The organism is Kitasatospora sp. NPDC053308, from assembly GCF_055585785.1.
In genome coordinates this window covers 140,996-197,903 of record NZ_JBVJJY010000011.1, presented here as the reverse complement: position 1 = coordinate 197,903, position 56,908 = coordinate 140,996, and the positions used below count along the sequence as shown (strand labels likewise).

The 56,908-nt window shown below is 74.5% G+C and carries 45 protein-coding genes (2 of these 45 cut by a window edge); 26 read left to right on the top strand and 19 right to left on the bottom strand.

Going from position 1 to position 56,908, the window contains the following annotated elements; all coding sequences use genetic code 11:
• Positions 1-512, top strand: the 3' portion of a protein-coding gene (locus ACZ6Y7_RS24400) for a hypothetical protein (RefSeq protein WP_465760055.1). The gene continues 445 nt to the left of window position 1, outside the view; 512 of the gene's 957 nt are visible here — the last part of the coding sequence; its start codon lies off the left edge, out of view; the stop codon is at positions 510-512.
• 201 nt (positions 513-713) lie between these two features.
• On the opposite strand, the gene ACZ6Y7_RS24395 is transcribed toward ACZ6Y7_RS24400, so the two are convergent.
• Positions 714-3,206: a DEAD/DEAH box helicase gene (locus tag ACZ6Y7_RS24395; protein WP_465760113.1), complete on the bottom strand. Its 2,493-nt coding sequence runs from the start codon at positions 3,204-3,206 to the stop codon at positions 714-716.
• A 171-nt stretch (positions 3,207-3,377) separates the two neighbouring features.
• On the opposite strand from ACZ6Y7_RS24395, the gene ACZ6Y7_RS24390 reads away from it, so the two are divergent.
• Positions 3,378-4,616, top strand: a complete 1,239-nt coding sequence (locus ACZ6Y7_RS24390) for an 8-amino-7-oxononanoate synthase (RefSeq protein WP_465760054.1) — start codon at positions 3,378-3,380, stop codon at positions 4,614-4,616.
• Positions 4,617-4,735: 119 nt separating this feature from the next.
• The gene (locus ACZ6Y7_RS24385; RefSeq protein WP_465760053.1) at positions 4,736-5,269 is read left to right on the top strand and encodes an RICIN domain-containing protein; all 534 of its coding nucleotides are present in this window, start codon (positions 4,736-4,738) and stop codon (positions 5,267-5,269) included.
• Between the two features lie 31 nt (positions 5,270-5,300).
• On the opposite strand, the gene ACZ6Y7_RS24380 is transcribed toward ACZ6Y7_RS24385, so the two are convergent.
• A complete protein-coding gene (locus ACZ6Y7_RS24380; protein WP_465760052.1) occupies positions 5,301-5,951 on the bottom strand; it encodes a GNAT family N-acetyltransferase in 651 nt (216 codons plus the stop codon).
• 32 nt (positions 5,952-5,983) lie between these two features.
• Positions 5,984-7,003: a non-homologous end-joining DNA ligase gene (ligD, locus tag ACZ6Y7_RS24375; protein ID WP_465760051.1), complete on the bottom strand. Its 1,020-nt coding sequence runs from the start codon at positions 7,001-7,003 to the stop codon at positions 5,984-5,986.
• Positions 7,004-7,094: 91 nt separating this feature from the next.
• Here ligD and ACZ6Y7_RS24370 point away from each other — a divergent pair, with 91 nt between their 5' ends.
• A complete protein-coding gene (locus ACZ6Y7_RS24370; protein WP_465760050.1) occupies positions 7,095-8,156 on the top strand; it encodes an ATP-dependent DNA ligase in 1,062 nt (353 codons plus the stop codon).
• 61 nt (positions 8,157-8,217) lie between these two features.
• Here the strand turns inward: ACZ6Y7_RS24370 and ACZ6Y7_RS24365 are convergent, their stop codons facing one another.
• Positions 8,218-9,636 carry a serine hydrolase domain-containing protein gene (locus ACZ6Y7_RS24365; RefSeq protein WP_465760049.1) on the bottom strand — a complete coding sequence of 473 codons (1,419 nt, stop codon included), beginning with the start codon at positions 9,634-9,636 and terminating at the stop codon, positions 8,218-8,220.
• Positions 9,637-10,135: 499 nt separating this feature from the next.
• On the opposite strand from ACZ6Y7_RS24365, the gene tdh reads away from it, so the two are divergent.
• On the top strand, positions 10,136-11,164 hold the full coding sequence (tdh, locus tag ACZ6Y7_RS24360) for an L-threonine 3-dehydrogenase (RefSeq protein WP_465760048.1): 1,029 nt from the start codon (positions 10,136-10,138) through the stop codon (positions 11,162-11,164).
• Between the two features lie 30 nt (positions 11,165-11,194).
• Positions 11,195-12,388, top strand: coding sequence for a glycine C-acetyltransferase (locus ACZ6Y7_RS24355; protein ID WP_465760047.1), 1,194 nt, complete (start codon positions 11,195-11,197; stop codon positions 12,386-12,388).
• A 464-nt stretch (positions 12,389-12,852) separates the two neighbouring features.
• Here ACZ6Y7_RS24355 and ACZ6Y7_RS24350 read toward each other — a convergent pair whose 3' ends face one another.
• Together ACZ6Y7_RS24350 and ACZ6Y7_RS24345 are read right to left on the bottom strand one after the other, a co-directional pair.
• Positions 12,853-14,412 (bottom strand): TolB family protein, encoded by a 1,560-nt coding sequence (locus tag ACZ6Y7_RS24350; RefSeq protein ID WP_465760046.1) that lies wholly within the window; start codon positions 14,410-14,412, stop codon positions 12,853-12,855.
• A gap of 270 nt (positions 14,413-14,682) precedes the next feature.
• Positions 14,683-16,116: a hypothetical protein gene (locus tag ACZ6Y7_RS24345; RefSeq protein ID WP_465760045.1), complete on the bottom strand. Its 1,434-nt coding sequence runs from the start codon at positions 16,114-16,116 to the stop codon at positions 14,683-14,685.
• Positions 16,117-16,327: 211 nt separating this feature from the next.
• Here ACZ6Y7_RS24345 and ACZ6Y7_RS24340 point away from each other — a divergent pair, with 211 nt between their 5' ends.
• Positions 16,328-17,239, top strand: a complete 912-nt coding sequence (locus ACZ6Y7_RS24340) for a LysR family transcriptional regulator (protein ID WP_465760044.1) — start codon at positions 16,328-16,330, stop codon at positions 17,237-17,239.
• Between the two features lie 577 nt (positions 17,240-17,816).
• Here the strand turns inward: ACZ6Y7_RS24340 and ACZ6Y7_RS24335 are convergent.
• On the bottom strand, positions 17,817-18,650 hold the full coding sequence (locus ACZ6Y7_RS24335) for an RICIN domain-containing protein (protein WP_465760043.1): 834 nt from the start codon (positions 18,648-18,650) through the stop codon (positions 17,817-17,819).
• A 443-nt stretch (positions 18,651-19,093) separates the two neighbouring features.
• Here ACZ6Y7_RS24335 and ACZ6Y7_RS24330 point away from each other — a divergent pair, with 443 nt between their 5' ends.
• Positions 19,094-19,669, top strand: a complete 576-nt coding sequence (locus ACZ6Y7_RS24330) for a TetR/AcrR family transcriptional regulator (protein ID WP_465760042.1) — start codon at positions 19,094-19,096, stop codon at positions 19,667-19,669.
• 331 nt (positions 19,670-20,000) lie between these two features.
• Positions 20,001-20,882 (top strand): SDR family NAD(P)-dependent oxidoreductase, encoded by an 882-nt coding sequence (locus ACZ6Y7_RS24325; protein ID WP_465760041.1) that lies wholly within the window; start codon positions 20,001-20,003, stop codon positions 20,880-20,882.
• On the opposite strand, the gene ACZ6Y7_RS24320 is transcribed toward ACZ6Y7_RS24325, so the two are convergent.
• Positions 20,845-21,450, bottom strand: coding sequence for a hypothetical protein (locus tag ACZ6Y7_RS24320; RefSeq protein WP_465760040.1), 606 nt, complete (start codon positions 21,448-21,450; stop codon positions 20,845-20,847). The genes ACZ6Y7_RS24325 and ACZ6Y7_RS24320 overlap by 38 nt on opposite strands.
• Before the next feature lie 1,808 nt (positions 21,451-23,258).
• Here ACZ6Y7_RS24320 and ACZ6Y7_RS24315 point away from each other — a divergent pair.
• From ACZ6Y7_RS24315 to ACZ6Y7_RS24305, 3 genes are all read left to right on the top strand, one after another.
• A complete protein-coding gene (locus ACZ6Y7_RS24315) occupies positions 23,259-24,212 on the top strand; it encodes a Gfo/Idh/MocA family protein (protein ID WP_465760039.1) in 954 nt (317 codons plus the stop codon).
• A 225-nt stretch (positions 24,213-24,437) separates the two neighbouring features.
• A complete protein-coding gene (locus ACZ6Y7_RS24310) occupies positions 24,438-26,306 on the top strand; it encodes an endonuclease/exonuclease/phosphatase family protein (RefSeq protein WP_465760038.1) in 1,869 nt (622 codons plus the stop codon).
• A 135-nt stretch (positions 26,307-26,441) separates the two neighbouring features.
• A complete protein-coding gene (locus tag ACZ6Y7_RS24305; RefSeq protein WP_465760037.1) occupies positions 26,442-26,975 on the top strand; it encodes a GNAT family N-acetyltransferase in 534 nt (177 codons plus the stop codon).
• Positions 26,976-26,996: 21 nt separating this feature from the next.
• Here the strand turns inward: ACZ6Y7_RS24305 and ACZ6Y7_RS24300 are convergent, their stop codons facing one another.
• Positions 26,997-29,393 (bottom strand): ATP-binding cassette domain-containing protein, encoded by a 2,397-nt coding sequence (locus ACZ6Y7_RS24300; protein WP_465760036.1) that lies wholly within the window; start codon positions 29,391-29,393, stop codon positions 26,997-26,999.
• Between the two features lie 201 nt (positions 29,394-29,594).
• Positions 29,595-30,008, bottom strand: coding sequence for a VOC family protein (locus tag ACZ6Y7_RS24295; RefSeq protein WP_465760035.1), 414 nt, complete (start codon positions 30,006-30,008; stop codon positions 29,595-29,597).
• A gap of 307 nt (positions 30,009-30,315) precedes the next feature.
• Here ACZ6Y7_RS24295 and ACZ6Y7_RS24290 point away from each other — a divergent pair, with 307 nt between their 5' ends.
• The 4 genes from ACZ6Y7_RS24290 to ACZ6Y7_RS24275 are packed head-to-tail and all read left to right on the top strand — an operon-like array spanning position 30,316 to position 36,944.
• The gene (locus tag ACZ6Y7_RS24290; RefSeq protein ID WP_465760034.1) at positions 30,316-32,175 is read left to right on the top strand and encodes an acyclic terpene utilization AtuA family protein; all 1,860 of its coding nucleotides are present in this window, start codon (positions 30,316-30,318) and stop codon (positions 32,173-32,175) included.
• Positions 32,172-33,770 carry an acyl-CoA carboxylase subunit beta gene (locus ACZ6Y7_RS24285; protein ID WP_465760033.1) on the top strand — a complete coding sequence of 533 codons (1,599 nt, stop codon included), beginning with the start codon at positions 32,172-32,174 and terminating at the stop codon, positions 33,768-33,770. Before ACZ6Y7_RS24290 ends, ACZ6Y7_RS24285 begins: the two co-directional genes overlap by 4 nt.
• A gap of 15 nt (positions 33,771-33,785) precedes the next feature.
• Positions 33,786-35,720 (top strand): acetyl/propionyl/methylcrotonyl-CoA carboxylase subunit alpha, encoded by a 1,935-nt coding sequence (locus ACZ6Y7_RS24280; RefSeq protein WP_465760032.1) that lies wholly within the window; start codon positions 33,786-33,788, stop codon positions 35,718-35,720.
• 51 nt (positions 35,721-35,771) lie between these two features.
• Positions 35,772-36,944, top strand: a complete 1,173-nt coding sequence (locus tag ACZ6Y7_RS24275) for an acyl-CoA dehydrogenase family protein (protein ID WP_465760031.1) — start codon at positions 35,772-35,774, stop codon at positions 36,942-36,944.
• A gap of 123 nt (positions 36,945-37,067) precedes the next feature.
• On the opposite strand, the gene ACZ6Y7_RS24270 is transcribed toward ACZ6Y7_RS24275, so the two are convergent.
• Together ACZ6Y7_RS24270 and ACZ6Y7_RS24265 are read right to left on the bottom strand one after the other, a co-directional pair.
• Entirely contained in the window at positions 37,068-37,769 is a 702-nt protein-coding gene (locus ACZ6Y7_RS24270) for a class F sortase (RefSeq protein ID WP_465760030.1), read from the bottom strand.
• Entirely contained in the window at positions 37,756-38,460 is a 705-nt protein-coding gene (locus ACZ6Y7_RS24265) for a hypothetical protein (protein WP_465760029.1), read from the bottom strand. The genes ACZ6Y7_RS24270 and ACZ6Y7_RS24265 overlap by 14 nt, the downstream gene beginning before the upstream one ends.
• Before the next feature lie 197 nt (positions 38,461-38,657).
• Here ACZ6Y7_RS24265 and ACZ6Y7_RS24260 point away from each other — a divergent pair, with 197 nt between their 5' ends.
• The 3 genes from ACZ6Y7_RS24260 to ACZ6Y7_RS24250 all read left to right on the top strand — a co-directional run bounded on the left by ACZ6Y7_RS24260 (position 38,658) and on the right by ACZ6Y7_RS24250 (position 43,675).
• Positions 38,658-40,256: a 4-coumarate--CoA ligase family protein gene (locus tag ACZ6Y7_RS24260; protein ID WP_465760028.1), complete on the top strand. Its 1,599-nt coding sequence runs from the start codon at positions 38,658-38,660 to the stop codon at positions 40,254-40,256.
• 127 nt (positions 40,257-40,383) lie between these two features.
• The gene (locus tag ACZ6Y7_RS24255) at positions 40,384-41,004 is read left to right on the top strand and encodes a TetR/AcrR family transcriptional regulator (RefSeq protein WP_465760027.1); all 621 of its coding nucleotides are present in this window, start codon (positions 40,384-40,386) and stop codon (positions 41,002-41,004) included.
• 148 nt (positions 41,005-41,152) lie between these two features.
• Positions 41,153-43,675, top strand: a complete 2,523-nt coding sequence (locus ACZ6Y7_RS24250) for a SpoIIE family protein phosphatase (RefSeq protein ID WP_465760026.1) — start codon at positions 41,153-41,155, stop codon at positions 43,673-43,675.
• Positions 43,676-43,759: 84 nt separating this feature from the next.
• On the opposite strand, the gene ACZ6Y7_RS24245 is transcribed toward ACZ6Y7_RS24250, so the two are convergent.
• The 7 genes from ACZ6Y7_RS24245 to ACZ6Y7_RS24215 all read right to left on the bottom strand — a co-directional run bounded on the left by ACZ6Y7_RS24245 (position 43,760) and on the right by ACZ6Y7_RS24215 (position 50,351).
• Positions 43,760-45,352 (bottom strand): MFS transporter, encoded by a 1,593-nt coding sequence (locus ACZ6Y7_RS24245; RefSeq protein ID WP_465760025.1) that lies wholly within the window; start codon positions 45,350-45,352, stop codon positions 43,760-43,762.
• Entirely contained in the window at positions 45,349-45,960 is a 612-nt protein-coding gene (locus tag ACZ6Y7_RS24240) for a TetR/AcrR family transcriptional regulator (protein ID WP_465760024.1), read from the bottom strand. The genes ACZ6Y7_RS24245 and ACZ6Y7_RS24240 overlap by 4 nt, the downstream gene beginning before the upstream one ends.
• Before the next feature lie 155 nt (positions 45,961-46,115).
• On the bottom strand, positions 46,116-46,508 hold the full coding sequence (locus ACZ6Y7_RS24235; RefSeq protein ID WP_402213680.1) for a cell division protein SepF: 393 nt from the start codon (positions 46,506-46,508) through the stop codon (positions 46,116-46,118).
• A 283-nt stretch (positions 46,509-46,791) separates the two neighbouring features.
• A complete protein-coding gene (locus ACZ6Y7_RS24230; protein WP_465760023.1) occupies positions 46,792-47,304 on the bottom strand; it encodes a DinB family protein in 513 nt (170 codons plus the stop codon).
• 123 nt (positions 47,305-47,427) lie between these two features.
• Positions 47,428-48,123, bottom strand: a complete 696-nt coding sequence (locus ACZ6Y7_RS24225) for a TVP38/TMEM64 family protein (protein ID WP_465760022.1) — start codon at positions 48,121-48,123, stop codon at positions 47,428-47,430.
• A 74-nt stretch (positions 48,124-48,197) separates the two neighbouring features.
• Entirely contained in the window at positions 48,198-48,740 is a 543-nt protein-coding gene (locus tag ACZ6Y7_RS24220) for an RICIN domain-containing protein (RefSeq protein ID WP_465760021.1), read from the bottom strand.
• Between the two features lie 369 nt (positions 48,741-49,109).
• Entirely contained in the window at positions 49,110-50,351 is a 1,242-nt protein-coding gene (locus ACZ6Y7_RS24215) for an MFS transporter (RefSeq protein ID WP_465760020.1), read from the bottom strand.
• 108 nt (positions 50,352-50,459) lie between these two features.
• Here ACZ6Y7_RS24215 and ACZ6Y7_RS24210 point away from each other — a divergent pair, with 108 nt between their 5' ends.
• The 7 genes from ACZ6Y7_RS24210 to ACZ6Y7_RS24180 all read left to right on the top strand — a co-directional run.
• Positions 50,460-51,665 (top strand): ROK family transcriptional regulator, encoded by a 1,206-nt coding sequence (locus tag ACZ6Y7_RS24210; RefSeq protein ID WP_465760019.1) that lies wholly within the window; start codon positions 50,460-50,462, stop codon positions 51,663-51,665.
• Between the two features lie 329 nt (positions 51,666-51,994).
• Complete coding sequence (locus tag ACZ6Y7_RS24205) at positions 51,995-52,411, top strand: TOBE domain-containing protein (RefSeq protein ID WP_465760018.1); 417 nt, start codon at positions 51,995-51,997, stop codon at positions 52,409-52,411.
• Positions 52,412-52,499: 88 nt separating this feature from the next.
• Positions 52,500-52,946, top strand: coding sequence for a hypothetical protein (locus ACZ6Y7_RS24200; RefSeq protein ID WP_465760017.1), 447 nt, complete (start codon positions 52,500-52,502; stop codon positions 52,944-52,946).
• Positions 52,943-53,665: a glycerophosphodiester phosphodiesterase gene (locus ACZ6Y7_RS24195; RefSeq protein WP_465760016.1), complete on the top strand. Its 723-nt coding sequence runs from the start codon at positions 52,943-52,945 to the stop codon at positions 53,663-53,665. The genes ACZ6Y7_RS24200 and ACZ6Y7_RS24195 overlap by 4 nt, the downstream gene beginning before the upstream one ends.
• Positions 53,662-54,771, top strand: a complete 1,110-nt coding sequence (locus tag ACZ6Y7_RS24190; RefSeq protein WP_465760015.1) for a winged helix DNA-binding domain-containing protein — start codon at positions 53,662-53,664, stop codon at positions 54,769-54,771. Before ACZ6Y7_RS24195 ends, ACZ6Y7_RS24190 begins: the two co-directional genes overlap by 4 nt.
• 154 nt (positions 54,772-54,925) lie before the next feature.
• Positions 54,926-56,002, top strand: a complete 1,077-nt coding sequence (locus ACZ6Y7_RS24185; protein WP_465760014.1) for an AI-2E family transporter — start codon at positions 54,926-54,928, stop codon at positions 56,000-56,002.
• Positions 56,003-56,517: 515 nt separating this feature from the next.
• Positions 56,518-56,908, top strand: the 5' end (the start) of a protein-coding gene (locus ACZ6Y7_RS24180) for a virginiamycin B lyase family protein (protein WP_465760013.1). The gene runs 497 nt beyond the window's last position; 391 of the gene's 888 nt are visible here — the first part of the coding sequence; the start codon lies at positions 56,518-56,520; its stop codon lies off the right edge, out of view.

The following is a 56,908-nucleotide window of genomic DNA, read 5'->3' as shown; positions in this document are numbered from 1 at the left end:
TCGGCACCTTCAAGGCGCGGCGCAACAGCGTCCGGCAGGGCGAGAACTGCGCCGAGGTGCTCCAGGACCGCGCCCAGGACCCGCTGAAGGACAGCGGCTGCCAGGCCTACCTGACCGTCAGCTTCAGCGGCCAGGACCGCCCCGTGCTGAGCAGTGTCACCCTGCTGCGCTTCGCCGACCAGACCGCCGCCGCCAAGGCCGCCGACGCCCTGCGGGCCAAGCCCGGCTCGGTCGCCTTCATCCTCGCCGACGCCTCCACCGCCCCCGCCCAGCCCGCCGGCGCCAAACCCGGCGGCGACCCCCGGGTCGAGACGGTCGGGCACTACGTCACCGTCACCAGCTCGCGCCCCGGCGACGGCCGTCCGGCGGGCACCACCACCCCGAGCGCCACCGGTGCGCCCACCGCGCCGACCCCCGCTCCCAGCGGGACGGCGCCCAGCACCGAGCAGACCCTGGACGAGGCCACCCGCGCGATCTCGTACGCGGTCGGGTCGCCGTTCGTCTGGATGTGACCCCGGTCGGTCCTCGGCCCGGGCCGAGGACCGACCGCCGCCCGCCGCCTGCCGCCCGGTGACCGCCGCCCGCCGCCTGCCGCCCGGTGACCGCCGCCCGCCGCCTGCCGCCCGGTGACCGCCGCCCACCGCCTCGCCCGGAACGGCCCGAGGGGGCCCGGCAACGCCGGGCCCCCTCCGCATCCTTGACGCCCCGTCAGGTCAGCCGCCGAGCCGGTCCACCGCCGTCACCCGCAGCACCGCCCGGCCCTCCTCGTCCGAGCCGTACAGGTCCACCTCGGCGCTGATGCCCCAGTCGTGGTCGCCCTCCGGGTCGTCGAAGATCTGCCGGACCTTCCAGGCGGAGTCCTCCTCCTCGATGATCAGCATCTTCGGGCCGCGGGCGTCCGGGCCGGTGCCGAGGTCGTCGTACTCGTCCCAGTACCCGTCCATCGCGTCCGCCCAGCGGTCCGCGTCCCAGCCGTACTCGCCGTCCAGCTCCGCGAGTTCGTCGTAGTGCTCCAGCGCGCACAGCTCGACCCGGCGGAACATCTCGTTGCGGACCAGCACCCGGAAGGCCCGCGCGTTGGCCGTGACCGGCGCCGGCTTGTCGTCCAGCCGCACCTCCTCGGCCTGCGGCTCGGTCGGGTTGGCCAGCTGCTCCCACTCGTCCAGCAGGCTGGAGTCGACCTGGCGGACCAGCTCGCCGAGCCAGGCGATGACGTCCTTGAGGTCGTCGGTCTTCACGTCCTCGGGGACGGTCTGCTCCAGCGCCTTGAACGCGCCGGCCAGGTAGCGCAGCACGATGCCCTCGGTGCGGGCCAGCTCGTAGAAGCCGACGTAGTCGGAGAAGGTCATCGCCCGCTCGTACAGGTCGCGGACCACCGACTTCGGCTGCAGCTGGTGGTCGCCGATCCACGGGTGCGCCCGGCGGTACACGTCGTAGGCGTGGCTGAGCAGCTCCTCCAGCGGCTTCGGGTAGGTGATCTCCTGGAGCCGCTCCATCCGCTCCTCGTACTCGACGCCGTCCCGCTTCATCTCGCCGACGGCCTCGCCGCGCGCCTTGTTCTGCTGCGCGGCGAGGATCTGGCGCGGGTCGTCGAGGGTCGCCTCGACCACGGAGACCACGTCCATCGCGTACGAGGGCGAGGTCGGGTCGAGCAGCTCGAAGGAGGCCAGCGCGAAGGTGGACAGCGGCTGGTTGAGCGCGAAGTTCTCCTGCAGGTCCAGGGTGAGCCGCACGATCCGGCCCTCGGCGTCCGGCTCCGGCAGCCGCTCCACCACGCCGCCCTCCAGCAGCGAGCGGTAGATGGCGATGGCGGTGCGGATGTGCCGGCGCTGCGCGGCCTTGTCCTCGTGGTTGTCGGTGAGCAGCTTGCGCATCGCCTCGAAGGCGTTGCCCGGCCGGCCGATCACCGACAGCAGCATCGCGTGGCTCACCTTGAACCGGGAGACCAGCGGCTCCGGATCGGCGGCGATCAGCTTCTCGAAGGTCTCCTCGGTCCAGCCGACGAAGCCCTCGGGCGCCTTCTTGCGCACCACCTTGCGCTTCTTCTTCGGGTCGTCCCCGGCCTTGGCGATCGCCTTGTCGTTCTCGATCACGTGCTCCGGCGCCTGCGCCACCACCTGGCCGACGGTGTCGAAGCCGGCCCGGCCGGCCCGGCCCGCGATCTGGTGGAACTCGCGGGCGCGCAGGATCCGTACGCGCTGCCCGTCGTACTTGGACAGGGCGGTGAACAGCACCGTGCGGATCGGCACGTTGACGCCGACACCGAGCGTGTCCGTCCCGCAGATCACCTTCAACAGGCCCGCCTGGGCGAGGCGTTCGACCAGCCGGCGGTACTTCGGCAGCATGCCCGCGTGGTGCACGCCGATGCCGTGGCGGACGTAACGGGACAGGTTGCGGCCGAACTTGGTGGTGAAGCGGAAGTTGCCGATCAGGTCGGCGATGGCCTCCTTCTCCGCCTTCGAGCACATGTTGATGCTCATCAGCGACTGGGCCCGCTCCACCGCCTCCTTCTGCGTGAAGTGCACGACGTAGACCGGCGCCTGGCCGGTCTGCAGCAGCTCCTCCAGGGTGTCGTGCAGTGTGGTGCGGCGGTACTCGTAGAACAGCGGCACCGGGCGGGTCGCGTTGCGCACCACCGTGGTCGGACGGCCCGTGCGGCGGGTCAGGTCCTCCTCGAAGCGCCGGACGTCGCCCAGCGTCGCCGACATCAGCAGGAACTGCGCCTGCGGCAGCTCCAGCAGCGGGATCTGCCAGGCCCAGCCGCGGTCCGGCTCGGCGTAGAAGTGGAACTCGTCCATGACCACCTGGCCGATGTCCGCCCGCGCGCCGTCCCGCAGCGCGATCTGGGCGAGCACCTCGGCGGTGCAGCAGATGATCGGCGCCGTCGGGTTCACGCTCGCGTCGCCGGTCATCATGCCGACCTGCTCGGTGCCGAACATCTTCACCAGGTCGAAGAACTTCTCCGACACCAGCGCCTTGATCGGCGCGGTGTAGAAGGTCCGCTGCCCCTCCGCCAGCGCCGCGAAGTGCGCCCCGGCCGCCACCAGGCTCTTGCCCGAGCCCGTCGGCGTCGCCAGGATCACGTTGTTCCCCGAGACCAGCTCGATCAGCGCCTCCTCCTGCGCCGGGTACAGCGTGATCCCACGCTCCTCCGCCCAGGCTGCGAACGTCTCGTACAGCGCGTCGGGCGTGGCGGGCTTCGGCATCAGATCAAGGAGGGTCACCCGGCTATCTTGCCTGCTCGCCGCCACCCCGGGCAAAGCCCGCCGCCGGGCCCCGGAGGGCGCCGCGCTGCGGTGACCGGCCGACGAGGCGTGCCGATCATGTGCCGAGCGGCACGTTGCCCGGCCTGCGCGGGCCGTGCCAGAGTGCCGGGCATGAGCCAGCCCCTCGCGTACGGACCGCGTCCCTCCGTCCTCGCCCCCGAGAGCGTCCTCGCCCCCGAGACCGTCTTCGACTGGCTCGACGAGGCCGCCGCGCTGCGGGCCGACGCCGGGCTGACCCGGACGCTGCGCAGCCGGCCCGCCGAGGACGCGGTGCTGGACCTCGCCGGGAACGACTACCTGGGGCTGACCAGGCACCCGGCGGTGACGCGGGCGGCGGCGGAGGCCGCGCTGCGCTGGGGCGGCGGGTCGACGGGATCGCGGCTGGTCACCGGGACGACGGCGCTGCACACCGAACTGGAGGAGGAGCTGGCCGAGTTCTGCGGTGTCGAGGCCGCGCTGGTGTTCTCCTCCGGGTACACCGCCAACCTGGCCGCGCTCACCGCGCTCACCGACCCGGACACCCTGATCGTCTCCGACGCCTACAACCACGCCTCGCTGATCGACGGCTGCCGGCTCTCGCGCGCCGACGTCCACCGTGCCCCGCACAGCGCCCCGGCGGCCGTCGCCGAGGTGCTCGGCGCGCGCACCCAGCGGCGGGCGCTGGTCGTCACCGACTCGGTGTTCTCGGTGGACGGCGACGCCGCCCCGCTCGCCGGACTCTCCGCCGCCGCCCGCGCGAACGGCGCCGCCCTGCTGGTGGACGACGCGCACGGGCTGGGTGTGCTCGGCCCCGGCGGCACCGGCGCCCTCGCCGCCGCCGGGCTCGCCGGACAGCCCGACACCGTGGCCACCGTGACGCTCTCCAAGTCGCTCGGCTCCCAGGGCGGCGCCGTCCTCGGCCCCCGCCGGGTGATCCGCCACCTCACCGAGACCGCCCGCACCTTCATCTTCGACACCGGCCTCGCCCCCGCCGCCGCCGGCGCCGCCCTCGCCGCCCTGCGGCTGCTGCGCGCCGAACCCGCCCGCGCCGAGCGCGCCCGCGAGGTCGCCCGCACCCTCGCCGCCCGGCTCACCGCCGCCGGCCTGCACGCCTGCGAGCCGGACGCCGCCGTGGTCTCCGTCCGCGCCCCGGGGCCCGAGGCCGCCGTCGCCTGGGCCGCCGACTGCCGCCGCGCGGGCCTCGCCGTCGGCTGCTTCCGCCCCCCGTCCGTCCCCGACGGCATCTCCCGCCTGCGCCTCACCGCCCGCGGCGACCTGACCGACGGCCAGATCGCGGAGGCGGTGCGGATCATCGCGGAGTGCGCCCCGGCGGGCGCGAATCCGGTGGATCGCACGGGCGCCCGGAGGTAGGGTGCGGTCTCGTTCGGGGGGAGACCGGAGGTCGTCGGTACGCGGATGACGCGCCGCGGACTCGGCCGCGTCCTGACTCGGACCGAGGCATCCGCACCCGCCGATGGGAGACAGCTCCGATGAACCCCGTGCGCCGCACGCTCGTCCCGGCACTCGGTGCCGCGCTACTGGTGGCGGCCGCCGCCCCGGCCGCAAGCGCCGACACCTTCCCGCCCGGCTTCCCCAACGGCATTCCGCCGCAGGTGGCGATGTTGCGGAACGCGCACAGCGGCAAGTGCCTGGAGGTAGCGGACTGGAGCACCGAGAACGGCGCTCCGGTGCGGCAGTGGGACTGCCACGGCGGGGCGAACCAGGTGTGGAACTTCGTCTCCGGCCTCCCGGGCACGTTCGTGAACGTGCACAGCGGTAAGTGCCTGGAGGTGGCGGACTGGCGCACGGACAACGGCGCTCCGGTGCGGCAGTGGGACTGCCACGGCGGGGCGAACCAGCGCTGGCAGTGGGAGCGCAAGAGCCCGACCGAGGGGTGGAAGGTCACCACCACCTATCCCAAGGCACTGGAGATCGGCGGCTGGAGCACCGAGAACGGCGCCGCCGCCGAACTGTGGGACTTCCACGGCGGGGACAACCAGCGGTGGCAGACCATCGAGCGCTGAGCGGCGGCCCGCTGCGCCACCGTGCCCTACCCTACGGCCGCCCCGGCACCAGGAGGGCCTCGGCGCCGACCGGGCGGTAGCCGGCGGCTTGGAAGGCGCGGACGCTGGGGGCGTTGCCGGGGGCCTGCTGGGCCCAGAGGGTGGCGCCCTCGGGGAGCAGGTGGCGGGCGGCGGTTGCGAGGGCGCGGCCGAGGCCGCGGCCCCGGGCGTGCGGGTCGACCTCGACGGCGCACTCCCAGCGGCCGGCCACGCCGCGGCCGAGGACGAGCACCCCGCCGTCGGCGGTGAACACCCGGACGTCCTCGCGGTAGCGCAGGGCCCGCACCACCCGGGGGTGGTCGCGGTCCCGGACCTCGGTGAGCGGCAGCGGCGGCTCGCCCGGGAGGCGGTCGGCGACGGTCAGCAGGTCGACGTTGTTGACGATCCGCCCGGTGCGTTCGGCGAGGGCGGTGAGGAAGGGCGGGCAGAGCGGGGCGGACAGCCGGTCGCCCGGAGCGGCCGCGAGCGTGGCGCGCACCCAGGCCGGGTCCTGGTCGGTGAAGACGACGGCGTGCGCGGCGAAGGCCACCACCCCCGCCTCGCGTGGCGAGGGCTGCGCCACCACCGTGACCGAGCCGTCCGGCGGCGGGAAGACCCCGCCCGCCGCGTCCGCCAGGATCTCCGCCAGTCCCCGCACGCCCATCCACGCCCCCCACCGCCGTCGGAGGCGCCAGCCTACGCCGGGTCCGCCTTCCTGCGGGCCCTGCTCGGCTGGACGCGGGTGGGTTCGCCCGCGGCCTTGGGGTGATCGGGCGGGTAGGGGAGTTCGCCGAGGCCCTCGTCGTGCAGCTGCTTCTCGTACAGCTCCAGCACGCTCTCCAGGCGGAACGCCTGGCCGTCCATCTCGGCGTTGAGGTCGCCGAGTTCGGCGAAGCGGGCCGGCACGGTGCGCAGGTCGAAGTCCTCGGGGGAGGCGTCGTCGAGTTCCTCCCAGCGCAGCGGGGTGGAGGCGGTGGCGCGGGGGCGGGCGCGCAGCGAGTAGGCGGAGGCGATGGTGCGGTCGCGGGCCATCTGGTTGTAGTCGACGAAGATCCGCTCGCCGCGCTCCTCCTTCCACCAGGCGGTGGTGACCTTGCCCGCCATCCGCTGCTCCAGGACCCGGCCGAGGGCGATCACCGCGTGCCGCCCGTCGGTGAAGGTCCACTCGGGCGCCAGCGGCACGTAGACGTGCAGGCCGCGCCCGCCGGAGGACTTGGGCCAGCCGCGCAGCCCGTACTCCTCCAGCACGGCGCGCAGTTCGTGGGCGGCGCGGACGGCGTCGCGGAAGTCGGTGCCGGGCTGCGGGTCGAGGTCGATGCGCAGTTCGTCGACGTGGTCGGTGTCGGGGCGCCGCACCGGCCAGGGGTGGAAGGTGAGGCAGCCCAGGTTGGCGGCCCACAGGACGGCGGCGGGCTCGGTGGGGCAGATCTCGTCGGCGGAGCGGCCGCTGGGGAAGTTGATCCGGGCGGTGGGCAGCCAGTCCGGCAGGCCCTTGGGGGCGCGCTTCTGGTAGAAGAACTCGCCCTCCACGCCGTCCGGGAAGCGCTGCAGGGTGGTCGGGCGGTCGCGCAGACCGCGCAGCACCCCGTCGGCGACGGCCAGGTAGTACTGCGCGACGTCCAGCTTGGTGAAGCCGCGCTCGGGGTAGTACACCTTGTCCGGGTTCGACAGCCGGACGGTGCGCCCGGCGACTTCCAGTTCCACGGCGGAGCCCATGGCTCTCACGCTAAGCGCCGTACGCCCGGCGCGCGCCCCGAGCCGTACGCCCGGCGCGCGCCCCGGGCCCACCGGGGCGAGGATCGGACGCATGGACCTGCCTGTGATGCCGCCGGTGGCGCCGATGCTCGCCAGGTCGGTGGCCGAGATCCCGCCCGGGATGCAGTACGAGGCCAAGTGGGACGGCTTCCGCACCATCGTGTTCCGCGACGGCGACGAGGTCGAGCTCGGCAGCCGTACCGGAAAACCGCTGACCAGGTACTTCCCCGAGCTGGTCGAGGCGCTGCGGCGCGAGCTGCCGCCGCGCTGCGTACTGGACGGCGAGGTGGTGATCGCCCGCGACGGGCGGCTGCGCTTCGAGGAGCTGCTGGAGCGCATCCACCCGGCCGCCAGCCGGGTGAAGCTGCTCGCCGAGCGGACCCCGGCCTCCTTCGTCGCCTTCGACCTGCTCGCCCTCGGTGGCGACTCCCTGTTGGACGAGCCGCTGTCGGTGCGCCGCCCCGCCCTGGAGGCGGCGCTCGCCGGCGCCGCCGACCCGGTGTTCACCGCGCCCGCCTCCACCGACCGGGACCTCGCCCAGAGCTGGTTCGCCGAGTACGAGGGCGCCGGGCTGGACGGCGTGGTCGCCAAGCCGCTGGACCAGCCGTACCGACCGGGGGAGCGGACCATGTACAAGATCAAGCACGAGCGCACCGCCGACTGCGTGGTGGCGGGATACCGCGAGCACAAGAGCGGCCCGGTCGTCGGCTCGCTGCTGCTCGGCATCTTCGACCCCGCCGGGAAGCTGCAGCACGTCGGTGTCTGCGCCGCCTTCTCGATGGCCCGGCGCCGCGAACTCGCCGAGGAGCTGGCCCCGTTGCGGATGGCGGACCTCTCCCGGCACCCCTGGGGCGACTGGGCGGACGAGGCCGCGCACGCCGAGGGCCGGCTGCCCGGCGCGGTCAGCCGCTGGACCGGCGGCAAGGACCTCTCCTGGATCGCGCTGCGCCCCGAGCGGGTGGTCGAGGTCGCCTACGACCACATGGAGGGCACCCGCTTCCGGCACACCGCGCAGTTCCGCCGCTGGCGGCCGGACCGCACCCCGGAGAGCTGCACGTACGAGCAGTTGGAGGAGCCGGTCTCGTACGACCTCGGCGCGGTGCTGGGGATCTGACGGGAAGCGCGAGGCCCGACCCGGTGCGACCGGGTCGGGCCTGGCTGCGGCGGCCGCGCGATCACGTCCGCACGGTGCTGGGGTTGCTGCTCGCCGGCAGCGAGGGCGAGCCGCTGGAGGAGGCGCCGGACGACGGGGAGCCGGTCGAGGAGGCGCCGGCCGAGGGGGAACCGGTCGAGGGGGAGCCGGACGCCGAGGGCGAGGCGGTGCTGCTCTCCCCCGGGAGGGCGTAGACGTTCTTCGGCGAGATGATCTTGGTGATCTCGTTGGCGAACAGCGTGGACGGCTCCTGACCCTGGGAGATCACGTCGGTGTTGAGCAGCATCACCAGGGTGGCCTGGGCGTCCGGCATGTACACCGCCACGCTCTCGTAGCCCGGCATCGAGCCGTTGTGGCCGATCCAGCCGTTGTTGTCGAACACCCCGAAGCCGTAGGTGACGCCCGGGTCGGGGGTCGGCAGGAGCTTCATCCGCTGGGTCTGGGTGGCCGGGCTGAGGATGGCGCCGGTCGCCACGGTCTTCGCCCAGCTCTCCAGGTCGGCGAGGGTGGTGATGACGGCTCCGGCGGTCCACGCCCAGGACGGGTTCCAGCTGGTGGCGTCCTCGACCGCCCCGGTGGGCGTCTGGTTGGTGTAGCCGTGGGGGTGCGGGTCGGGGAGGGCCGCGTCGGTGGGGAAGCTGGTCTTGGCCAGGGAGGCGGGTGTGAACACCTGGTCCTTCAGGAAGTCGCCGGCCGGCTGCCCCCCGACGTTCTCGATCACCTTGCCCAGCAGGATGTAGTTGCTGTTGCTGTACTGGTACTTGGTGCCGGGCGGGAACACGGCGGGGTGCTTGTAGCCGTACGCGAGCAGCTGGTCCGGGGTGAACACGTGGTTCGGGTCGTTGATCAGCGTGTTCACGAAGTCCGGGTCGGAGCTGTACGGGAAGAGGCCGCTGCGCATCTCGCCGAGCTGGCGGACGGTGATCCCGTCGCCGCCCGGGACGCCGTCCACGTACTTGGAGATCGGGTCGTCCAGCCCCACCTTGCCCTGGTCCACCAGGCGGAGAACGGCGGTCGCGGTGAAGGTCTTGCTCTCGCTGCCGATGCGGGAGTACATCCCCGGGTCCATCGGCGCCTGGGTGGTCTTGTCGGCGACGCCGAAGGACTTCTGGTAGGTGCCGCTCGGGGTGATGATCCCGACCGAGATGCCGGGGACGCCGTTCTGGCTCAGCACCCGCTGGATCGTGGAGTCCAACTGGGCGGTGACGGCGGGGGTCAGCGGCACCACCGCGTTCGAGGAGGCGCTCCCCGAGCCGCCGGTGCTCGCGGACGGGCTGAGCGCGGCCGGTTCGGCGGTGACCGCCGGGTCGGCGGCCTGCCGGGTGGTCGAATCGCCGGAGCAGGCGGTGGTGGCCAGCAGGCCGGCCAGCGCGAGGGCGGCGGCTGCGGCCGGCCGGGCGGAGCGGGGGGCGGCCGGGCGGGGCCGTCGGATGTCGGTCATGGAGGTGGGACGCCTCTCTGCGGCGAAGCGGCGAAGGGCCCCGGAGCGCCTGCTCCATGGGGCCGCGGGGGGAGCGTCGTCACCGTAAGCACCCGCGTCCGGCACCCGCCCGTCGGCCGCAGCCGTGCTGGCCCGAACGGGAGGCGGCCCCACCCGAGTGGCCGCTCCCGGCCGGCGGTGCCCGTGGCGGGGCCCGCGAGGGCTGCCAAGTGCCGCCGCCCGGGGGCCGGTTGGTGTGAGGGTCGGCTCCGCGCGCTCCGCCGAACGAGTGGGCCCCGGCACGCCGCACCCGCCGTCGGGTGCGGCTCGGGCACGGCTCGGGCACGATCGTTCAGCCCAGCTGTGGCCGCCCTTAAGAATTCCTCGATGGACCGCACCCCCTCTCACCAGGCAGATTGCTGCCTGCCCGGAGCGCGCCCGTCAGGAGCGGCCGAACCGGGCCGCCGCGGCCTGCCCGACCCCCGAAGGCCGTCCCCCCGCACGTCAGGAGCCGTCGCCCGTGAAGGCACTCGTCAAGCAGAAGGCCGAGCCCGGCCTCTGGATGATCGACGTCCCGAAGCCCGAGATCGGCCCGGGCGAGGTGCTGATCAAGGTGCTGCGGACCGGCATCTGCGGCACCGACCTGCACATCCGGACGTGGGACAACTGGGCGCAGCAGACCATCAGGACCCCGATGACGATCGGCCACGAGTTCGTCGGCGAGGTCGCCGAACTCGGTGCCGGCGTCACCGACATCGCGGTCGGCGACCTGGTCAGCGGCGAGGGCCACCTGGTCTGCGGCAAGTGCCGCAACTGCCTGGCCGGCCGCCGCCACCTGTGCCGCAACACCGTCGGCCTGGGCGTCAACCGCGACGGCGCCTTCGCCGAGTACGTGGCGCTGCCCGCCTCCAACGTCTGGGTGCACCGGGTGCCGGTCGACCTGGACGTGGCCGCGATCTTCGACCCCTTCGGCAACGCCGTGCACACCGCGCTGTCCTTCCCGCTGGTCGGCGAGGACGTGCTGGTCACCGGCGCCGGCCCGATCGGCATCATGGCCGCCGCCGTCGCCAAGCACGCCGGCGCCCGGAACGTCATGATCACCGACGTCTCCCCGTACCGGCTGGACCTGGCCCGCGAGGTCGGCGTGACGCTGGCGCTGAACGTCGCCGAGCACACCATCGAGGAGGGCCAGCAGAAGCTGGGCCTGCGCGAGGGCTTCGACGTCGGCCTGGAGATGTCCGGCCGCCCCGAGGCGATGCAGTCGATGATCGCCAACATGACGCACGGCGGGAAGATCGCCATGCTCGGCCTGCCGGCCGACGACTTCGCCGTCGACTGGGCGCGGATCGTCACCTCGATGATCACCATCAAGGGCATCTACGGCCGCGAGATGTTCGAGACCTGGTACGCGATGTCCGTGCTGCTGGAGGGCGGCCTGGACCTCAGCCCGGTGATCACCGGCCGCTACGCCGCCGATGACTTCGGGGCCGCCTTCGACGACGCCGCGAGCGGCAACTGCGGCAAGATCATCCTCGACTGGACCGCCTGAGCCACCCCGCCGACGCCAAAGGAGCCTGTTGTGTTCGACAACGTGCGCGCCGACATCGCCACCACCCTCGACGAGATCCGCGAGGCCGGCCTGTTCAAGCCCGAGCGGGTCATCGGCACCCCGCAGAGCGCCGCCGTCACCGTCACCGGCGGTGGCAAGCCCGGCGAGGTGCTGAACTTCTGCGCCAACAACTACCTCGGCCTGGCCGACCACCCCGAGGTGCTCGCCGCCGCCAAGGACGCCCTGGACCGCTGGGGCTACGGAATGGCCTCGGTCCGCTTCATCTGCGGCACCCAGGACGTCCACAAGGAGCTGGAGGACCGCCTCTCGGCGTTCCTCGGCCAGGAGGACACGATCCTCTACTCCTCCTGCTTCGACGCCAACGGCGGCGTCTTCGAGACCCTGCTCGACGCCAACGACGCCGTCATCTCCGACGCGCTCAACCACGCGAGCATCATCGACGGCATCCGGCTCAGCAAGGCCCGCCGCCACCGCTACGCCAACCGCGACATGGCCGACCTGGAGAAGCAGCTCCAGGACACCCAGGACGCCCGCCGCCGCCTGATCGTCACCGACGGCGTCTTCTCGATGGACGGCTACGTCGCCCCGCTGCGGGAGATCTGCGACCTGGCCGACCGCTACGACGCCATGGTCATGGTGGACGACTCGCACGCCGTCGGCTTCGTCGGCGCGGGCGGCCGCGGCACCCCGGAGCTGCACGGCGTGATGGACCGCGTGGACATCATCACCGGCACCCTCGGCAAGGCCCTCGGCGGCGCCTCCGGCGGCTACGTCGCCGCCCGCCGGGAGATCGTCGCCCTGCTGCGCCAGCGCTCCCGCCCGTACCTGTTCTCCAACTCGCTGGCCCCGGTGATCGCGGCCGCCTCGCTGAAGGTGCTCGACCTGGTCGAGAACTCCAACGAGCTGCGCGAGCGGCTGGCCGCCAACACCGCGCTGTTCCGCTCGAAGATGACGGAGGCCGGGTTCGAGATCCTGCCCGGCGACCACCCGATCGCCCCGGTGATGATCGGCGACGCGGCCGAGGCCGGCCGGCTCGCCGAACTGCTGCTGGAGCGCGGGGTGTACGTGATCGGGTTCTCCTATCCGGTCGTCCCGCACGGCCAGGCCCGGATCCGGGTGCAGCTGTCCGCGGCGCACTCCACCGAGGACGTCGAGCGCGCCGTCGCGGCCTTCGTGGACGCGCGCGCCGCGCTGGGGAAGTAGCCCCGGCGCCCGTCCTGGGGCAGGAGCCCGGCCGGGCCCGGCAGGGGCCCGCACCGACTGCCCGCGGGCCGGACCGCTCGGAACCGGTCCGGCCCGCGGGCGAACGACCGCCGTGGGGGGGGGGGGGAAAGACGCGCCCCCACCCCCCAGGCCCCCCCCCCCCCCCCCCCCCCCCCACGGCCCCCAACCACCTGCCCCACCCTCCCGTTGCGGGGGCGGGACGCCGGCCCGGCCGACGTCCCGCCCCCGTCGCGGTTCCCGGGGCGTTCGCGGTCGCCGTCGTCCCGGTCGGTCGTCGGGCCGATCAGCCGTCGTCCCGGTCGGTCGTCGTCCCGATCGGTCGTCGCGCCGATCAGCCGTCGTCCCGGTCGGTCGTCGGGCCGATCAGCCGTCGTCCCGGTCGGTCGTCGCGCCGATCAGCCGTCGTCCCGATCGGTCGTCGCGCCGATCAGCCGTCGTCCCGTTCAGTCGTCGTCCTGGCCCTGGTCGTCGTCGTCACCGTGGTGCCCGCCGGTGCGGGCGAAGACCTGGTAGTCGCCCGCGGGGCCGGTGCCGGCGCCGACCAGGTTGCCGCTGGTCGAGCCGAAGACCACGGTGTCGCCGTCGGCGTCCACGAAGGGGTCGACCGAGGAGCCGTTGCCGAGCGAGCCGTCCGGGGCGGTGGAGACCCGCTCGGTGCGGCCGGTGCGCAGGTCCTGGCGGTAGACGTCCCAGCCCGGGTGCTGCGGGCCGGCCACCAGGTTGTCGGCGGCGGAGGAGAAGTAGATCCAGCGGTTGTCGGCCGTGATGCGGCCGTGGTCGGAGCCGCCCACCGAGGTGGTGCCGGGCAGACCGCCGCTGACCTTCGTCACGCTGCCGGTCCGGAGGTCCCGGACGTACAGCACCAGGTGGTAGCGGTGGCCGTTGGTCGACCCGCCGGGCTCGGGCAGGGCGTAGACCGCGCGCCGCCCGTCCGGGCTGATCGTCGCGGCGAAGCCTGCCGCGCCGGGCTTGCCGTCGGGGCCGATGCTCGCGGCGGAGATCCGGCCGGTCCGGAGGTCGGCCGTGTAGTAGGTGCCGGTGGTCGGCAGGGCCAGGTTCGACGTCGCCAGGCCCTCCCGGGCGCTGCGCGGCAGGGCCGGGGCGGTGCCCGGGGCCGGCTCGACGTCAGAGGCGGGAGCGGGGGTCCCCGGGGCGGACCCCGGTGCGGCGGTGAGGGCGGGGGTCTGCGCGGCCGGCAGCAGGTTGGAGGCGAAGGAGGTGAAGCCGACGGTGTGGCCGTCCGCGCTGATCGTCGGGTTGAGGGACATGCTGTCGCCCGGCTTGCCGTCCGCGCCGAGGGAGACCAGACGGGTCTTCCCGGTCCAGCGGTCGGTGACGTAGATGTTGTAGTCCCAGGTGTACGGGCGGGCGAGGGACGGGGTACCGGCGCCGCCCGGCATGCCGGGGACGAGGTCGGTGCGGGCGGACACGAAGGCCACGTAACGGCCGTTCGCGCTGATCGAGGGCGCGTAGGAGGCGTGGAACTTGTCGGTGTCGGCGACGGACAGGCCGCCGCTGATCAGCTCGGTGCGGCCGGTCGCGCGGTCGCGCAGGTACACCTCGGTGCGGCCCTGGACCTGCATGCCGGGCACCACGTTCTCGGCGTCGCTGTCGAAGACGACGTAGCGGCCGTCCGCGTTGATCCCGACGTCGTCGGTGAAGCCGCTCAGCGCCGAGCCGTCGGCGGCCAGGTCGACCCGCTCGGTGCGGCCGGTGCGCAGGTCGCGGACGTAGGCGTCGCGCGCGGTCTTCGCGGGCTGGGACACCAGGTTGGTGGCCCAGGAGGTGAACAGGGCGTAGTGGCCGTCCGCGCTGACCCCGCGGCTCCACGACTGGTTGTCGGGCACCGCGCCGTTCAGCCCGACGCTGACCTGGACGGTCGCGGGCGGCACCGGCGCGGCCTGGGCCGGGGCGGCGACCGCCGCCAGCACGGCGGCGGCCGCCAGCACGCTTCCGGCGCCGAGCAGCCACCGGTTGCGGGTGGTGCGGGTGCTGCGGGTCATGGGCGTTGTCCTCCCCTGTGATCGCCGCGGCGCCGGGCTCCCTCCCGGCGACGGGCTCCAGGAGAGCCAATCGCCGGGAGGCACGACGGGTCAACGGCCCCGGGTGATCTCGGCGGAAAATACGTCGACAAACGTATGCCGCACGGGAGTCAGGCCAGGGGAGGCGCCGGATCCGGCCATCGGATCGGGCCCGTGGTGGAGGCCTCCGGATCGGGCCCGTGGTGAAGGCCGCCGGATCGGGCCCGTGGTGGAGGCCTCCGGATCAGGCCGTCAGAGGCGACGCCGGAAGACGTCCGTGACGTTGTTGGTGTCGCCCGGGACGAGGTCGCCGTCCGTGGCGTTGAAGACCACGGTGTCCCCGAAGGCGTCCACGGACGGCGTGAACGACGAGGCGGTGCTCTGGGCGCCGTCCCGGGTGAGGCTCACCCGCTCGGTGCGGCCGGTCCACAGGTCGCGGCGGAAGACGTCCGATTGCTGGTTGGTGTCGTCCGGCACCAGGGTCTCGACGTCGGAGGTGAAGTACACCCACCGGCCGTCGTCGGTCATGACGGGCTCGTAGGAGGAGAGGTTCGTGGTGGTGCCGGGGAGCGGGGTGCTCACCTGCGTCACGGTGCCGGTGGCCAACTCGCGGGCGTAGACGACCAGGTGGACGCCGTGCGAGCCGGGTCGACCGCCGGGCTGGGGGACGCTGTAGACGGCGTAGCGGCCGTCCGGGCTGATCCGTCCGTCCTGGCCGGTGGGCCGGAAGGCCCCGGTCTCGTCGTAGCTGGCGGCGCTGATCCGGCCGGTGCGGGCGTCCCAGACGTAGAAGGGGAAGAACCTGGGCACTGCCAGCTGCGGCCGGGCGCCGGTAGTGGGCGCGGGCGCGGTGGCGTCGTCGTCGGCCGGGGCGTCGTCGGCCGGGGCACCGGCGCCGGCCGCGGTCGGCTCCTCCGTGGACGGGACGAGGTTGCTCGCCCGCGAGGTGAAGCCGACGGTCCGGCCGTCCGCGCTCAGGGTCGGCGCGGAGGAGTGCTGGTCGGCCGGCGTGCCGTCGGCGCCGACCGTGATCAGCCGGGTGGTGTGGGTCCAGCGGTCGGTGACGTAGATGTTCGCCTTGCCGCGCTTGACCGTCGCCCCGAGATCGGTGCGGTCGGAGTCGAAGGCCACGTAGCGGCCGTCCCGGCTCAGGCTGGGGTTGCCCGACCTGCGGATCGACTGGTCGTCGGTCGTCGAGCCGGTGCCGACGCTGATCAGCTCGGTGCGGCCGGTCCACCGGTCGCGGACGAAGACGTCGGCCGCGTGCTTCTGCTGGCCGGGCACCGCGTTGGTCGCGGCGCTGCTGAACGCCACGAACCGGCCGTCGCCGCTGATCGTGGCGTTGTCGGCCGGCGCGTTCAGCTGAGAGCCGTCGTCGGCCAGGTCGACCTGTTCGACGTGTCCGTTGCGGAGGTCCTTCACGTAGAGGCCCTCCGAGCCGTCGGCGTGACCGGGGGCGAGACCGGTCGCCGTCGAGCTGAACAGCACCGAGCGGCCGTCGGAGCTCACCCCGAGCTGGTACGAGTCGCCGTTCAGCGCCTCGCCCTTGGGCCCCTCGCTGACCCGGGCGGTCTCGCCCTTGGGCGGCCGGGCCTGGGCGGCGGGCATCGCGGCGCCGACCGCGGTGACGGCGGCCAGCACGCAGGCGGTGCGGGCCAGCCGGCGGCGGGTGCGTGCGGTGGTCATCGATCGTCCTCCCCTGGTGTCGGGCCCGCTCGACCCCCGCGGCCCGGTTGGGCACGAGCCAAGCGCCGCTCAGCCCGGCGGTCAACGGACTGCGGCGATCTCGGCCGGAAATACGTCACCGGTGGTAGCGGCGACCGGAACCGCGCAGCCCCGGAGGGCGGTGCGGGCCGACTCCGGCCGGTCCGCTCCGCCACGCTGGCAGAATTGGCCTGTGATCGACGCACGACGGCTGCGGACCCTGCGGGCCGTGGCGGACCACCGCACCGTGACCGCCGCGGCGGCCGCCCTCTACCTGACCCCCTCCGCGGTCTCCCAGCAACTGGCCGCCCTGGAGCAGGAGACCGGACACCACCTACTCGCCCGTGAGGGCCGGGGGGTGCGGCTGACCGCCGCCGGGGAGATCCTGCTCGGCCACGCCGATGTCGTACTGGCCCAGCTGGAACGGGCCGAGGCCGACCTCGCCGCGTACAGCGCGGGCGCCTCCGGCGAGGTCACCGTGGCCTCCTTCGCCACCGGCATCGGACTGGTGCTGGTTCCCGCGATCGGGCTGCTCGCGGAGCGGGCGCCCGGAGTGCGGCTGAAGGTCCTGGACGCCGAGGGCGACGCCAGCCTGCCGATGGTGCTGGAGGGCCGGGCCGACCTCGCGGTGGCCGTCGAGTACCGGGGCGCGCCGCGCGCCGACGACGCCCGGCTGACCCGGGTGCCGCTGTACGCCGAGCCCTTCGAGGCCGTCCTCCCGCTCGGCCACCGGCTGGCGGGCGAGGCCGGCCCGCTCGCGGTCGCCGCGCTGGCCGACGAGCCCTGGATCGGGCCGTACCCGGGCAACCCCTGCCACGACGTGGTGCTGCTGGCCTGCGAGCACGCCGGGTTCCAGCCCCGGCTGCTGCACTCCTCGGACGACTTCCGGGCGGTCGTCGCGCTCGCCTCCGCGGGTGCCGGGGTGGCCCTCGTCCCGCGCTCGGCGCTGCGCGGGGTCGACCTCGGGCAGGTCGCCGTGCGCCCGGTGGACAGCGAGCTCGCCACCCGTCGGGTCTTCGCCGCCGTCCGGGCCGGCGCGGACGGGCACCCGCTGATCCGGCCGGTCCTGGACGCCCTCGCCGAGGCGGCTGCGGCGGGCGCGTAGGGCGTTCCGGGCTCGGCGGGGGCGTGGGGTGGTCCGGGGGCGGCGGGCGTGGGGGCGTTCCGGGGGAGGAAGGCGCGTGGGGCGTTGTGAGCGGGTGGGGCGGGCGGGGCGAATCCGACAATTCGCGGCCGATCCGGCGGAAGTGTCGGAAACGCCGCAGGGTGCTCGGGTGATCCCGGACGTGGTCGTGCGGTTGCGCAGCGTCCCGGCCCGGGCGGCCGAGCAGCCGCAGGCTAGGGAAGGTGCGGTCGGATCATCCGACCGTCGGGGTCACCCGTTGGTGGGGGTGGTCAGGCGGACGGCCGGAGCGGAAACCACCTGAACGGTATCGGTGCCGGGGATCAGCAGCTTGACGAAGCTGCTCTGGGCGCCACCGGGGCCCGGGTGCCGAGGAGACATGGGGCCGGCGTGACGGGAGCCCCGCACCGGCCCTGGCGGCCCGCACCCGCCCGCGCGCCCGCGCCCGCCCGCAGTGCCGGTGCGGGGTGGGGAGCGGGCGGTGACCGAGGACGTGGGGGGCCCGATGTCTGGAGGTGCTCCCGGGCGGGCCGGTCGGGCGGCGTGCCCGGGAGGCCGGTCAGGTGCCGGTCGGACCGGTCAGTCCCTGCGGGCGCCACCAGGCGAGGGGCGAGGAGCAGGCACCGGCCGTCAGGGGCTCGTCGGCGCCGTGGTCGAGCAGACAGCGGGTGCCGTCCTGGGTCCTGATGTGCAGGCAGTCGGTGACGGAGCCGTCCGCCGGAGCGGCGTCCGGAACCGGCCGGCGGTCGGTGAACTGCCAGCGCTGGGTGGTGGTTCCGGTGGTGTCCGGTGGGGCGTCGTCCCGTACGGCCACGGTGCCGGTGGGCTCCACGGTGATCAGCCGGGGCACCGGCGCACCGCTGGAGAGCAGGGACTGCAGGGCCAGGCCGCCGTCCGGCTCGGTCCAGACGAGCCACTCCTCACCGTTGCCTCCGGTCGGTGCCACGGTGCCGACGGGTGCCCCGTCCGGCACGTCGGACGGCGGCGCGTCCAGCACGGACAGGCGGCGTCCGGAGGTGCAGGAGGTCAGCGTGCCGAGGCCCCCGTAGGAGGGGGTGCGCGGACCGTCCGGGTCGAACGCCGGGGTGCCCGTCGGCGCGGTGGCCGGGTCGCCGAGGCCGCTCGGGAGCACGTCGTCGGCCACGGGCTCCGGACCGGCGGGGGAGGCCTCGGGCGCGGCCGCCGCCCGGTCGTTCGCGGCGTGGACGCCCGGGGCGGTCGACGGACCGGTCGTGGCCGCCCGGCCGCCGGTGCAGCCGGCGATCAGCAGCAGGCCGGGCAGCAGGCCCGGCAGGAGGACGGCGGCAGCGCGGGTGGCGCCGGGCCGGTCCCGCCGAGGGCCGGAGGGGGCCGTCCGTCCGGTCCGTTCCGTGGTCGTCCTGCGCAGCGTCATCCGACGTCCTCCTTGCCGTGCCGTTCCCCGTGGGCGGGCGCCCGGAGCTCCACATGAGGGGGTCGACCGCCCGCCGGGGCCGTGCCTGTCGACCCCTGTCCACGGTCACGCTAGGGGCGGGGGCACCGGTGGATGACGGTCGGTACCGCAGGCTCTGCCGGGTGACGGTGCTTCGTTCCGTTGACGAACGAGACGACGGTTCCGGTCCCGGCGGCGACGGTGTCGGCGCGGGTGGCGTCGGCCTCGGCGCGGGGTGGCAGCGAAAGGTTTCGGTCCGGGTGCCGACAGTTCTGCCCGATCCGAGCGGAGCGGTCCCGGTGCCCCGGCCGCCGGTCGCCCCGTCCCCGGTGCCGACCGGCCGTGCGCGCGGACGACCCCGCCCCAACGGTGGGCGGCACACGGCCGAACGGCCGCGCAGCGGGGCTGCGTATGCTGGGACGGTGATGGCGAACGAGGGACGGCAACCGGTGCTGCGGGCGGACGCCGCGCGGAACCGGGCCCTGGTGTTGCGCGTCGCCCGGGAGCAACTCGCGGCAGGGGACGACACGCTCCAGCTCAACGTCATCGCCCGGCTGGCCGGGGTCGGGGTGGGAACCGTCTACCGGCATTTCCCCAACCCGCAGGCGTTGCGCGAGGCGCTGCTGGTGGAGCGGTTCCGGGAACTGGTCGAGGAGGCCCGCGCCGCCGCCGACGTGGAGGACCCCTCCGAGGGGCTGCGCCGACTGCTGCGCTTCACGCTCCTCAGGGCCTTGCAGGACGACGGCCTGGGGGCCGTGCTGGAGTCCGCCAATGACGCCGAGGCACAGACGTCGGCCATGAAGGCCGAGTTGGACGAGGCCGTCGCGAGCCTGCTCGACCGTGCTCGTCTGCAGGGTGCCGTCCGCGCCGACCTCGGCCCCGGCGACGTGCGCCGCCTGCTCTGCGGGATCGAGCACGCCCTGCGCAGCGGCGACCACGGCCCCGCGCGGGTCGAGGTCTACCTCGGCGTCCTCGTCGAGGGGTTGCGTCCTCCGCGCTGACGCGGATCACCGTCGCGAGGACGACACCGGGCGTCGTGCGGCCGTCCCTGAACCGCACGGACAGCCAACATGCCTGCCCGGCACGGCTTGTTCCGGCTGTTCCCGCTGCACCGGAGGACCGGGCGCCGGCCCTCCGGTCTCGACTCGACCACCCGGCGGTGGCGTCGCCCGTCGGTCGCCGGCACGCGTGTGCGCGGTCGGGCCCACGTGGACAGGGCCGGGGCGGCACGACACTCAGCTAAACGGATAGCTATCCGTTCGTGCTAGCGTGTGGTCCACCAACCGGATACCTATCCGGTTGATCTGCCGCGATGGAGAAGGGGCGAAGCTGATGGAACGCCAGGCAGTGGTGACCGCCGGGACGGGCGGGATCGGACTGGAGACGGCGCTGGGCCTCGCGGAACGCGGCTACGCCGTCACCGTGATCGGCCGCGACGAGGCCCGCGGCCTGCGGGCCGTGGACCGGATCTCGGCCGTGGCGACCGGCAGCCGGCCGAGGTTCATCGCGGCCGACCTGTCCTCGCTCGGCGCCGTGCGGGCCCTCGCCCTCGACCTGGCCGCCGTGGGCCCGCTGACCGTCCTGGTCAACAACGTCGGCGCGATGTTCGCGCGGCGGCAGCGGACCGTGGACGGCATCGAGGCCTCCTTCGCCGTCAACCACCTCTCGCCGTACCTGCTCACGGAGCTCCTCCTGGACCAGCTCCGGGCCGGCGGGCCGAGCCGGATCGTGAACGTGAGCTCCGGCGCGGTCGTCGTGGCCAAGCGCACCTTCGGCGCCGTCGAGCCGCCGGGTGGCTACTACGGCTTCCACTGGTACGGCCGGGCCAAACTCGCCAACCTCGCCTACACGTGGGACCTGGCCGAGCGCCTGCGCGGCAGCGCCGTCAGCGTGTTCGCGGCCGACCCGGGCGGCGCCGCCACCAGCATGACCAACGGCACCATGACCTCGCCGACGATCGTCTCCCCGGCCCTGCGCCTGCTGTGGCCGCTGGTCCGTCGGCGCTTCGAGCGCTCGACGGCCGCCCCGGCCTCCGAGGCCGCCCGCTCCTCGGTGTTCGCCGCCACCGACCCGTCGCTCGACGGCCGGACCGGCCTGCTCATCGGCCCGGACACCCGCCCCGCCCCCGCCCACCGGGCGAGCACCGACCCCCGCCTCACCGCCGACGTCCTCCGGCTCAGCCGGGAGCACACAGCCCGATGGACACTCGCGTGAGGCCCCCTGCTCGCCGGGACGCCGGCTCCGGAAGCGCCCGCACCCGGGCGGCCGACCCCGAGCCGCCGAGCGACGGAGCGCCCTGAGAGCCGGTCTCCCCGTACGGAAGGGGCCTCAGGAGGGGCGTGTTCCGGCACCGCGGCCCTGCCGTGGTCCCATCCGCTCCAGGAGAGAACGGGCGGTGATCCGCCCGGTACGGTGGCCGACCGACTGTTCCGCTCGGCGCGTACGGGCCCAGTTCCAGCGCCCGCTCCAGTTCGTCGATGCGCGCCGCGACCTGCCGCGGTCGCCGCGCCACCGGACCGGACGGGCGGGCCAAGACGACCGTCGCGACCAGCCGCCGCAAGGCCAGGACGGGTACGGCGAGGACCCACAGCGCGCCCGCGCAGAGGGCCAGCGCCTCCATCTGCTGCCGTTCCTGCCGCTCGAAGGCGTCTGCCGTCGGCTGGACCGCCGCTTCGTCGGCGCCGCGAATGAAGTCCTCCCTGCCACGCCGGAACACGGAACGCGCCGTCAGGATCGCACCGATCCCGTAGGCCGTGAAAACTCCCAGGCACAGCAGCAGCACTGCGGATCCCCTCCTCCGGTGGTGACGGGCCGCTCCTCGGCGTTCGAGCCGCCGTGCGGCGGTCACCGGCCCGCTACCCCTCGGCGACTCACCTCGACGAAGGGGTTCCCGACCCGACGGACCGCGCTGGGGCCGTCCTGGACGACGATGAAGGACCGGCCGATAGCAGGGCCGACCGGCGCCTTCCCGCTCTCCTCGGAGGAAAACCGCCCGAACGGTTCAGAAGCTCGGCCAGGCTGACACCCGGTCGACTTCTCCCCCCCCGCCTCATCGTCGGCGTGGACGCGGGCCCGCTGGGCGGCGGACCAGGTCGGCGCAAGGCCCCGAATGAGCGATCGGTGTCGGTGACGGTCGGCGGAACCGGCCACCGCGCGCGCCCGACTCCTCCGGCCTCCTCGTCGCGACGGCGGGCGCCCCTGGCAGCCCCGGCGGCCCGGCGAGCGGGTCGGGGGGTGCCGGTTTGCGCCTGCGGTCGTGGGGCACGCGCCCGGCACCCGAGCGCGGCGAACGCCGAGAAGGGAGGCAGCACGATGGCGACCGGCGAAATCGGTTCAGCGACGTGGTCTTCGCCCTGATCTCCGTCCCGTACCACGCACTGAAGGCCGGGCATGACCAGTGGCCGTACGTCCAGGACGCGGACGACGCCGGCCAGTCGGACATCGCCGCGTTCCTCCGTACGGTGACGGAGGAGGATTCCGCCCGCGCCCGGCCGTGTCACGCGTTCCTGCGCCGCCTCAGCGGTGACCGCGAAGCAGGCGGGGCCGCGCCGAGCAGCGGCCGGGGGAACGGTGGCGGGACCGCGACCGGGGACGAGGACCCCGCTCCGTCCCGAGCTCCGCGGTCCTGCTCGGCCCCGCCCTGAAGGGAGGCAGGCCTCGTGAAGCCTGCGAGCTTGATGAACAAACCGTTCGGCCTGGTGCTGGGGCCGTGGGGAGGTGTGGCGGCCGGGTGGGTCCTACGGCGACTGCGGCGCCACGGCGCACGCCCCCGCCGCGGCAGGCGGACCGGGGCGGCCCTCCGGTCAGCGGCGTTCGGGCTGGTGCTGCTGGTGGTGCGCAGCCGTGCGAGGGCAGCGCACCCGGGGGCGGCCGGCGATCGCTCCGGATGAGCGCTCGTGGCGGAGCGGGCGGCGGCCGGAGGCGCCTCCGGCGACCGCCCGCTCCGGCGTGCCACTCGGTGGGAAGCGGCGGGAAGGCCCGGTCCGGCTCAGTCCGGCGGTTCCGGTGCGCGGGGATCGACTGGCTCCGGCGCCGCCGGTGCACGGCCGGGCGGGGCGGGAGCGGGGCGCTGAGGCTCCCGCGGCGGCTCGGGCACGCCGGGCGGCGGCGGGGGATCCGGTACCAGCGGCGGGTCGGACGGGTCGGGCGGGTCGGGCGGACGGGGGGTGGCCCCGGCAGGCGGCGCGGGGTGGGTCACGGTGGTGCTCCCTGTGGTGGTCGGGCCGGGCTCCTGGACGGTCCGGCCGCTCTGCGCGTCCGGGTGCCCCGGATCGGCGCGTTCATGCTCTTCGGCCCGGGGTCGCCGGGTACGGGCCGGCATGGCGGGTGCCGGGCGCCCACTCGAACCGCTCGGGCCGGTGCCTTCCGAGTTCTCGCCCAGCAGCGCGACCGCGACCGGTGCACCGGCCGGCAGCTCGCGCCGAAGCGCCGCCGCGCCATCGCCGGACCGGCGGGCCCCGTCCGTCGGTCCGCGCGGTGCCCGGTCGTCACGTGGCCGGCCGCTCATGGCCGGAACCCCGTCCCGCGCCCCGCGTCGCGAGGTGCATAGGGTGGGGGCGATGCCGACGGTGCCTGTGTAGGGAGATGTGGATGGGTTCGACCTCTGTTGCTGACGGCCTGCTCCCGGTCGGGGTGATCGGGCTCGGTGACATCGCGCAGAAGGCGTATCTGCCGGTCGTCGGGGCGTTGCCGGGGCTGGACCTGCGGTTGATGACCCGGGACGGGGCGAAGCTGGAGCGGATCGGTGAGGCGTACCGGGTCGCGCCGGAGAAGCGGTTCACCGATCTCGGGGAGTTGATCGGGAGCGGGATCCGGGCGGCGTTCGTGCACGCGGCCACCGATCAGCACGTGCCGATCGTGGAGCGGCTGTTGACGGCGGGCGTCGACGTCTACGTGGACAAGCCGCTGGACTACACGCTGGACGGCTCCCGCCGCCTGGTGGACCTGGCCGACCGGACGGGCCGCTCGCTGATGGTGGGCTTCAACCGGCGGCACGCGCCCGGCTACGTGCAGGCCAGGGAGCGTCCGCGGGACCTGATCGTGCTGCAGAAGAACCGCGAGGGCCTGCCCGAGGCCGCCCGCACGCTGGTCTACGACGACTTCATCCACGTCGTCGACCTGCTCCGGTTCCTCGTGCCGGGCGAGATCGAGCACGTGGACGTCCGCTCCCGCAGCCGGAACGGGCTGGTCGAGCACGTGGTGCTCACCCTCGGCGGGGAGGGGTTCACCGCGCTGGGCATCATGAACCGGCTCTCCGGCTCGACGGAGGAGGTGCTGGAGGTGTCCGGCGGCGACTCCAAGCGGGAGGTGCGCAACCTGGCGGAGGTGATCGACCACCGGGGCCAGCCGACCGTCCGGCGCCGCGGCGACTGGGTGCCGGTGGCCCGTCAGCGCGGCATCGAGCAGTGCGTGCTGGCGTTCCTGGACGCCGTCCGCGCCGGAAGGACGCTCGACGCCCGTGACGCGCTGCGCACCCACGAGCTGTGCGAGCTGGTCGTGGAGCGGATCGAGGCTTCCTGGGAGTCGGCTGGGAGCGGCCTGTGAGCGGGCTGGACTGACGGGCGGTCACGTCACCGGGGCGGAACCGACAGTTCACCGACGAGGTCTTGTCGGGGCTTTTTCTACGCGCGTATCTTGAGGGGCGCCGCGGGGGGCGGGTGTCCGTCCCCTGCCCCCTCTACGCGAGTAGCGCGCGCTTCGGGCGCGCCTCCGCCCCGGACCGCCGTGCCACCACCCGTGCCGCACGGCGGAGCTAGGAGTCCTGCCCCGGTGACCACCGCCCCCGCCTCCCGCCCGCACAGAAGCCTGCTGCGCGCCGCCCTGATCCCGGCCTCGCTGGCCGCCTCGCTGGTGCTCGTGCCGCTGCCGGCGGCCGACGCCGCCGGTGCCGCGACCCCCGCCCCGACCGAGACCGGCCCGCTGCGGATCCACGACATCCAGGGCACCACCCGGATATCCCCGCAGGCCGGCAAGCCCGTCACCGGTGTGCCCGGCATCGTCACCGGCGTGCGCGCGTACGGCAGTTCCAAGGGCTTCTGGATCCAGGACCCGAACCCGGACGCGGACCCGGCGACCAGCGAGGGCGTCTTCGTCTTCACCGGCGGCAACCCGACCGTCAAGGTCGGCGACTCGGTGCTGGTGAGCGGCAAGGTCACCGAGTACTACCCGAACTACTCCGGCGGCTCGCAGTCCCTCACCGAGATCTCCGCCCCGGGCGTCACGGTCGTCTCCTCCGGCAACCCGCTGCCCGCCCCGGTGGTCGTCGACACCCGCGACATCCCCGGCACGTACAGCCCGGCGGCCGGCGCGGACGGCAGCATCGACGGCGTGAAGCTCGACCCGGAGAAGTACGCCCTCGACTTCTACGAGTCCCTGGAGGGCATGCTCGTCCAGGTCAAGGACGTCCGGGTGATCCAGGCGACCGACAAGTACAACGAGCTCTGGGTCGCCGCCGACCGCCAGGACCAGCGCAGCAAGCGCGGCGGCGTGCTCTACGAGTCCTACCGCGAGCCCAACGTCGGCCGCCTGATGATCCAGCAGCAGGCGCCCACCTCGCAGCAGGCGTTCCCGGTGGCCAACGTCGGCGACGAGCTGACCGGCACCACCACCGGCCCGCTGGACTACAACGCCTTCGGCGGCTACACCCTCGTCGCCGGCCCGATGGGCACGCTGAAGGACAACCACCTGCAGCGCGAGGTCACCGCCCAGGCGAGCGACCGCGAACTCACCCTCGCCACCTACAACGTGGAGAACCTGGCCCCGAACAACCCGGACTCCAAGTTCGCCGCGCTGGCCCAGGGCGTCGTCACCAACCTGCGCTCGCCCGACATCGTCGCCCTGGAGGAGATCCAGGACGACAACGGTTCCAAGGACGACGGCACGGTGGACGCGAGCCGGACCGTCGCCAAGTTCATCGCCGCGATCAAGGCGGCCGGCGGCCCGGCGTACGACTGGCGTTCGATCGACCCGCAGGACGGCAAGGACGGCGGCGAGCCCGGCGGCAACATCCGCCAGGTGTTCCTGTTCAACCCGCAGCGGGTCTCCTTCACCGACATCCCGGGCGGTGACGCCACCACCGCCGTCGGCGTGACGGGCACCGGCGCCGCCACCGCGCTGACCGCCTCGCCCGGCCGGATCGCGCCGAACGACGAGGCGTGGACCACCAGCCGCAAGCCGCTGGTCGGCCAGTTCGCCTTCCGCGGCCAGAAGGTCTTCGTGATCGCCAACCACTTCAACAGCAAGGGCGGCGACCAGGGCATCGACAGCCGCTTCCAGCAGCCGACCCGCAGCTCCGAGGTGCAGCGGGTCAAGCAGGCCACCGTCGAGCAGGCCTTCGTCGCGCAGCTGCTGGCCGCCGACAAGGAGGCCAAGGTCGTCTCCCTCGGCGACTTCAACGACTACCAGTTCTCGCCCGCGCTGGCCGCGCTCACCAAGGACGGCGTGCTGCGCGACCTGGTGAACGAGCTGCCGGAGACCGAGCAGTACTCCTACGTCTACCAGGGCAACTCGCAGGTGCTGGACCACATCCTGGTCAGCCCCGAGGTCGGCTACGCCAAGTACGACGTGGTGCACATCAACGCCGAGTTCGCCCAGCAGGCGAGCGACCACGACCCGCAGGTGGTCCGCATCAAGCCGTGACGCGAGCCGCCATGCCGGCCGCGCGGTGATCGGCGGGGCGCGAGCCGGAGCGCCGGCCGTGCCGTGAACTGCGGCTATCCTGCCTCCGCCGCCGGTGATCACCGGCGGCGGAGGCAGCGCCGTACGGGGCGCCGGGTGACGGGGGAGACCGTGGAGACCGTGCAGTACCGGATCGAGCGGATCGGCCGCGAGGACTGGCAGCGCCTGCGGAAGGTGCGCCTGGCCCAACTCCTCGACACGCCGCTGGCGTTCGGCGAGACCCACGAGTACGCGAGCCACCAGGGCGAGGGCAACTGGCGGGCGCGGACGAACTGGGTCAACGAACCCGACAAGGTCGGCCTGGTGGCCGTCGACGCCGAGGGGGAATGGGTCGGCACCATGCTGTCCGTCCCGAACCGGCAGCACCCCCGCACCGTCGACCTGATCGGCGTCTGGGTGGACCCGGCGCACCGCGGCCGCGAGCGCGGCGTCGCCGACGCCCTGCTGGACGCCGTCCTCGCCTGGGCCCGCGACCAGGGTGCCGAGCGGATGCTGCTCGGGGTGCACGAGGCCAACCCCCGCGCCGCCGCCTTCTACGTCCGGCGCGGGTTCGCGTACACCGGGGGGGCCACACCGTACGTGCTGGACTCCTCGGCGCGGATCCTGGAGATGGCCCTCCCGCTCGTCTGACACCCCTGCGGCGCCCGCTGCTCAGCCGACGTACTCCGCCAGCGCCTCGCCGGTCGCGGTGGAACGGGCGGCGACCAGCTCGGCCGGGGTGCCCTCGAAGACCACCCGGCCGCCGTCGTGGCCGGCGCCCGGGCCGAGGTCGATGATCCAGTCGGCGTGCGCCATGACCGCCGGGTGGTGCTCGATGACGATCACCGACGTGCCCGAGTCGACCAGCCGGTCCAGCAGTCCGAGCAGCTGCTCGACGTCGGCCAGGTGCAGGCCGGTGGTCGGCTCGTCCAGGACGTAGACGCCGCCCTTGTCCGCCATGTGCGTGGCCAGCTTGAGCCGCTGCCGCTCGCCGCCGGAGAGGGTGGTGAGCGGCTGGCCGAGGCTGACGTACCCGAGCCCGACGTCCACCAGCCGCTCCAGGATCCGGTGCGCGGCCGGCAGCTTCGCCTCGCCGGTCCGGAAGAACGCCTCCGCCTCGGTGGCGGACATCGCCAGCACCTCGGCGATGTCCCGGCCGCCCAGCCGGTACTCCAGCACCGCCGGCTGGAAGCGCTTGCCCTCGCAGTCCTCGCAGGTGGTGGCGACCCCGGCCATCATCGCCAGGTCGGTGTAGACCACCCCGGCGCCGTTGCACGTCGGGCAGGCGCCCTCGGAGTTGGCGCTGAACAGGGCCGGCTTCACGCCGTTGGCCTTGGCGAAGGCCTTGCGGATCGGCTCCAGCAGCCCGGTGTAGGTGGCCGGGTTGCTGCGCCGCGAGCCCTTGATGGCGCCCTGGTCGACGGAGACCACGGCCTCGCCCGAGGCCCCCGGCCGTCCGCGCAGCGAGCCGTGGATCAGCGAGCTCTTGCCCGAACCCGCGACCCCGGTGACCACCGTGAGCACCCCGAGCGGGACGTCCACGTCCACGTCGCGCAGGTTGTGGGTGTTCGCGCCGCGGATCTCCAGCGTCCCGGTGGGCTTGCGCACGTCCTCCCGCAGCGGCGTCCGGTCGGCCAGGTGGCGCCCGGTGACGGTCCCGCTGCGGCGCAGCCCGTCGACGCCGCCCTCGTAGCAGACCGTGCCGCCCGCCGTACCGGCGCCCGGGCCGAGGTCCACGACGTGGTCGGCGATCGCGATGGTCTGCGGCTTGTGCTCGACCACCAGCACGGTGTTGCCCTTGTCCCGCAGGCGCAGCAGCAGCGTGTTCATCCGGTCGATGTCGTGCGGGTGCAGGCCGGTGGTGGGCTCGTCGAAGACGTACGTGGTGTCGGTGAGCGAGGAGCCGAGGTGGCGGATCATCTTGACCCGCTGCGCCTCGCCGCCGGAGAGGGTGCCGGAGGGGCGGTCGAGCGAGAGGTAGCCGAGGCCGATCTCCACGAAGGAGTCCAGGGTCGCGCCCAGGCCGGCGAGCAGTGGAGCCACCGAGGGTTCGTCGAGCCCGCGGACCCAGTCGGCGAGGTCGCTGATCTGCATCGCGCAGGCGTCGGCGATGCTGATCCCGGCGATCTTGGAGGAGCGGGCGGCCTCGCTGAGCCGGGTGCCGTCGCACTCGGGGCAGGCGGTGAAGGTGACGGCCCGCTCCACGAAGGCGCGGATGTGCGGCTGCAGCGCGTCCTTGTCCTTGGCGAGCATGGACTTCTGGAGCTTGGGGATCAGGCCCTCGTAGGTGAGGTTGACGCCGTTGACCTTGACCTTGGTGGGCTCCCGGTGGAGGAAGTCCTGCAGCTCCTTGCGGCTGTACTCGCGGATCGGCTTGTCCGGGTCGAGGAAGCCCGAGTTGGCGTAGACGCCGACGGTCCACCAACTGTCGGTCTTCCAGCCGGGGATGGTGATCGCGCCCTCGGCGATCGACTTGCTGTCGTCGTACAGCTGGGTGAGGTCGATGTCGGAGACGCTGCCCCGGCCCTCGCAGCGCGGGCACATACCGCCGGTGATGCTGAAGCTGCGCTTCTCCTTGACGGTCCTGCCGCCGCGCTCGTACGAGACCGAGCCCGCGCCGCTGACCGAGGGGACGTTGAAGGAGTAGGCCTTGGGGGAGCCGAGGTGCGGCGTGCCGAGGCGGCTGAAGAGGATGCGCAGCATCGCGTTGGCGTCGGTGGCGGTGCCGACGGTGGAGCGCGGGTCGGCGCCCATCCGCTGCTGGTCGACGATGATCGCGGTGGTCAGGCCCTCCAGGACGTCCACCTCGGGGCGGGCCAGGGTGGGCATGAAGCCCTGGACGAAGGCGCTGTAGGTCTCGTTGATGAGCCGCTGGGACTCGGCGGCGATGGTGTCGAAGACCAGGGAGCTCTTGCCCGAGCCGGACACGCCGGTGAACACCGTCAGGCGGCGCTTGGGGATGTCGACGCTCACGTCCTTGAGGTTGTTCTCGCGCGCGCCGTGCACGCGGATCAGGTCGTGGCTGTCGGCGGTGTGCGGCGCGGGGTGCGCGTCCGTCCTCTTGGGCATGGCTCTCTCTCGTTCCCTGGATCTGGGGCGGGGTCTTCAGGCAGGTCTTCGGGCGGGGCCTTCGGGCCGGCGGGGGCCGGCCGTCGGGCGGGGCCTCGGGCGGGGCCGTCGGGCCGGTCGGCGGCCGGCCGGAGGGGCCCGCCCGCCGTCACGGTACGGCACGGGGCGGGCCCGGGGGTGCGATCGGCGCACCCTGCCGGATCAGCGCACCTCGTTGAAGCGGATCAGGTTGCCCGCCGGGTCGCGGAAGGCGCAGTCGCGCACGCCCCAGGGCGATTCGGTCGGCTCCTGCACCAGCTCGGCGCCGCCCGACTTCAGCCGGTCGAAGACGCCGTCCAGGTCGGCGGTGGCCAGGACGAGCCGGGCGTAGGTGCCCTTGGCCATCATCTCGGTGATCGTGTCGCGCTCCTCTTCGGTGACGCCCGGGGCGGCGGCCGGCGGCTCCAGCACGACCGAGACGTCGGACTGGCCGGGGGCGCCGAGGGTGAGCCAGCGCATCGCGCCGCCGCCCACGTCGTTGCGGACCTCGAAGCCGAGCAGGTCGCGGTAGAAGGCGAGGGAGGCCTCGGGGTCGGTGTGCGGGAGGAAGGTCCAGTGAATGGTGATGTCGCTCATGACCGCAACGCTAGGCGCGGGCCCGCCCGGGACGCTTCTCCGATCCTGATCGGTCCGGTCGGGCGCACCGGGCTCGAATCCGGCCGGTCGCGGAGCGTCCGCAGCGCCGCCGCGGCGGCGCTGCGGTCCGGCAGCGGTGCCGTGGGTGGCCCGGACGGCGGCGGCCGGGCGGGGCGGCGGCCGACGCCTCTCCGTTCGGAGAAAAACAAGCAGGCATGATTGCTTTTTTCTCGGCCCGGTGCCACGCTGCTGCCCGGCGGCGTTCGTTTCGGGGTGCCGCCAACTCACCGGCAGGGGAGGCGCATTGGTGCGCGAGCGCGCGGTACTGCGGGTCGGCAACGCCTCGGGGTTCTACGGGGACCGTTTCGCCGCGGTGCGGGAGATGCTCTCCGGCGGGCCGTTGGACGTGCTGACCGGGGACTACCTGGCCGAGCTGACCATGCTCATCCTGGCGCGGGACCGGCTGAAGGACCCGTCGCGCGGGTACGCCCGGACCTTCCTGCGGCAGATGGAGGAGTGCCTCGGCCTGGCCCGCGACCGCGGGGTGTCGATCGTGGTGAACGCGGGCGGCCTCAACCCGGCCCGGCTGGCGGAGGAGCTGCGCGAGCTGGCCCGGCGGCTGGGGGTGGCGGTGCAGGTCGCGCACGTCGAGGGTGACGACCTGCTGCCGCGGCGGGAGGAACTCGGCCTGCCGCCGGGGTTGTTGGCGGCCAACGCCTACCTCGGCGCGTTCGGCATCGCGTCCTGTCTGCGCGAGGGCGCCGAGGTGGTGGTGACCGGCCGGGTGACGGACGCGGCGCTGGTCGTCGGGCCCGGGATCGCCCACTTCGGGTGGGCGCCGACGGACTTCGACGCCCTGGCCGGGGCGGTCGTCGCCGGGCACGTCCTGGAGTGCGGCGCCCAGGCGACCGGCGGCAACTACGCGTTCTTCCGCGAGCACGACGTGACCCGCCCCGGCTTCCCGCTCGCCGAACTGCACGCGGACGGCTCCAGCGTGATCACCAAGCACCCGGGCACCGGCGGCGCCGTCACCCCCGGCACCGTCACCGCCCAACTCCTGTACGAGACGAGCGGATCGCACTACCTCGGCCCGGACGTCACGGCGCGGCTGGACACCGTCCGGCTCACCGAGGAGGGCCCGGACCGGGTCCGGATCGACGGCGTCCGGGGCGAGGCCCCGCCGTCCACGCTGAAAGTGGGGCTCAACGCGCTCGGCGGCCACCACAACGAGGTGGTCTTCGTCCTCACGGGTCTGGACATCGAGGCCAAGGCGGACCTGGTGCGACGGCAGTTCGCCGAGGCCCTGCCGGCCGCCTCCCGCCCGGCCGAGCTGCGCTGGACGCTGGCCCGCACCGACCACCCGGACGCCCCGACCGAGGAGACCGCCTCCGCGCTGCTCCGGCTGACCGCCCGGGACGCCGACCCGGCCAAGGTCGGCCGCGAACTCGGCAAGGCGGCGGTGGAGCTGGGCCTGGCCGGCTACCCCGGCTTCCACCTCACCGCCCCGCCCGGGCCGGGTGCGCCGTACGGGGTGTTCACCGCCGCGTACGTGGACGCCAAGGCCGTCGAACACACCGCCGTGCTGCCGGACGGCCGCCGGATCGCCGTGCCGCCCGCGCCGGTCAGCGACGGCGCGGCCGACGGTCGCCCCGCCGGCGCCGAACCGCGCAGCACCCGCCCCGCCGGCGCCGAACCGCGCAGCACCCGCCCCGCCGGCGCCGAACCGCGCAGCACCCGCCCCGCCGGCGCCGAACCGCGCAGCACCCGAGGCGCCGGCAGCGAGCCGCCGCTGCCCGAGCCGCTGCCGCCCGGCCCCACCCGCCGCGCCCCGCTCGGCCTGGTGGCCGGCGCCCGCAGCGGTGACAAGGGCGGCGACGCCAACCTCGGGGTCTGGGCCCGTACCGAGGAGGGCTGGCGCTGGCTCGCGCACACCCTCACCGCGCATCGGCTGCGCGAACTCCTGCCCGAGCTGGCGGAGTTGGACGTGACGCGCCGGCTGCTCCCGAACCTGCGCGCGGTGAACTTCACCGTCAGCGGCCTGCTCGGCGAGGGCGTCGCCGCCCGGCACCGCTTCGACCCGCAGGCCAAGGCCCTCGGCGAGTGGCTGCGCTCGCGCCACCTGGACATCCCGACCGCCCTCCTCGACACCCCGGAGACGCCGCTGTGACCGTCCTGCCCACCCGCGTCGACCCGGCCGGGCCGGAGTACGCCGAGCACCGCGCCGCGATGCTCGACAAGCTCGCCGAGCTGGACGCCGAGCACGCCAAGGCGCTGGCCGGCGGCGGCCCCCGGTACGTGGAGCGCCACCGTGAGCGCGGCAAGCTGCTGGCCCGCGAGCGGATCGAGCTGCTGGTCGACCCGGACTCGCCGTTCCTGGAGCTGTCCCCGCTGGCCGCCTGGGGCAGCGACCACCCGGTCGGCGCCGCGTTGGTCACCGGCATCGGGGTGGTCGAGGGCGTCGAATGCGTGATCACCGCCAACGACCCCACCGTGCGCGGCGGCGCCAGCAACCCCTGGACCCTGCGCAAGGCCCTGCGCGCCAACGAGATCGCGCTGCACAACCGCCTCCCGCTGGTGAACCTGGTCGAGTCCGGCGGCGCGGACCTGCCCAGCCAGAAGGAGATCTTCATTCCCGGCGGCGCCCTCTTCCGCGACCTGACCAGGCTGTCCGCCGCCGGGATCCCCACCGTGGCCGTGGTGTTCGGCAACTCGACGGCCGGCGGCGCGTACGTGCCCGGCATGTCCGACCACACCGTGCTGGTCAAGGAGCGCGCCAAGGTGTTCCTCGGCGGGCCTCCGCTGGTCAAGATGGCGACCGGCGAGGAGGCCGACGACGAGTCGCTCGGCGGCGCCGCGATGCACGCCCGCACCTCCGGTCTGGCCGACCACTTCGCGGTGGACGAGGCGGACGCGCTGCGGCTGGCCCGGCGGATCGTCGCCCGGCTGGACCACCGCAAGCCCGGCCCGGCGCCGGACCTGCTCGCCGAGCCGCCCGTGCACGACGAGGAGGAGCTGCTGGGCATCGTCCCCGGCGACCTCAAGGTGCCCTTCGACCCGCGCGAGGTGATCGCCCGGCTGGTCGACGGCTCCGACTTCGACGAGTTCAAGCCGCTCTACGGCGCCAGCCTCTGCACCGGCTGGGCCCGCCTGCACGGCTACCCGATCGGCATCCTGGCCAACGCGCAGGGCGTGCTGTTCAGCCAGGAGTCCCAGAAGGCCGCGCAGTTCATCCAGTTGGCGAACCAGCGGAACACCCCGCTGCTGTTCCTGCACAACACCACCGGCTACATGGTCGGCAAGGACTTCGAGCAGGGCGGCATCATCAAGCACGGCGCGATGATGATCAACGCGGTCGCCAACTCCACCGTCCCGCACCTGTCCGTCCTGATGGGCGCCTCCTACGGGGCCGGCCACTACGGCATGTGCGGCCGGGCGTACGAGCCGCGCTTCCTGTTCTCCTGGCCGAGCGCCAAGTCCGCGGTGATGGGACCGCAGCAGCTCGCCGGGGTGCTGTCGATCGTCGCCCGGCAGTCGGCGGCCGCGAAGGGCCGGCCGTACGACGAGGACGCGGACGCGGCGATCCGGGCGATGGTCGAGCAGCAGATCGAGGCCGAGTCGCTGCCGGTGTTCCTCTCCGGCCGCCTCTACGACGACGGCGTGATCGACCCGCGCGACACCCGCACCGTGCTCGGCCTGTGCCTGTCCGCGATCCACAACGCGCCGGTCGAGGGCGCGCGCGGCTACGGCGTCTTCCGGATGTAGTGAGGGGACCTGACCATGCTCACCAACCTGCTGGTCGCCAACCGCGGCGAGATCGCCCGCCGGGTGTTCCGCACCTGCCGGGCCCTCGGCATCGCGACCACCGCCGTCCACTCCGACCCGGACGCCGACGCCCCGCACGTCCGCGAGGCCGACGCCGCCGTCCGGCTGCCCGGCGCCGCGCCCGCCGACACCTACCTGCGCGGCGACCTGATCGTCCGGGCCGCCCTCGACGCGGGCGCCGACGCCGTCCACCCGGGGTACGGATTCCTCTCCGAGAACGCGGAGTTCGCGCAGGCCGTGCTCGACGCCGGCCTGATCTGGATCGGCCCGCCGCCCGCCGCGATCGCCGCGATGGGCTCCAAGACGGCCGCCAAGCGGCTGATGGCGCAGGCGGGCGTGCCCGTCCTCGACGCCCTGACCGAGCCCACCGAGGCGGACCTGCCGCTCCTGGTCAAGGCGGCGGCCGGCGGCGGCGGACGCGGCATGCGCGTCGTGCGCTCGCTGGCGGAGCTGCCGGGCGAGATCGAAGCCGCGAAGGCCGAGGCGGCCAAGGCCTTCGGCTCCGACGAGGTGTTCTGCGAGCGCTACCTGCCCGCCGGACGCCACGTCGAGGTCCAGCTGATGGCCGACGCGCACGGCACGGTCTGGGCGGTCGGCGACCGCGACTGTTCGCTGCAACGCCGCCACCAGAAGGTGATCGAGGAAGCCCCCGCGCCCGGGATCCCCGACGGCGTACGCACCGCGCTGCACGAGGCGGCCGTCGCCGCCGCCCGCGCGATCGGCTACGTCGGCGCGGGCACCGCCGAGTTCCTCCTCTCCGAGGACGGCCGCTTCCACTTCCTGGAGATGAACACCCGCCTCCAGGTCGAACACCCGGTCACCGAAGCCGTCACCGGACTCGACCTCGTCGCACTCCAACTCGCCGTCGCCGAGGGCGAGAAGCTCGCCGCCACACCCCCGCCCACGGACGGCTGCGCGATCGAGGCCCGCCTGTACGCCGAGGACCCGGCGCACGACCACCGCCCCGCCACCGGCATCCTGCACCACTTCGAAATCACCGTCCCGCACGAGGAGTTCACCGGTCCTCTCCGTCTCGACTCCGGAGTCGAGAACGGCAGCACCATCACCCCGCACTACGACGCCATGCTCGCCAAGGTGACCGCCTGGGCCCCGACCCGCACCGCCGCCGCCCGCCGGCTCGCCGACGCCGTCGCCCGAGCCCGGCTCCACGGACCCACCACCAACCGGGAGTTGCTCGTCCGCGCGCTGCGCCACCCGGCCTTCCTGGCCGGGCGGCTGCACACCGGCTTCCTGGCCGAGCACGCGGCAGACCTCACCGCACCGGACGACAAGGGCGCCGCCCGGGCCGCCCTGGCCGCCGCCCTCGCCGACGCCGCCGCCCGGCGCACCGCGCTCCCCTCGGGCTGGCGCAACCTGCCCTCCCAGCCGCAGCTGAAGCGCTACCGGGCCGACGGCGGCGCCCAGTTCGAGGTCCGCTACCGCCTCACCCGGGACGGCCTGCGGACCGAGGACCATCCGGGCGTCGAGCTGGTCGAGGCCGCACCCGACCGGGTGGTGCTGCGCGAGGACGGGCTGCGACGCGCCTACCTGGTCACCCGCCACGGCGACCGGGTGTACGTCGACACCCCGGCCGGCGGCACCGCGCTCACCGCCCTCCCGCGCTTCCCCGACCCGACGGCGCGCACCGACCCCGGTGCGCTGCTCGCCCCGATGCCCGGCACCGTCCTGCGTACCACCGCCGCCGTCGGGGACACCGTCACCGCCGGCCTGCCGCTGCTGGTACTGGAGGCGATGAAGATGGAGCACCGCGTCACCGCCCCCGCCGACGGCGTACTCGTCGAACTCCGCGTCACCCCGGGCCAGCAGGTCGAACTCGGCACCCTGCTCGCCGTCGTCACGTCCCCCCACGAGGCCCAGGAGCGGGTCTGACGATTCCGCCGGGTGCGGCGAACCGTCAGACACGCCCCAGGAAGGACCCGCATGTCCGCCATCGGCAGTCAGCTCCTCGAAACCCCCGAACGCCGTGACCTACGCCGGGCCGTCGGCGACCTGGGCCGCCGCTACGGCTCCGGCTACTACCTCGCCAAGGCCCGGGCCGGCGAGCCCGCCGAGGAACTGTGGGCGGAGGCCGGCAAGGCCGGCTACCTCGGCGTCAACCTGCCCGCCGAGTACGGCGGAGGAGGCGGCGGCATATCCGACCTCGCCATCGTCCTGGAGGAACTCGGCGCGGCCGGCTGCCCGTTGCTGCTGCTGATCGTCTCCCCGGCGATCTGCGGCACGGTGATCGCCCGCTACGGCACCGCCGAGCAGAAGCGGCGCTGGCTGCCCGGGCTCGCCGACGGCAGCCGCAGGATGGCCTTCGGCATCACCGAGCCGGACGCCGGCTCCAACTCGCACCGGATCTCCACCGTCGCCCGCCGCGACGGCGAGGACTGGCTGCTCACCGGCCGCAAGGTGTTCGTCTCCGGCATCGACCACTCGGACGACGTGCTGTTCGTGGCGCGCACGGAGGACGCACGCACCGGCAGGCTCAAGCCCTGCCTGTTCGTCGTCCCGCGCGAGACCCCCGGCTTCGAGTACCGGGCGATCCCGATGGAACTCGTCGCCCCCGAGAAGCAGTTCCAGGTCTTCCTGGACGACGTCCGGCTGCCCGCGGACGCCCTGGTCGGCGACGAGGACGCGGGCTTGCTGCAGCTGTTCGCGGGGCTCAACCCGGAGCGCATCCTCACCGCCGCCTTCTCGCTCGGCCTGGCCCGCCAGGCCCTCGGCAAGGCCGTCGAGTACGCGAAGACCCGCACCGTCTGGTCCACCCCGATCGGCGCCCACCAGGGTCTGGCCCACCCGCTCGCGCAGTGCGCGGTGGAGATCGAGCTGGCCCGGCTGATGACCCAGAAGGCCGGTCTGCTCTACGACGCGGGCGAGGACGTCGCCGCCGGGGAGGCCGCCAACATGGCCAAGTACGCGGCCGGCGAGGCCGCCGCCCGGACCGTGGACCAGGCCGTGCAGACCCTGGGTGGCAACGGCCTCACCCAGGAGTACGGGCTGGGCGCGCTGCTGGCCGCCACCCGGGTCGGCCGGGTCGCCCCGGTCAGCCGCGAGATGGTGCTCAACTACGTCGCCCAGCACACCCTGGGCCTGCCGAAGTCGTACTGAACCGCCGCGCCGTCCCGACGGCGGCCCGGCAGACCGGCAGACCGGTCCTGCCAAGGCCCGGCGGCGCAGCGGCCCGTGGCGGCCCGGACGTGCCGAGGCGCCGCGACGCAGCGGCCCGGCGGTTCAGCGGCTCGCCGAGAGGTGGGCGAACACCACGGTGTTGGACTCGTACCCGGTCTTCCGGTCGAACTTCCCGCCGCAGGTGATGAGCCGCAGCTCCGCGCGGTCGGCACTGCCGCCGTACACCAGCGCGTCGGGGAAGTCCTGCTTCGGGAACACCCGGACGGCGTCGACGGTGAACACGGCGGTGTGCCGGTCCTTGCGGACCACCTCGACGGTGTCGCCCGGGCGCAGCAGGCCGAGCCGGTAGAAGACCGCCGGCCCGCTGCGGTTGTCCGCGTGCCCGACGACGATCGCCGTCCCGCCGGCGCCGGGCGCGGTGCCGTCCCGGTACCAGCCCGTCAGGTTGCGCTGCTCCATCGGCGGGGTGGCCAACTGCTGCGCGGCGGTGAGGCCGAGGCCGGTCACCGGGGCGTCGACCCTGATCGCGGGGATCCGGATCCGGGTCGGCACCGAGGCCGGCAGCGGCGGCGCGGCGGGCACCGGGGGCGGTGGGGGCGGGGTGGCGGGTGCCGACCCGGCGGCCGGTGAGCCGGCCGGCGTGGAGGGGACGGGCGGCAGCGGCGGCCCGTGCCGGCCGGCGGCGCCGTCGTGGACCAGCCAGGTGCCGCACGCCGCGAGCACCAGCGCGGCGACCCCGGCCCGCCAGAGGGCGGGGCCGGGGCCGCCGCGGGGCGCGCGGGCGGGACGGTCAGGATTCGGCATTGGGTCCGGGACGGCGGCGCATGGCGCGGACGGCCAGTCCGCCGGCACCGACGACCAGGGCGACGCCGCCGACCACCTCGGCGGCGTTCGCCCCGGAGGTGCCGCCGCCACCGGTGCCCACACCGCCGTGCGGGCCGCCGGTCGGGGTGTGGGTGGGGGAGTGGCCGGGGGAGGACGAGGGCGAGGCGCTCGGGGACGAGGACGGCGAGGAGGAGGGTGACGAGGACGGGGAGGAGGACGGGGACGGTGAGGGCGAGGAGGTGGCGCAGGAGACGTCGAAGACCTTCTGCTTCGCGTTGCCGTTCTCGCCGACGAACGTCCATTCGAGCTTGTAGTGCCCGTCCGGCAGGCTGTAGGTCTGGGTGCTGCCGGTGCCGTTGGTCAGCACGATCGACCCGGCCAGGACCAGCGCGTTGCCGGTCGGCGGCTGCTGCGAGATGGTCCAGTTCACCAGCTGGACGGTGTCGAAGTTGAAGGCGTCCAGGTAGAACCGGCAGACCTTGGGCTCGTCGCGGGTGTCGGCCACCGGAGTGGTGTCGTTGTGGATCTTGACGTCGCCGTTGTCGCCCGGCGCGGCCAGTGCGGCCGGGGCCGCGCCGAGGGTGAGTGCGAGCGCGGCGCCCGCCGCGGCGAGCAGCCGGCGGACCGGGGGAAGGGGAGGGGAGGTGGTGCGCACGGTGGGGTGCTCCATGGTCCGGGGCCGCTCCCGGGGGCGGGCGGCCGTGGTGCAACACCGTCCGGTCAGGCGCCCCCCGGAGCAACCGCGCCACGCGAGTCCCGCCCCCGGTTCCCCACAATGGCCCAGCCTCACCCCGCACTGTCCGTATGCTCCTGAACGCGCCCGCGCAGGTTTTGTTGCCGCGTCAACTTCCTTACTGGAGGCTTACCTTGGTGTTCCGTAGCGACTTCCCGGACGTCCCCGTGGTCGACCTGCCGATCCATGACGCGGTCCTCGGCGCCGCGGCCCGGTACGGGGACCGGCCCGCCCTGATCGACGGCCTCACCGGGGAGCGGGTCAGCTACGCGCAGCTCGCCGACGCGGTCGAACGGGTCGCCGCCGCCCTGGCCGGGTCGGGCGTGCGCCGGGGCGACGTGGTCGCCCTGTTCAGCCCCAACTCGACCGCCTACCCGATGGCCTACTACGGCGCCACCCGGGCCGGCGCCACGGTGACCACCGTCTCCTCGCTCGCCACGCCCACCGAACTCGCCGGCCAGCTGCGCGACAGCGGCGCCCGCCGGCTGGTCACCGTCTCCCCCTTCCTGCCGACCGCCCGCGCGGCCGCCGACCTGCTGGCCGAGCAGGACCACCCGCTGACCGAGATCGTCGTCCTGGACGGCGCCGACGGCCACCGCTCGCTCGCCGACCTGCTGGCCGTGCCCGGCCCCGCCCCGGAGATCGCCTTCGACCCGGGCGAGGACGTCGCCGTGCTGCCGTACTCCAGCGGCACCACCGGCCTGCCCAAGGGCGTCATGCTCACCCACCGCTCGATCGCCACCAACCTCGCCCAGTGCGACGCCCTCTACCGCCCCGCCGTGGGTGAGCGGGTGCTCGCCGTGCTGCCGTTCTTCCACATCTACGGCCTCGCGGCGCTGCTCAACCAGCCGCTGCGCTGCGGCGCCACCGTGGTCGTGCTGCCCCGCTTCGACCTGGAGCAGTTCTGCCGCGCCATCGAGGAGCACCGGGTGCAGGCCCTGGTGGTGGCCCCGCCGATCGCCCTCGCGCTGGCCAAGCACCCGGTCGTGGACCGCTTCGACCTCTCCTCCGTCGAGTACCTGCTGTGCGCCGCCGCCCCGCTGGACCGCGAGCTCGCCACCGCCTGCGCCCGCCGCCTCGGCCTGCCGCACCTGCTCCAGGGCTACGGCATGACCGAGCTCTCCCCGGTCACCCATGTGGTCTCGCCCCGGGAGAGCGAACCCTCGCTCGGCAGCGTCGGCCGGATGGTCCCCTCCACCGAGCTGCGGATCGTCGCCCTGGACGGCACCGACGGCGACCTCGGCGCCGGCGAGCGCGGTGAACTGCTGATCCGCGGCCCCCAGGTGATGAAGGGCTACCTCGGCCGCCCCGGCGAGACCGCCGCCGTGATCGACGCCGAGGGCTGGCTGCACACCGGTGACGTCGGCTACGTGGACGACCGCGGGTACCTGCACATCGTCGACCGGGTCAAGGAACTGATCAAGTACAAGGGGTACCAGGTCGCCCCCGCCGAACTGGAGGCCGTGCTGCTCGGCCATCCGCAGATCGCCGACGCCGCCGTGATCGGCGTCCGGGACGCCGAGGGCAACGAGTGCCCCAAGGCCTTCGTGGTCCGCGCCGAGGACAGCGGGCTGACCGCCGAGGAGGTCATCGGGTACGTCGCGGCGCTGGTCGCCCCGTACAAGAAGGTGCGCGCGGTGGAGTTCGTGGACGCCGTCCCCAAGTCCGCGGCCGGCAAGATCCTCCGCCGCGAGCTGCGCGCCCGCGAGGCCGAACGGGCCGCCGTCCGGTAGGACGTCTCCCGGTCGGGCCGGGCCGTGCCGGGTCGTGCCGGGCCGGGCCCCCGGCCGCCGGAGGCCGCCGCCCGTCTGTGAGGATCGACCCGCCGCGCCCCCACCGGAACAGGAGCCGCCCACCGCCATGACCAGCCACACCGCCGCCCGCACCCCCCAGCAGGACCGCAGCCGCGCGACCAGGGCCCGGCTGCTCGCGGCGGCCGTGGACTGCCTGGCCGAACTCGGCTGGCACGGCTCCACCGTCACCGTCGTCGCCGAGCGGGCCGGCGTCTCCCGCGGCGCGGCCCAGCACCACTTCCCGACCCGCGAGGACCTCTTCACCGCGGCCGTCGAGCACGTCACCGCCGAGCGGCTGGCAGCCGTCCGCGCCCACGCGGACGAGCTGCCGACCGCCGGCCCCGACCGCACCCGCGCCGTGGTCGACATGATCGTCCGCCTCTACACCGGCCCCCTCTTCCGCGCCGCCCTGCACCTGTGGACCGCCGCCGCCACCGAGCAGGCACTGCGCGAGCGGATCATCGCGCTGGAGGGCCACGTCGGCCGGGAGGCCCACCGGGCCGCGGTGGAGTTCCTGGACGCCGACGAGAGCCGCCCCGGCGTGCGCGAATCCGTGCAGGCCACGCTGGACCTCGCCCGCGGCCTCGGCCTGGCCAACCTGCTCACCGACGACAGCCTCCGACGATCCGGAGTGATCCGGCAGTGGGCGGGCGTTCTGGAGAGTACGCTGCGCCCGGTACGCCCATGACGCCCGGACACCCCGAGCGGCCGGACAACCCCTGACCAAGGGGTCGCCGGGCGACCGATGTCCGTGCAGTCTGGAGAAGAACCCCGGCCGGCACGGACCGCGAGGCCCACCCGGCCGGGCACGAGCCGAACCGGGGTGCTGCCTGATCATGCACGGACACGAGTGGGACGCGACCGCCGCCGACCCGGCACCGGGCGGCGACGCGGCACGTCCCGAGGGGGCACGTCCCGAAGGCGCCCGCGGCGGCGGGCCGGACACCGACGACACACGCACCGAGGGCCACCGGGTCGTCCCGCTCGCCACGGCGCTGCTCCAGGGCGACGGCCTGATCCTGCACTGGAGCGAGGACGCCGAGGCCCTGCTCGGCTACACCACCGAGGAAGCCGTCGGCAGCTACGCCGCCCAGCTGCTCACCGACGGCGGCGACCGCGCCGAGGTGCTCGCGCTGTTCGAACGGATCATGGGCGGCTCCGGCTGGTCCGGCGTCTTCCCGGTCCGCCACCGCGACGGCCACAAGGTCGACCTGGAGTTCCGCGCCTACCCGATAGCCGGCCCGGCGGGCACCCTGCTGCTGCTCGCCACGGCCTCCGACACCCGCGCCCTGCACGCCGTCGAAGCCGACCTCGCGGTGCTGGACGGCATCTTCGGCCGCTCCCCGATCGGCATGGCCGTCTACGACACCGACCTGCGCTTCGTCCGGATCAACGAGGCGCTCGCCCGGATGAACGGCGTCCCGGTCGCCGCCCACCTCGGCCGCCGGATATCGGCGGTCCTGCCCGGCATCAACACCGCCGAGATCGAGCAGACCATGCGGCAGGTGCTGAGGACCGGCAAGCCCGTCGTGGACGCCCGCTCGCACGGCCGCGTCCCCGGGGACCCCAAGCGGGACCGCGCCTGGTCCGCCTCCTACTTCCGCCTCGAGGACTCCACCGGCCGGGTGTTCGGCGTCTGCTCCTCGATCATCGACGTCACCGAGCGCTTCCAGGCCGAGGCCCGCGCCGCCCGGGCCCAGGAGCGTCTCTCCACCATCGCCGAGGCCACCGCCCGGATCGGCACCACCCTCGACCTCCAGCGCACCGCCGAGGAACTGATCGAGGCCGTCGTCCCCCGGTTCGCCGACTTCGCCACCGTCGACCTGCTGGAGCCGGTGCTGCGCGGCGCCGAACCCACTCCGATCCCCGCCGACCGGGCCGTCACCCTGCGCGCCGTCGCCGTCGGGGAGTCCTACGAGACGGGCCTCGCGAGCGCCGTCGACGTCGTCGGCGAGACCTCCGAGTACGCCCCCGACCGCAGCTACACCCAGTGCCTGCGCAGCGGGAGGCCGCTGCTGCGGGCCCAGGTGGACGAAGAGGTGCTGCGCGGGCTGGTCTCCAGCGACGACCGGGTGGCCCCCGGGATGGCGGCGGGCATCCACTCGTACCTGATGGTGCCGATCACCGCCCGGGGCATGGTGCTCGGCGGCTCCGAGTTCATCCGGATGCGCAACCCCGAGCCCTTCACCGCCGCCGACGTCGCCCTCGCGGAGGAGCTGGTCGCCCGCACCGCCCTGGCACTCGACAACGCCCGGCTCTACCGCCGCGAGCGGGAGACCGCGCTCACCCTCCAGCGCAGCCTGCTGCCGCAGGAGGTGCACCGCACCCTCGGCCTGGAGATCGCCTACCGCTACCTGCCCAGCAGCGTGGTCAGCGAGGTCGGCGGAGACTGGTTCGACGTGGTCCCGCTGTCCTGCGGGCGGGTCGCCCTGGTGGTCGGCGACGTGATGGGCCACGGCATCCGGGCCGCCGCCACGATGGGCCAGCTGCGCACCGTCGCCCGGACCCTCGCCACCCTCGACATGCCGCCCGAGCAGGTCCTCACCCGGCTGGACGAGACCGCCTCGGGAATCGGCGAGGGCCAGTTCGCCACCTGCATCTGCGCGGTCTACGACCCGCTGGAGCGCACCGTCCAGGTCGCCGCGGCCGGGCACCTGCCGCCGGTGCGGGTCGCCCCCGACGGCACCGCCGAGAAGGTCGACGTGCCGCCGGGCGTGCCGCTGGGCGTGGGCGGGGTGGCCTTCGAGTCGATCGAGTTCAGCATCCCCGAGGGCGGCATGGTCGCGCTCTACACCGACGGCCTGGTGGAGCGGCGCGGCCAGGACCTGGACGCCGGGATCGACCTGCTCGCCCGCACCCTGGCCGGCCCCGGCCGGACCCTGGAGGAGAGCTGTGACGCGGTGCTCGCGGCGCTGGTCACCGACGGCACCGAGGACGACATCGCGATGATCATGGCCCGGGTGCTGCCGCTGCCCGCCGACCGGATCGCCACCCTCCCGCTCAGCGGCGGCGGCCGGCTGCCCGGCAAGGCCCGTCGCTTCACCCGCGCCACGCTGGAGGCCTGGGGCCTCGCGGCGCTCACCGACTACGCCGAACTGCTCGTCAGCGAGCTGGTCACGAACGCCCTGCTGCACGCCGATGCCCCGCGCCGGCTGCGGCTGTTCCGCGACCGGGTGCTCACCGTCGAGGTCTCCGACGCCGGCGGCCAGACCCCGCAGCTGCGCCCCTTCGCCGAGCAGGACGAGGGCGGGCGCGGGATGTTCCTGGTCAGTGAGCTGGCCCAGCGCTGGGGCAGCCGGCTCACCCGGGACGGCAAGGTGGTCTGGGCCGAGCTGGAGCTGCCCTTCGGAACGAAGTAGCGGCGCCGAACACGGCGGAACGGCCGTTCTCCTCAGGAGAACGGCCGTTCCGTAGGGCACCGCCGGGCGCTGCCGGAGGACCGGTCAGACGCGGGCCTTCTCCGGGCCCGCGGCCTCCTCCGGGATCGGGGCGGGCGCCTCGGTGGCCCCGACCGGCTCCCCGGAGGCCGAGGCCGGCCCGGACAGCCCGCGCAGCAGCCGCCAGGCCATCACGGCCGCGCCGACCAGCAGCGCGGCGGCCAGCAGCCCGGCGCTGTTCATGCCGCCGACGAAGACCTGCTTCGCGCTTGCCAGCAACGGCTGCGCCACATCGGAGGGCAGCCCCTGGGCGGTCTCGACCGCTGAGCCCAGCGACTCGCCGGCCCGGGCAGCGGCGGCCGGGTCCGTCCCGGCCGGGACGACCAGCCCGTTGGCGTAGATCGAGCCGACCACCGAGCCGACCAGGGCGATGCCCAGTGCGGTGCCCAGCTCGTACGCCGTCTCGGAGACGGCCGAGGCGGCCCCCGCCTTGTCGGCGGGCGCGGCGCCGAGCACCAGGTCGGCGCCGAGCGTGTAGACCACGCCCTCGGCGGTGCCGACCAGCAGGAAGGAGGCGGCGAGCAGCAGGTAGGTGGTGTCCTGCTCCAACCAGCCGAGCGCGCCGACGCCCAGTCCCATCGCCAGCAGACAGGCGGTCAGCGCCCTCCGGGCCCCGAACCGCCGGGCCACCCGGGCGGTCAGCAGGCCGCCGACCACCGAGCCCGCGAACGCCGGCAGCTCGGCCAGGCCGGCCTGGAGCGGCTGGTAGCCGCGCACCAGCTGCAGGTACTGCGAGACCACGAAGATCACGCCGGAGAGGCCGACCAGGGAGATCAGCGAGGCCGAGACGGCCGCCGTGAAGCGCCGGTCGCGGAACAGCCGGACGTCGAGCAGCGGGGTCTCCAGCCGCAGCTGGCGGCGGACGAAGACGGCCAGCGCGGCGGCGCCCAGCACGAAGGCGACCGGCACGTCCCAGCGGGCCACGCCGTGCGCGGCGGCCTCCTTGACCGCGTACACCACGCCGATCACCCCGGCCATCGACAGCGCGACGCTCAGCACGTCCCAGCGGCCCGGCTTCGGGTCCTTGGACTCCGGCAGCAGCCAGAGGCCGAAGCCCAGCAGCAGGAGCAGCACCGGGATGTTCATCAGGAACACCGACCCCCACCAGAAGTGCTCCAGCAGCGCCCCGCCGACCACCGGCCCGAGCGCGGCGCCGGCGGTGGCGGCCGCGCCCCAGATGCCGATCGCGGTGGCCCGCTCCCGGTCGTCCGGGAAGAGGCTGCGGATCAGTGACAGCGTGGACGGCATGATCGTCGCCCCGGCGACGCCGAGCAGCGCGCGGGCCAGGATCAGCCAGCCGGCGCTCGGCGCGTAGGCGGCCAGCAGCGAGGCGGCGCCGAAGGCGGTGGCACCGGCCAGCAGCAGCCGCTTGCGGCCGATCCGGTCGCTCAGCGCGCCCATGCTGACCAGTAGGCCGGCCAGGACGAAGGAGTAGGAGTCGCCGATCCAGAGCAGCTGGGTGCCGCTGGGGCGCAGCGTCTCGCTGATCGACGGGATGGCGAGGGAGAGGACGGTCGCGTCCAGCGCGACCACGGTGACGGCCAGGACGAGGACGGCGAGGCCGGTCCAGCGCTGGCGGGCGGTCAGGGGCGAGTTCATGGCGTATCGGTGTCCGGTCTGCGGTCCGAAGTGCGGGGGGTGGTGGGGTCCGGGGTGGCGGTGACCGGTCTGCGCAGGGCGCCGCCGAGGAAGAGTTCGGTGAGCGAGAAGGCGGCGTCGCGCGGGGCGAGGCGGCCGTCCTGGATGGCCCAGCCGACGCCGGCCACCAGGTCGAAGAAGGCCTCGCTGAGCCAGGCGGCGCTCAGCTCGATCCGGAACGCGCCCTGCTGCTGACCGCGCAGGAAGAGCGCGTGCAACCGGGCGATCTGGAGCTCCCAGAGGTCGTTGATGTCGTCGTGCTCGTAGAGCTGGTTCTCGCCGGCCAGGAAGGCGCAGAGCATGGCGTCCGGCACCGAGGCGTGCACCAGGCGGCGCAGCGCGGCCTCGGCGTCGCCCTCCTCGACCCCGGCGGTGTCCAGTGCGGCGGCGAAGCGGCGCAGGCCGAGCAGGCCGACCTCGCGGATCAGCGCCTCGCGCCCCGGGAAGAGCCGGTGCAGGGTCGCGCGGCTGATGCCGGCGGCGCGCGCGATCTCGTCCAGGTGGGCGGTCGGGCGGCGGGAGAGTACGCCGACGGCGGCTTCGAGGACGGTGTCGCGGTCAGTGGCCATGAATCGAGTGTAGTTCATATGAGACATGGATGTCTCAAAATAAAATCTCAGGTCTCATGGGCCGCTGGTGGCGCGGCTTTCGGGCCGCAAAAAACCGGGGACGGCGGGTGCCGTCCCCGGTCGGGGATGCCGGTGCGCCCCGGGGGCGCCGCGGCTCAGCTCTGGTTGTAGAAGCCGGTGTCGTCGATCGGGCGGTCGATCACCGTGACCTCGACGTCGGAGGGGGTGAGCAGGAAGACCCGGCGGGCGATCCGCTCGATGCCGCCCCGGGTGCCGAAGATCAGCCCGGAGGCGAAGTCGACCATGCGCTTGGCCTCGGCCTCCTCCATCTCGGTGAGGTCCATGACCACCGGGATGCTCGCCCTGATGTGCTCACCGACCGTGCGCGCCGCCTCGAAGCCCGTCGGCCGCAGGGAGACGATCTTCGCGGGCGCGGCGACGGAGGGCACCGTCTCCTGATCCACCCACTCGTCGTCGTACACCGCGGCCGGGTAGTTCCCCGAGGGCATCAGCCACCCGTTGTGGTGCTCGTCGCGAAGTGCTCCCATGCCGCGCCTCCCTGCCTCGTCCCGTCTGGTCCCCCGGAGGTGCGTGTCGTGTTTTGACACGTCATCCACTCGTCGGAACTGTCCGAGTATCGCACTGTTCACCGGTCCCGTGCCCGCTCGCGACCCCCGTACGAGTCGTGCCGCGCCGGAAACCCGGGCGGACCCGGGCAAAGAGAGCAGACGCCGCGGGCGGTCGTACGGTTGCGCGCGTAGACCATATCGGTAGCGGTCACCGGTTAATTGACCTTCTGTCAACAATGCGAGAACGATTTCGCACGGCGGCTCACTCGCCGGTCGAACCGTCCACCGATTCGCGCAGGAGATCGGCGTGGCCGTTGTGTCGCGCGTACTCCTCGACCATGTGGGCGAGGATCCAGCGGAGCGTCACTTCCTCACCGCGGCGCAGCCGCTTGCCGACGGTGTCCAGGGGCAGGCCGGCCGCGGCGCTGCGGGCGGCGTCGACCTCGGCGCGCCAGGTGGCGAAGTCGGCCGCGACGTCCGCGGTGTCCACGTGGTCGAAGTCGCCGTCCGGATCGGCCTCGGTCCAGTAGTGGCCGGCGATCTCCGCGCCGAGCAGGACGCTCTGGAACCAGTACCGCTCCACCTCGGCCATGTGCCGGACGAGGCCGAGCAGCGAGAGGTTGGACGGCGGGACGGCGCGCCGGCGCAGCTGGTCGTCGGTCAGTCCCTCGCACTTCCGCGCGAGGGTGCTGCGGTGGTAGTCGAGGAAGGCGGTGAGGGTGGCGGCCTCGTCGGCGGCCATGGGCGGGTCGATCCGCGGGGTGGAGTCGGTCATGACGGCCATCCTGGCGTCGGGCGCCGCGCCCGCGCGAACGATTTGTTCGCGCATCCGCCTGTCCGTCTGTCCGTTCGGTCGGATGGTCGGGTCGGGTCGGGGCGGGGCGGACGGCCCGGCCGGTCAGGCGGCCGTCGCCCGGCGGCGGGCCCGGGCCGTCCGCAGCAGCCCGGCCAGGCTGCCCAGCCCCAGCAGCGCGAGCAGGCCCGCGGACAGCAGGAAGGCAGCCGAGCCGGGGCGGCCCGCGCTGGCCACCGCCGTGACGTACACCGCCGTGGTCGGCACCGCGCCGACCGCGGTGGCCAGGACGAAGGGCACGAAGCGCGTCCCGGAGAAGGCGGCGCCGTAGTTGATCGCCTGGAACGGCACCCCGGGCAGTAGCCGCAGCACCAGCACGCTCCGGAACCCCTGCTCGGTGAACCGCCGGTCCAGGGCGCCGAGCACCTTGCCCTTGAGGTACGGGCGCAGCGCGTCCCGCCCGAGCCCCCGGCCGAGGCCGAAGGCGAGGGCGGCGCCCAGCGTGGTGCCGAGCAGCGCCATCGCGACGCCCTGCTGGACACCGAGCAGCAGCCCGGCCGCCGCGTTCAGGGCCGGCCGGGGCACGAAGGCCACCGTCCCCACCGCGTAGACCAGGGCGAACAGCGGCCCGAACCAGTACCCGGGCACCCGCTCGGCGAGCCCGCCCGACAGCAGCTGGGTCGGGCTCCACAGCAGCAGCGACCCGGCCGCCGCGCCGAGCACCACGATCAGCAGGGCAGGCCGCCACCAGGGCGAACGCGGCGTGGTGGGCGGGGCGGGGGTGGCTTCGGGCTGGGGCACCGCCCGAGCCTAACCGGCGTGGCGGGCCGCCCGGGCCCCGGCCCGGTGTCGTCGCAGGGCCGGGGCTCCCGGGGTCACCGCCACGGCGGGTCGTAGCGCCAGTACTGGTTGGTCGCCGACTGGGTCGGCTGCCACTGGATGACCGGGGCGCCGTCGGCGGTGCTGCCGCCGGAGACGTCGAGGAAGAGCTGACTGGCGGCGTTCTGCAGGTAGAAGGTGGCCGTTCGGGGCAGGATGACCATCTGCCACTGCTGGTTCGCCCCGCCGTCGCACTCCCACTGGTCGGCCTGGGTGCCCCAGGTGGTGCTGAACCCGGGGATCTCCAGGCACTTGCCGCTGTGGGCGTTGACGAGCCGGCCGTCGGCGCCCCGGATCCACTGCTGGTTGGCGCCGCCGGTGCAGCTCCACATCCGCACGGGGGCGCTGTCGTCGGTGCGCCAGTCGGCGACCTCCAGGCACTTGCCGGAGAAGCCCACGATCACCCGCGGCGTGTCCTCGGTGCCCGGCGCGCTCCCCTCCGCGACGGCCGGGGTGGCCGCCGCGAGCGCGAGGGCGCCGACGGCGGCGAGCGCGCCGACGGCGGTTCGGAGGCGGGTTCGGTCGGGTGCGGCGGTCATGTGTTCCCCCCTGGGACGTGGTCATGGAGTGTCGGCCGGCGCCGAGCGGATGCCCGGCGGCGCCGACGAAGGGACGGGCGGTTCAGCGCGGCCCGGCGGGCGAGCCCGGCAGGCATCGCCGGGAGCTCGGGGCCGCGACGGCGTGTCCGACGATCGGGAGCCCGAAGGGGTTGTACGGGCGCGCCCCGGTACGGGACGCATGCTCGGGAACGGCCCCGCCCGCCGGAAGGCCGGGTGCGAGCGGGCGGGGAGTCGGCCGGGCGGTTCACCGAGGCCCTGCGGCGGTCTTCCGGCTCGTCGTCCGGGAGGACGAGCCGCCGGCCCGGGCGGTCGCCGCCGGGGCCGGGGACGTGCCCGCGAGGATTCCCGTCACAGCGTGGAGAGGTCCTTGCCGGGCGTGCGGTCCGCCTCCCGGTCGGTCGGGTGCTCGCCGGAGGAGTCCCGCTCGGCCCGCCGCAACGCGCCGGCGCCCAGCAGCAGGGCGAGGGCGAGGGCGGTGACCAGTCCGAAGGAGACGGTCAGCGAGGTGGCCTGGGCGAGGGCGCCGATCACCGCGGGGGCGACCAGGCCGGAGGTGTAGGTGACGGTGGCGACGCCCGCGATGGCCTGGCTGGGGTTGGGGCCGATCCGGCCGGCGGCGGCGAAGGCGAGCGGGACGACGACGGCGATGCCGATGCCGATCAGCGCGAAGCCGGGGATGGCCAGCGCGGGGCGGTCGGCGGCGACCACCAGCAGGCCGCCCGCGGTGGCGACGGCGCCGCTGGCCCGGGTGGCGCGGACGGCGCCGAGGCGGCGGATCACGGCGTCCCCGGCGAGGCGGCTGACCGCCATGGTGAGCGAGAAGGCGGTGTACGAGGCGGCGGCGACGGTGGCCGAGGACCCGGTGACGTCCCGCAGGTAGACGCCGCTCCAGTCCATCGAGGCGCCCTCGGCGAAGACGGCGCAGAAGCCGACCAGCCCGATCACCAGCGAGCTGCGTGGCGGCAGCGCGAACCGCGGCGGCTCCTCCGCGCCCTCCTGCGCCCGCAGCTCGGGCAGGCCGCGGCAGACCGCCTGGCCGAGGATGAGCAGGACCAGGGAGGTGACGGCCAGCTGCAGCCGGGCGTCGAGGTCGAGGTGGGCGGCGAGGATGCCGAAGCCGGAGGCCAGCAGCCCGCCGGCGCTCCACATGCCGTGCAGGCCGGACATGATCGACCGGCCGAGCCGTTCCTCGATCTCCACGCCCTGCGCGTTCATCGCGACGTCCGCCGTGCCGGCCGTGGCCCCGAACAGCAGGAGCGCGGCGCAGAGCACCGGCAGCGAGGGGGCGAGCGCGGGCAGGGCGAGGGCCAGGCACCAGAGCGCGAGCAGGACGCGTACCGCCGCACGCCCGCCGTAGCGGTGCACGAAGCGGCCGGCCAGCGGCATGGCGAGGGAGGAGCCGACGGCGGGCATGACCAGGGCCAGGCCGAGTTGCCCGGCGGAGAGGTCCAGGCGGTCCTGGATCCACGGGATGCGGGTGACGAAGCTGCCGCTGACGGCGCCGTGCACGGCGAAGACCAGGGCGATGCCCGCCCGGGCCCGGCGCGGGGCGGTCAGGGGTTCCGGCGGCGGTGCGGTCGTGCGGGTCATCGGTGGTCCCCTCCCGGGCGGGTGGTGCGGTCGGGCCGCTCGGCCGGACGGTTCGATAAACTATCAGGAAGGGACCCTGATAGAAACACTCTGAAAGGATGACCGGTCATGACCACCGTGCGTACGGCCACGCCGAGCACCGCCCGGGCGATCAACGACCGGCTGGCGCTCAACCTCCTGCTCGAACAGGGCCCCCTGACCGCGACCGAGCTCCGCGACCTCACCGGCCTGTCCCGGCCGACCGTCGCCGACCTGCTCGAACGCCTCCAGCGCACCGGGCTGGTGGCCGTCGTCGGGGAACGCGGCGAGCAGCGGCGCGGCCCCAACGCCCGGGTCTACGCGCTGGTCGCCTCCCGCGCGCACATCGCCGCCTTCGACGTCCGCTCCGGCGGCGTCAGCCTCGTCGTCGCCGACCTGGCCGGACACGCCCTCGCCACCGCCGAGGTCCCGGTCCAGGGCGACGGCGGACCGGACACCGCGGCGGCGATCACCGCCACCCTGCTGGAGACCGCGCGCGGCGCCGGCGTCGAGCGGCTGCACACCGTCGCGGTCGGCGCCCCCGGCCTCGTCGACCCCGGCACCGGGCGGCTGCAGAGCACCGGCAACCTCCCCGGCTGGCACGCCGAACTCCTCGCCGCCCTCCGGGAGCTGCCCGGCACCGAGGTGATCCTGGAGAACGAGGTCAACCTGGCCGGCCGCGCCGAGCACCGGGTCGGCGCGGTCCGCGACCGGGACACCTTCGTGCTGATGTGGCTCGGCCACAGCGTCGGCGCCGCCGTCATGCTGGACGGGCGGCTGCGCCGCGGCTCCTCCGGCGGCACCGGGGAGATCTGCTTCCTGCCCGTCCCCGGCACCGTCGGGCTGCCCCGCGCCGACAGCTGCGAGGGCGGCTTCCACGACCTCGTCGGCAGCGCGGCGATCTGCGCGCTCGCCCGCGAGCACGGGCTGTCCGCCGACCCGGCCGGGGACGCACCCGCCGCCGAAGCCGTCGTGCGCACGGCGGTGGCGACGGCCGACGGGCAGGGCGAGGAGGGCCGCGCGGCCGGCCGCTTCCTGGACGAGCTGGCCGAGCGGATCGCGATCGGCGCGGCGAGCGTCTGCGTCGTGCTCGACCCCGGCTGCGTAGTGCTCGGCGGGGAGATCGGCCGGGCCGGCGGCCCCGAACTGGCCGGCCGGGTGGAGCGTCGGCTGGCCCGGCTCTCCCCGCTCAGCACCGAGGTGCGGGCCGGCACGGCGGGCGGCGGCGCGGTGCTCGCCGGGGCGGTGCTCACCGCCGGCGACGCCGTCCGCCGGGACCTCTTCGGCGAGCCGTAGACGCGGAGCCGTGGACCGCGAGGCGTGGACCGCGAGGCGTTGGCCTTGCGCCGTTGGCCTCGCGTCGAGCCGTCGAGCCGTCGAGCCGTCGAGCCGTCGAGCCGTCGACCTTGCTCCGGGCCCGAGCCGTTAGGCCCCGAGCTGTCGACCGCGAGCCGCGAGCCGCGAGCCGCGAGCCGTGAGCCGTGGGCCGTCGCCGCCGAGCCGTCGACCTCCGGCGGCCCGCGCGTTCCGGTCGCCGCCGCCCGTACGGCAGGATGTCGGTGGGAAGATCCGACCCGACCCGTCGTCCCCCCCCGATCCCCTCGAACCACCGTCAGGAGTCGCTCATGGGCCAGCCCGAGGTGCCGGTCAACCCGTACCGCATCGGTGAGGCCGCGGCGCTGCTCGGCGTCAGCGCCGACACCATGCGGCGCTGGGTGGACGCGGGGCGGCTCGCCGCCGCCCGAGACGAGCACGGGCACCGGATCATCCCCGGCGCCGAGCTCGCCGCCTTCGCCCGCGAGCTGGCCCGGCCGGAGAACGCCGAGGCCGAGGGCCGTCCGTCCTCGGCCCGCAACCGCTTCCCCGGGATCGTCACCGACGTGGTGCTCGGCGACGTGGCCGCGCAGGTGGAGATCCAGGCCGGGCCGTTCCGGGTGGTGTCGCTGATCAGCCGGGAGTCGGCGGAGGAGCTCGACCTCGTCCCCGGCGCGCCCGCCACGGCGGTCATCAAGTCGACCAATGTGATGGTCGAGCGGCGCTGACCGCCCACGGCGGCTGGTGCGCCGCCGACGTCCCACCGACGAGTGCCGGAACCGAACGGAATCGAACGGAAGCGAACGAGAGGCCCGGATGCCACCCCCGCACCTGCCGACCGGCCAGGGCGCCGTGCTCGCCGTCGAGGACGTCGAGGACGTCGCGCGGCGGCACGGCCGGACCCTCCGCGCCCGGCACGGCATCGGCACCGACCGGACCTCCGCCGGACCGGCCGAGGCGGGCGGCGGCCACGACGCCGTCCCGCCCGAGGCGCTGCCGGCGTTCGACGGCGGCTCGGCGGTCGGCCTCCGGCTGTTCATCCACGACGAGGCCGCGGTGACCGTCGAGGGCATCGTCTTCGACGTCGACCGCGACCGCCGCCGCGGCCCCCTGGGCGCCGTCCGGTCCGACCCGGTGCCCGTCAAGACGCGCACCTCCCCGCCGTCCACCACGCTGATCGCCACCGTCCCCGGGGAGCCGAGCCACCGCGAGGGCATCGGCGCGCACGACCTCACCCCCTGGCTCGCGGAGAGGATCCGATGAACACCCACCGCAGCCCCCGCGTGCAGGCCGTCGCCCACCGCGGCGACCCCTACCGGTACCGCGAGAACACCCTGGCCTCCGTCGAGTCCGCGCTCGCCGCCGGAGCCGACGCCGTCGAGGTCGACGTCCGGCTCACCCGGGACGGGGTGCCCGTCCTGCTGCACGACCGCACCCTGGATCGGCTCTGGGGCGACCCCCGGTCGATCGACCGGGTCACCGCCGAGCAACTGGACGAACTGCGGCAGGGGCACCTGGGCATCCCCACCCTCGCCGAGGCGATCAAGGCCGTCACCGGCCGGTCCGACGCCGCCGAGGACCGCCGCCTGCTGATCGACCTGGACGACCCCGGGCCGGCCGCGGCCACCTGGTCCGTGGTCACCGGACTCGGCGCCGAGCGGCACGTCGCCTTCTGCGGCCCCGTCGCCGCGATGCTCGCCGTACGCGAACTGACCCCGGACGCCGAGATCGCCCTCACCTGGAAGCAGCCCCGGCTGCCCGTCCCCGCCCTGCTGGCCGACCTGCGCCCGCGCTACCTCAACCCGCCGTTCGGCCTGGTCACCCCCGAGTTCACCGCCGCCGCGGCGGACGCCGGCCTCGCCGTCTCCACCTGGACCGCCGACCTGCGCCGCACCATGCGCAGGCTGCGGGACACCGGAGTCGCCTCCATCACCACCAACCGGATCGGCGTGCTGCGCTCGGTGCTGGACGGCCGCCGGTGACCGAGCACGGGCCCGTCCTCACCGCCAGGGCGCTCGGCCGCGCCCTGCTGGCCCGTCAACACCTGCTCGCCCGCACCGACCTGACGCCCGCCGCGATGATCCACCACCTCGGCGGCCTCCAGGCCCAGGCCGCACCCCAGCCGCCCTACCTCGGACTGCTCGCCCGCCTCGACGGCTTCACCCCCGAGCCGCTGAGCGCACTGATCGAGCGGCGGGAGGCCGTCCGGATCGCCCTCCACCGGGGCACCATCCACCTCGTCACCGCCGAGGACTGCCTGACGCTGCGCCCGCTGCTCCAGCCCCTCCTGGACCAGCAGCTGCGCACCACCTACGGCACACGGCTCGACGGGCTGGACCTGGACGCGCTCGCCGCCGAAGCCCGCGCACGCGTCGAGGAGGAGCCGCGCACCTTCCAGCAGCTCGGTGCGCTGCTCGCCGCCACCCGCCCGGGGCGCGACCCGGCCGCGCTCGCCCAGGCGGCCCGCTGCCGACTGGCGCTGGTCCAGGTGCCGCCGCGCGGCCTGTGGGGGCGCGGCGGCCCGGCCGCCCACACCACCGCCGAGGCCTGGCTCGGCCGCCCGCTCGACCCGGCACCCGCCCCGGACGACCTGGTCCTGCGCTACCTCGCCGCCTTCGGCCCGGCCACCGCGGCCGACGCCCAGAAGTGGTGCGGGCTCAGCCGGCTCGCCCCGGTGCTGAAGCGGCTCGCGCCCCGGCTGCTCACCTTCCGGGACGACCGGGGCCGACTGCTGTACGACCTGCCGGAGGCGCCCCGGCCGGACCCGGAGACCCCGGCGCCGGTGCGGCTGGTCGCGCCCTTCGACAACCTGCTGCTCTCGCACGCCGACCGCACCCGGGTGCTGCCCGAGGAGTACCGGAGGCGGGTGATGACCCAGAACGGGATCGTGCTGGGCAGCCTGCTGGTGGACGGCCTGGTCGCCGGGAGCTGGCGGCTGACGGGCGAGCAGGAGGTCGTCGTCCAGCCGTTCACGGCGCTGCGGCGGGCCGACCGGCAGGCGGCGGAGGCCGAGGCTCAGCGGGTGCTGGCCTTCGCGGGCGGGAGCGGCCCCCGGGGCGGGACGGTCCGGATCGAGGCGGCGTCGTAGCGGGACGGTGACGGCACCGGGCGGCGTCGTAGCGGGGCGGTGACGGCACCGGGCGGTGACGGCACGGGGCGGCACAACGGGCGGACCGTCACGTTCTCTGCTGAGATGGGGCGGTTCGGACTCGACGACGAGCTCGCCGGAGGTGGCCGTGTCCGTGGAACGACCGCCCGACCGCCGCCCGCCGTACCTGATGCTGCCGCCCGCGGTGCGGCGGGCGGCGGCCTGGTCGGCGGCGGTGATCCTGCTGATCGCCGTCGCCTCGATGGTGGTCTTCGCCCTGGTCGAGCTGCGGGCCGCGACCGTGCCGTTCCTGCTCGCGCTGCTCGGCGCCTCGCTGCTCCAGCCGGTGGTGCCCTGGCTGGTCGGGCGCGGCCTCAGCCGGGGCCTCGCCGCCGGGCTGACCTGCACCGTCCTGGTGGTGGCGGTCGGCGCCGTGATCGCCCTGCTGGTCAACTCCCTGGTGCACAGCGCCCCGCAGATCGCCGAGGCGCTGCCCGCGGCCGGTCGGCGGCTGGAGGAGTGGCTGGGCCCGCTCGGGAAGAAGATCCAGCACGCCCTCGCCAACGCCAAGGGCGAGACCAACTCCTTCGTCTCCACCCTCACGAACGGTGTGCTCTCCGGGCTCGGCCTGCTCACCCAGGTGATCACCGGCGGGGTGCTGGCCCTCGCCCTGGTGTTCTTCTTCCTCCGCGACGGCCACCGCACGGGCGACGCCATCCGGTCCTACCTGCCCGGTCGCGGCGCCGACACCGTCATCGCCTGCGCCGAGCGGGCTTTCGAGGCGATGGCCGGCTTCATGCGCGGCACCACCCTGATCGCCCTGATCGACTCGGCCTTCATCACCATCGGTCTGCTCGCCCTCGGCGTTCCCGGTGCGCCCGGTCTCGGCGCCCTGGTCTTCATGGGGGCCTACATCCCCTTCGTCGGGGCCTTCCTGTCCGGGGCGGTGGCCGTCCTGGTCGCGCTCGCCGACGGCGGCCTCGGCACGGCCCTCTGGGCGCTCGGCGTGGTGCTCGCCGTGCAGATGATCGAGGGCAACATCCTCCAGCCCGTCATCCAGAGCCGCACCGTCGAACTCCACCCGGCCACCATCATGGTCGCCGTGGTGGCCGGCTCCGGCATCGCCGGCATCATCGGCGCCCTGCTCGCCGTGCCGGTCTGCGCGGCGGCGGCCGGCGTGGTCTCCGTCCTGCGCGGCCTCCCCGGGGGAACGGCGGAGGCGGCCGAGTAGGGCCATCGTGCCGACGTCCCGGCGGCCCCACCTGCGCCGCCGCGGTCGGTGGGTGCCCCCTCTGGCGCCCTGTGATGCGCGCCCCCGCGGCAGCGCGCTGATCCGACGTGAAGGGCCGGAGACGCCTGAGGGCCATCGTGCCGCGTCCCGCGGGCGCCGCCTGCGCCGCCGCGGTCGGTGGGTGCCCCCTCTGGCGCCCTGTGATGCGCGCACCCCACGGCAGCGCGCTGATCCCGCGTGAAGGGCCGGAGACGCCTGAGGGCCACCGTGCCGACGTCCCGGCGGCCCCGCCTGCGCCGCCGCGGTCGGTGGGTGCCCCCTCTGGCGCCCTGTGATGCGCGCACCCCACGGCAGCGCGCTGATCCGACGTGAAGGGCCGGAGACGCCTGAGGGCCATCGTGGCGGCGTTCCGCCGCGGTCGGCGGGACCCGGTACCGGGTTGTCCCCGCGGCGGATGTGTGCGAGGATCCCTAATGCGACATGAGTCGCGATAGTGAGGAGCGGAGGGGTGGCGCATGGAACTGTTCACGGTGGCGGGCGAGGGGGCCGGGCCCTACGGGGTGGCCGTCGGGCCGGACGGGGGTGTCTGGTTCACGCTGGTGCACAGCGGGGAGGTCGGCCGACTGGCGGGCGACGGCACGGTGGAGCGGTACGGGCTCGGGGCGCCCGAGTGCGGGCCGGCCGTGATCGCGGCGGGGCCGGACGGGGCGCTGTGGTTCAGCCGGATGCGGGACCACCGGATCGGGCGGATCGACCGGGACGGGACGGCCGGCTCGTACCCGCTGCCCGGCGAGGGCGTCGGGCCGTACGGGATCACGGCCGGGCCCGACGGGGCGCTGTGGTTCACCGGGATGAACGCCGGGGCCGTCGGGCGGATCACCCTGGACGGGGAGGTGACGCAGTACC

What these genes read in the sequence shown, in the direction of transcription:
- ACZ6Y7_RS24395 (WP_465760113.1), bottom strand. Translation starts at nt 3,206, where the DNA reads ATGCCGAAGCCCGCCACGCCCGACGCGCTGTACGAGACGTTCGCAGCC.
- ACZ6Y7_RS24390 (WP_465760054.1), top strand. Translation starts at nt 3,378, where the DNA reads ATGAGCCAGCCCCTCGCGTACGGACCGCGTCCCTCCGTCCTCGCCCCC.
- ACZ6Y7_RS24385 (WP_465760053.1), top strand. Translation starts at nt 4,736, where the DNA reads ATGAACCCCGTGCGCCGCACGCTCGTCCCGGCACTCGGTGCCGCGCTA.
- ACZ6Y7_RS24380 (WP_465760052.1), bottom strand. Translation starts at nt 5,951, where the DNA reads ATGGGCGTGCGGGGACTGGCGGAGATCCTGGCGGACGCGGCGGGCGGG.
- ligD (WP_465760051.1), bottom strand. Translation starts at nt 7,003, where the DNA reads ATGGGCTCCGCCGTGGAACTGGAAGTCGCCGGGCGCACCGTCCGGCTG.
- ACZ6Y7_RS24370 (WP_465760050.1), top strand. Translation starts at nt 7,095, where the DNA reads ATGGACCTGCCTGTGATGCCGCCGGTGGCGCCGATGCTCGCCAGGTCG.
- ACZ6Y7_RS24365 (WP_465760049.1), bottom strand. Translation starts at nt 9,636, where the DNA reads ATGACCGACATCCGACGGCCCCGCCCGGCCGCCCCCCGCTCCGCCCGG.
- ACZ6Y7_RS24350 (WP_465760046.1), bottom strand. Translation starts at nt 14,412, where the DNA reads ATGACCCGCAGCACCCGCACCACCCGCAACCGGTGGCTGCTCGGCGCC.
- ACZ6Y7_RS24345 (WP_465760045.1), bottom strand. Translation starts at nt 16,116, where the DNA reads ATGACCACCGCACGCACCCGCCGCCGGCTGGCCCGCACCGCCTGCGTG.
- ACZ6Y7_RS24335 (WP_465760043.1), bottom strand. Translation starts at nt 18,650, where the DNA reads ATGACGCTGCGCAGGACGACCACGGAACGGACCGGACGGACGGCCCCC.
- ACZ6Y7_RS24330 (WP_465760042.1), top strand. Translation starts at nt 19,094, where the DNA reads ATGGCGAACGAGGGACGGCAACCGGTGCTGCGGGCGGACGCCGCGCGG.
- ACZ6Y7_RS24325 (WP_465760041.1), top strand. Translation starts at nt 20,001, where the DNA reads ATGGAACGCCAGGCAGTGGTGACCGCCGGGACGGGCGGGATCGGACTG.
- ACZ6Y7_RS24315 (WP_465760039.1), top strand. Translation starts at nt 23,259, where the DNA reads ATGGGTTCGACCTCTGTTGCTGACGGCCTGCTCCCGGTCGGGGTGATC.
- ACZ6Y7_RS24300 (WP_465760036.1), bottom strand. Translation starts at nt 29,393, where the DNA reads ATGCCCAAGAGGACGGACGCGCACCCCGCGCCGCACACCGCCGACAGC.
- ACZ6Y7_RS24295 (WP_465760035.1), bottom strand. Translation starts at nt 30,008, where the DNA reads ATGAGCGACATCACCATTCACTGGACCTTCCTCCCGCACACCGACCCC.
- ACZ6Y7_RS24280 (WP_465760032.1), top strand. Translation starts at nt 33,786, where the DNA reads ATGCTCACCAACCTGCTGGTCGCCAACCGCGGCGAGATCGCCCGCCGG.
- ACZ6Y7_RS24275 (WP_465760031.1), top strand. Translation starts at nt 35,772, where the DNA reads ATGTCCGCCATCGGCAGTCAGCTCCTCGAAACCCCCGAACGCCGTGAC.
- ACZ6Y7_RS24270 (WP_465760030.1), bottom strand. Translation starts at nt 37,769, where the DNA reads ATGCCGAATCCTGACCGTCCCGCCCGCGCGCCCCGCGGCGGCCCCGGC.
- ACZ6Y7_RS24265 (WP_465760029.1), bottom strand. Translation starts at nt 38,460, where the DNA reads ATGGAGCACCCCACCGTGCGCACCACCTCCCCTCCCCTTCCCCCGGTC.
- ACZ6Y7_RS24255 (WP_465760027.1), top strand. Translation starts at nt 40,384, where the DNA reads ATGACCAGCCACACCGCCGCCCGCACCCCCCAGCAGGACCGCAGCCGC.
- ACZ6Y7_RS24250 (WP_465760026.1), top strand. Translation starts at nt 41,153, where the DNA reads ATGCACGGACACGAGTGGGACGCGACCGCCGCCGACCCGGCACCGGGC.
- ACZ6Y7_RS24245 (WP_465760025.1), bottom strand. Translation starts at nt 45,352, where the DNA reads ATGAACTCGCCCCTGACCGCCCGCCAGCGCTGGACCGGCCTCGCCGTC.
- ACZ6Y7_RS24240 (WP_465760024.1), bottom strand. Translation starts at nt 45,960, where the DNA reads ATGGCCACTGACCGCGACACCGTCCTCGAAGCCGCCGTCGGCGTACTC.
- ACZ6Y7_RS24235 (WP_402213680.1), bottom strand. Translation starts at nt 46,508, where the DNA reads ATGGGAGCACTTCGCGACGAGCACCACAACGGGTGGCTGATGCCCTCG.
- ACZ6Y7_RS24230 (WP_465760023.1), bottom strand. Translation starts at nt 47,304, where the DNA reads ATGACCGACTCCACCCCGCGGATCGACCCGCCCATGGCCGCCGACGAG.
- ACZ6Y7_RS24220 (WP_465760021.1), bottom strand. Translation starts at nt 48,740, where the DNA reads ATGACCGCCGCACCCGACCGAACCCGCCTCCGAACCGCCGTCGGCGCG.
- ACZ6Y7_RS24215 (WP_465760020.1), bottom strand. Translation starts at nt 50,351, where the DNA reads ATGACCCGCACGACCGCACCGCCGCCGGAACCCCTGACCGCCCCGCGC.
- ACZ6Y7_RS24210 (WP_465760019.1), top strand. Translation starts at nt 50,460, where the DNA reads ATGACCACCGTGCGTACGGCCACGCCGAGCACCGCCCGGGCGATCAAC.
- ACZ6Y7_RS24205 (WP_465760018.1), top strand. Translation starts at nt 51,995, where the DNA reads ATGGGCCAGCCCGAGGTGCCGGTCAACCCGTACCGCATCGGTGAGGCC.
- ACZ6Y7_RS24200 (WP_465760017.1), top strand. Translation starts at nt 52,500, where the DNA reads ATGCCACCCCCGCACCTGCCGACCGGCCAGGGCGCCGTGCTCGCCGTC.
- ACZ6Y7_RS24195 (WP_465760016.1), top strand. Translation starts at nt 52,943, where the DNA reads ATGAACACCCACCGCAGCCCCCGCGTGCAGGCCGTCGCCCACCGCGGC.